This window comes from Photorhabdus sp. RM96S, assembly GCF_042879335.1.
GTDB lineage: Bacteria > Pseudomonadota > Gammaproteobacteria > Enterobacterales > Enterobacteriaceae > Photorhabdus > Photorhabdus kayaii.
Genome location: NZ_JBHFKT010000007.1, coordinates 1 through 57,671, shown reverse-complemented (window position 1 = coordinate 57,671; position 57,671 = coordinate 1). Strand labels below are relative to the sequence as shown.

Annotated in this window: 46 protein-coding genes and 1 pseudogene (1 of these 47 running past the window's edge); 33 read left to right on the top strand and 14 right to left on the bottom strand. The window is 43.0% G+C overall.

Features of this window, described 5'->3' with window-relative positions; all coding sequences use genetic code 11:
* Together tctD and ACGF49_RS06175 are read left to right on the top strand one after the other, a co-directional pair.
* Window positions 1-542, top strand: the 3' portion of a protein-coding gene (gene tctD, locus ACGF49_RS06180) for a transcriptional regulator TctD (protein ID WP_112876278.1). It extends 136 nt beyond the left edge of the window; 542 of the gene's 678 nt are visible here — the last part of the coding sequence; its start codon lies beyond the left edge, outside the window; its stop codon occupies window positions 540-542.
* Window positions 529-1,950 (top strand): sensor histidine kinase, encoded by a 1,422-nt coding sequence (locus ACGF49_RS06175; protein ID WP_113041757.1) that lies wholly within the window; start codon window positions 529-531, stop codon window positions 1,948-1,950. Before tctD ends, ACGF49_RS06175 begins: the two co-directional genes overlap by 14 nt.
* On the opposite strand, the gene ACGF49_RS06170 is transcribed toward ACGF49_RS06175, so the two are convergent.
* Window positions 1,931-2,845 carry a DMT family transporter gene (locus ACGF49_RS06170; protein WP_113041758.1) on the bottom strand — a complete coding sequence of 305 codons (915 nt, stop codon included), beginning with the start codon at window positions 2,843-2,845 and terminating at the stop codon, window positions 1,931-1,933. The two genes, ACGF49_RS06175 and ACGF49_RS06170, sit on opposite strands and share 20 nt — an antisense overlap.
* A 102-nt stretch (window positions 2,846-2,947) precedes the next feature.
* Here ACGF49_RS06170 and ACGF49_RS06165 point away from each other — a divergent pair, with 102 nt between their 5' ends.
* From ACGF49_RS06165 to ACGF49_RS06115, 11 genes are all read left to right on the top strand, one after another.
* Entirely contained in the window at window positions 2,948-3,721 is a 774-nt protein-coding gene (locus ACGF49_RS06165; protein ID WP_113041759.1) for a helix-turn-helix domain-containing protein, read from the top strand.
* Window positions 3,722-3,811: 90 nt separating this feature from the next.
* Window positions 3,812-4,939, top strand: a complete 1,128-nt coding sequence (gene pdxB / locus ACGF49_RS06160) for a 4-phosphoerythronate dehydrogenase PdxB (protein ID WP_113041760.1) — start codon at window positions 3,812-3,814, stop codon at window positions 4,937-4,939.
* Between the two features lie 51 nt (window positions 4,940-4,990).
* A complete protein-coding gene (locus ACGF49_RS06155) occupies window positions 4,991-6,001 on the top strand; it encodes an aspartate-semialdehyde dehydrogenase (RefSeq protein WP_113041761.1) in 1,011 nt (336 codons plus the stop codon).
* Window positions 6,002-6,042: 41 nt separating this feature from the next.
* Window positions 6,043-6,837: a tRNA pseudouridine(38-40) synthase TruA gene (gene truA / locus ACGF49_RS06150; RefSeq protein ID WP_191214804.1), complete on the top strand. Its 795-nt coding sequence runs from the start codon at window positions 6,043-6,045 to the stop codon at window positions 6,835-6,837.
* A gap of 46 nt (window positions 6,838-6,883) precedes the next feature.
* A complete protein-coding gene (locus ACGF49_RS06145) occupies window positions 6,884-7,573 on the top strand; it encodes a DedA family protein (RefSeq protein WP_113041762.1) in 690 nt (229 codons plus the stop codon).
* A 102-nt stretch (window positions 7,574-7,675) separates the two neighbouring features.
* Window positions 7,676-8,620 carry an acetyl-CoA carboxylase, carboxyltransferase subunit beta gene (gene accD, locus ACGF49_RS06140; RefSeq protein WP_112894722.1) on the top strand — a complete coding sequence of 315 codons (945 nt, stop codon included), beginning with the start codon at window positions 7,676-7,678 and terminating at the stop codon, window positions 8,618-8,620.
* Window positions 8,613-9,911 carry a bifunctional tetrahydrofolate synthase/dihydrofolate synthase gene (gene folC, locus ACGF49_RS06135; protein ID WP_113041763.1) on the top strand — a complete coding sequence of 433 codons (1,299 nt, stop codon included), beginning with the start codon at window positions 8,613-8,615 and terminating at the stop codon, window positions 9,909-9,911. Before accD ends, folC begins: the two co-directional genes overlap by 8 nt.
* Window positions 9,901-10,584: a cell division protein DedD gene (gene dedD / locus ACGF49_RS06130; protein ID WP_113041764.1), complete on the top strand. Its 684-nt coding sequence runs from the start codon at window positions 9,901-9,903 to the stop codon at window positions 10,582-10,584. Before folC ends, dedD begins: the two co-directional genes overlap by 11 nt.
* 201 nt (window positions 10,585-10,785) lie before the next feature.
* Window positions 10,786-11,292: a colicin V production protein gene (cvpA, locus tag ACGF49_RS06125; protein WP_036778783.1), complete on the top strand. Its 507-nt coding sequence runs from the start codon at window positions 10,786-10,788 to the stop codon at window positions 11,290-11,292.
* 14 nt (window positions 11,293-11,306) lie between these two features.
* Window positions 11,307-12,824 carry an amidophosphoribosyltransferase gene (purF, locus tag ACGF49_RS06120; RefSeq protein ID WP_112894725.1) on the top strand — a complete coding sequence of 506 codons (1,518 nt, stop codon included), beginning with the start codon at window positions 11,307-11,309 and terminating at the stop codon, window positions 12,822-12,824.
* 46 nt (window positions 12,825-12,870) lie between these two features.
* Window positions 12,871-13,455, top strand: coding sequence for a UbiX family flavin prenyltransferase (locus ACGF49_RS06115; RefSeq protein ID WP_113041765.1), 585 nt, complete (start codon window positions 12,871-12,873; stop codon window positions 13,453-13,455).
* On the opposite strand, the gene ACGF49_RS06110 is transcribed toward ACGF49_RS06115, so the two are convergent.
* The 4 genes from ACGF49_RS06110 to ACGF49_RS06095 all read right to left on the bottom strand — a co-directional run bounded on the left by ACGF49_RS06110 (window position 13,436) and on the right by ACGF49_RS06095 (window position 17,339).
* Complete coding sequence (locus ACGF49_RS06110; RefSeq protein ID WP_113041766.1) at window positions 13,436-14,350, bottom strand: TIGR01777 family oxidoreductase; 915 nt, start codon at window positions 14,348-14,350, stop codon at window positions 13,436-13,438. The genes ACGF49_RS06115 and ACGF49_RS06110 overlap by 20 nt on opposite strands.
* Window positions 14,351-14,504: 154 nt before the next feature.
* Complete coding sequence (gene yfcG / locus ACGF49_RS06105) at window positions 14,505-15,125, bottom strand: GSH-dependent disulfide bond oxidoreductase (protein WP_113041767.1); 621 nt, start codon at window positions 15,123-15,125, stop codon at window positions 14,505-14,507.
* Window positions 15,126-15,330: 205 nt separating this feature from the next.
* Complete coding sequence (locus ACGF49_RS06100) at window positions 15,331-16,860, bottom strand: hypothetical protein (protein ID WP_387490124.1); 1,530 nt, start codon at window positions 16,858-16,860, stop codon at window positions 15,331-15,333.
* A 68-nt stretch (window positions 16,861-16,928) separates the two neighbouring features.
* Entirely contained in the window at window positions 16,929-17,339 is a 411-nt protein-coding gene (locus ACGF49_RS06095; RefSeq protein WP_112894730.1) for a type III secretion system chaperone, read from the bottom strand.
* Between the two features lie 733 nt (window positions 17,340-18,072).
* Between ACGF49_RS06095 and ACGF49_RS06090 the strand changes: the two genes are divergently transcribed.
* Complete coding sequence (locus tag ACGF49_RS06090) at window positions 18,073-19,950, top strand: lipase family protein (protein ID WP_387490120.1); 1,878 nt, start codon at window positions 18,073-18,075, stop codon at window positions 19,948-19,950.
* Window positions 19,951-20,013: 63 nt separating this feature from the next.
* Here the strand turns inward: ACGF49_RS06090 and ACGF49_RS06085 are convergent, their stop codons facing one another.
* Complete coding sequence (locus ACGF49_RS06085; protein WP_271859159.1) at window positions 20,014-20,250, bottom strand: hypothetical protein; 237 nt, start codon at window positions 20,248-20,250, stop codon at window positions 20,014-20,016.
* Between the two features lie 181 nt (window positions 20,251-20,431).
* Between ACGF49_RS06085 and yfcD the strand changes: the two genes are divergently transcribed.
* Window positions 20,432-21,007: an NUDIX hydrolase YfcD gene (gene yfcD / locus ACGF49_RS06080; protein WP_113041771.1), complete on the top strand. Its 576-nt coding sequence runs from the start codon at window positions 20,432-20,434 to the stop codon at window positions 21,005-21,007.
* A gap of 142 nt (window positions 21,008-21,149) precedes the next feature.
* On the opposite strand, the pseudogene ACGF49_RS06075 reads toward yfcD, so the two are convergent.
* Window positions 21,150-21,494, bottom strand: a pseudogene (locus ACGF49_RS06075) (helix-turn-helix domain-containing protein); the annotation flags it as partial.
* Between ACGF49_RS06075 and ACGF49_RS06070 the strand changes: the two are divergent.
* The 5 genes from ACGF49_RS06070 to ACGF49_RS06050 all read left to right on the top strand — a co-directional run bounded on the left by ACGF49_RS06070 (window position 21,439) and on the right by ACGF49_RS06050 (window position 24,090).
* Window positions 21,439-21,600: a hypothetical protein gene (locus ACGF49_RS06070; protein ID WP_158536523.1), complete on the top strand. Its 162-nt coding sequence runs from the start codon at window positions 21,439-21,441 to the stop codon at window positions 21,598-21,600. The pseudogene ACGF49_RS06075 and the gene ACGF49_RS06070 sit on opposite strands and share 56 nt — an antisense overlap.
* 631 nt (window positions 21,601-22,231) lie before the next feature.
* Window positions 22,232-23,011 (top strand): DUF4225 domain-containing protein, encoded by a 780-nt coding sequence (locus ACGF49_RS06065; RefSeq protein ID WP_228902991.1) that lies wholly within the window; start codon window positions 22,232-22,234, stop codon window positions 23,009-23,011.
* Window positions 23,004-23,363 carry a hypothetical protein gene (locus tag ACGF49_RS06060; protein WP_113041773.1) on the top strand — a complete coding sequence of 120 codons (360 nt, stop codon included), beginning with the start codon at window positions 23,004-23,006 and terminating at the stop codon, window positions 23,361-23,363. The genes ACGF49_RS06065 and ACGF49_RS06060 overlap by 8 nt, the downstream gene beginning before the upstream one ends.
* Window positions 23,356-23,715, top strand: coding sequence for a hypothetical protein (locus tag ACGF49_RS06055; RefSeq protein ID WP_113041774.1), 360 nt, complete (start codon window positions 23,356-23,358; stop codon window positions 23,713-23,715). Before ACGF49_RS06060 ends, ACGF49_RS06055 begins: the two co-directional genes overlap by 8 nt.
* Window positions 23,716-23,856: 141 nt before the next feature.
* The gene (locus ACGF49_RS06050) at window positions 23,857-24,090 is read left to right on the top strand and encodes a hypothetical protein (protein ID WP_387490113.1); all 234 of its coding nucleotides are present in this window, start codon (window positions 23,857-23,859) and stop codon (window positions 24,088-24,090) included.
* Window positions 24,091-24,288: 198 nt separating this feature from the next.
* Here the strand turns inward: ACGF49_RS06050 and ACGF49_RS06045 are convergent, their stop codons facing one another.
* Entirely contained in the window at window positions 24,289-24,768 is a 480-nt protein-coding gene (locus ACGF49_RS06045; RefSeq protein WP_113041776.1) for an Hcp family type VI secretion system effector, read from the bottom strand.
* A gap of 686 nt (window positions 24,769-25,454) precedes the next feature.
* On the opposite strand from ACGF49_RS06045, the gene ACGF49_RS06040 reads away from it, so the two are divergent.
* From ACGF49_RS06040 to ACGF49_RS06030, 3 genes are read left to right on the top strand one after another with little or no spacing between them, the layout of a single operon-like run.
* Entirely contained in the window at window positions 25,455-25,769 is a 315-nt protein-coding gene (locus tag ACGF49_RS06040) for an antitoxin of toxin-antitoxin stability system (RefSeq protein ID WP_113041777.1), read from the top strand.
* Complete coding sequence (locus ACGF49_RS06035) at window positions 25,760-25,939, top strand: hypothetical protein (RefSeq protein WP_113041778.1); 180 nt, start codon at window positions 25,760-25,762, stop codon at window positions 25,937-25,939. The genes ACGF49_RS06040 and ACGF49_RS06035 overlap by 10 nt, the downstream gene beginning before the upstream one ends.
* A 2-nt stretch (window positions 25,940-25,941) precedes the next feature.
* Complete coding sequence (locus ACGF49_RS06030) at window positions 25,942-26,346, top strand: type II toxin-antitoxin system YafO family toxin (RefSeq protein WP_113041779.1); 405 nt, start codon at window positions 25,942-25,944, stop codon at window positions 26,344-26,346.
* Between the two features lie 317 nt (window positions 26,347-26,663).
* Here ACGF49_RS06030 and lsrG read toward each other — a convergent pair whose 3' ends face one another.
* The 6 genes from lsrG to lsrA form a co-directional block, all read right to left on the bottom strand.
* The gene (lsrG, locus tag ACGF49_RS06025) at window positions 26,664-26,963 is read right to left on the bottom strand and encodes a (4S)-4-hydroxy-5-phosphonooxypentane-2,3-dione isomerase (RefSeq protein ID WP_113041780.1); all 300 of its coding nucleotides are present in this window, start codon (window positions 26,961-26,963) and stop codon (window positions 26,664-26,666) included.
* A gap of 12 nt (window positions 26,964-26,975) precedes the next feature.
* The gene (gene lsrF / locus ACGF49_RS06020; RefSeq protein ID WP_113041781.1) at window positions 26,976-27,851 is read right to left on the bottom strand and encodes a 3-hydroxy-5-phosphonooxypentane-2,4-dione thiolase; all 876 of its coding nucleotides are present in this window, start codon (window positions 27,849-27,851) and stop codon (window positions 26,976-26,978) included.
* A gap of 68 nt (window positions 27,852-27,919) precedes the next feature.
* Window positions 27,920-28,939, bottom strand: a complete 1,020-nt coding sequence (gene lsrB / locus ACGF49_RS06015; RefSeq protein WP_113041790.1) for an autoinducer 2 ABC transporter substrate-binding protein LsrB — start codon at window positions 28,937-28,939, stop codon at window positions 27,920-27,922.
* Window positions 28,940-29,001: 62 nt separating this feature from the next.
* Window positions 29,002-30,003: an autoinducer 2 ABC transporter permease LsrD gene (lsrD, locus tag ACGF49_RS06010; protein ID WP_113041782.1), complete on the bottom strand. Its 1,002-nt coding sequence runs from the start codon at window positions 30,001-30,003 to the stop codon at window positions 29,002-29,004.
* Complete coding sequence (gene lsrC / locus ACGF49_RS06005) at window positions 30,003-31,004, bottom strand: autoinducer 2 ABC transporter permease LsrC (RefSeq protein WP_113041783.1); 1,002 nt, start codon at window positions 31,002-31,004, stop codon at window positions 30,003-30,005. Before lsrC ends, lsrD begins: the two co-directional genes overlap by 1 nt.
* On the bottom strand, window positions 30,998-32,533 hold the full coding sequence (gene lsrA, locus ACGF49_RS06000) for an autoinducer 2 ABC transporter ATP-binding protein LsrA (RefSeq protein WP_113041784.1): 1,536 nt from the start codon (window positions 32,531-32,533) through the stop codon (window positions 30,998-31,000). Before lsrA ends, lsrC begins: the two co-directional genes overlap by 7 nt.
* A 392-nt stretch (window positions 32,534-32,925) precedes the next feature.
* On the opposite strand from lsrA, the gene lsrR reads away from it, so the two are divergent.
* The 10 genes from lsrR to ACGF49_RS05950 all read left to right on the top strand — a co-directional run bounded on the left by lsrR (window position 32,926) and on the right by ACGF49_RS05950 (window position 57,177).
* Complete coding sequence (gene lsrR / locus ACGF49_RS05995; RefSeq protein ID WP_113041785.1) at window positions 32,926-33,891, top strand: transcriptional regulator LsrR; 966 nt, start codon at window positions 32,926-32,928, stop codon at window positions 33,889-33,891.
* Window positions 33,892-34,105: 214 nt separating this feature from the next.
* The gene (lsrK, locus tag ACGF49_RS05990) at window positions 34,106-35,698 is read left to right on the top strand and encodes an autoinducer-2 kinase (protein WP_113041786.1); all 1,593 of its coding nucleotides are present in this window, start codon (window positions 34,106-34,108) and stop codon (window positions 35,696-35,698) included.
* Window positions 35,699-36,266: 568 nt separating this feature from the next.
* On the top strand, window positions 36,267-37,919 hold the full coding sequence (locus ACGF49_RS05985) for a thiamine pyrophosphate-binding protein (RefSeq protein WP_262978387.1): 1,653 nt from the start codon (window positions 36,267-36,269) through the stop codon (window positions 37,917-37,919).
* A 47-nt stretch (window positions 37,920-37,966) separates the two neighbouring features.
* The gene (locus ACGF49_RS05980; RefSeq protein ID WP_205068584.1) at window positions 37,967-39,433 is read left to right on the top strand and encodes a nucleotidyltransferase domain-containing protein; all 1,467 of its coding nucleotides are present in this window, start codon (window positions 37,967-37,969) and stop codon (window positions 39,431-39,433) included.
* Window positions 39,434-39,594: 161 nt separating this feature from the next.
* Window positions 39,595-40,815 carry a citrate/2-methylcitrate synthase gene (locus ACGF49_RS05975; RefSeq protein ID WP_113044225.1) on the top strand — a complete coding sequence of 407 codons (1,221 nt, stop codon included), beginning with the start codon at window positions 39,595-39,597 and terminating at the stop codon, window positions 40,813-40,815.
* The gene (locus ACGF49_RS05970) at window positions 40,812-41,654 is read left to right on the top strand and encodes a hypothetical protein (RefSeq protein WP_113044224.1); all 843 of its coding nucleotides are present in this window, start codon (window positions 40,812-40,814) and stop codon (window positions 41,652-41,654) included. The genes ACGF49_RS05975 and ACGF49_RS05970 overlap by 4 nt, the downstream gene beginning before the upstream one ends.
* Before the next feature lie 24 nt (window positions 41,655-41,678).
* Window positions 41,679-42,845, top strand: a complete 1,167-nt coding sequence (locus tag ACGF49_RS05965; RefSeq protein WP_228901754.1) for an MFS transporter — start codon at window positions 41,679-41,681, stop codon at window positions 42,843-42,845.
* Complete coding sequence (locus ACGF49_RS05960) at window positions 42,838-44,448, top strand: AMP-binding protein (protein WP_387490099.1); 1,611 nt, start codon at window positions 42,838-42,840, stop codon at window positions 44,446-44,448. The genes ACGF49_RS05965 and ACGF49_RS05960 overlap by 8 nt, the downstream gene beginning before the upstream one ends.
* Window positions 44,449-44,757: 309 nt before the next feature.
* On the top strand, window positions 44,758-46,080 hold the full coding sequence (locus tag ACGF49_RS05955) for an aromatic acid/H+ symport family MFS transporter (RefSeq protein WP_113044222.1): 1,323 nt from the start codon (window positions 44,758-44,760) through the stop codon (window positions 46,078-46,080).
* Window positions 46,081-47,241: 1,161 nt separating this feature from the next.
* Window positions 47,242-57,177: an amino acid adenylation domain-containing protein gene (locus ACGF49_RS05950; RefSeq protein ID WP_387490094.1), complete on the top strand. Its 9,936-nt coding sequence runs from the start codon at window positions 47,242-47,244 to the stop codon at window positions 57,175-57,177.
* The last annotated feature ends 494 nt before the right edge of the window (window positions 57,178-57,671 follow it).

The following is a 57,671-nucleotide window of genomic DNA, read 5'->3' as shown; positions in this document are numbered from 1 at the left end:
CATTATTGATTCTGGATGTTTCTTTGCCTAGGTTGGATGGACTTTCTCTGTTAGTTCGTTTGCGTAAGCGTGGGCAAAATTTGCCGGTATTATTATTAACGGCGAAAGCCGATGTTTCTGAACGAGTGAAAGGGCTTAATTCTGGTGCCGATGATTATCTGACGAAACCTTTTGATTTACAGGAATTGGAAGCACGTATCCGGGCATTACTTCGTCGTAGTGCAAGTTTTCTACAGGAGACGCTGACATTTGGTTCCCTTGTTTATCAGGATGATGGTTACTTTGTTCTAAACGATGAGCCATTGGCTTTGACACCAAGGGAATTTTCGGTTTTGACAACATTGTTCCATCGTCGGGGGAGGCCTGTTTCTAAACAACAGCTCTTTGAGCAGGTATTTGCACTATCAGATGAAGCAAACCTACAAAGTATTGAACTTTATGTACACCGGATTCGGAAAAAATTGTCAGGCAGTAATGTGGGGATCAGTACATTACGGGGATTAGGTTATCGTCTGGAGCACCAGAAAGATGACATGGTTTAAAGTACAGAACTCATTGTTTCATCAGTTACTCTTATTTTTTGGTGTTCCACTGTTTGTGTTGGGTTGTTTATCGGTTTGCACCCATTATTTTAGTGCAGAGAATGCGGCGACATTGGCTTATGACCGTACTTTATTGGCATCTGCTCGAACTGTGGCAGAACGGCTGACTGTTAAGAATAATCAATTAATTGTCGATGTACCTTATGTGGTTTTGGATAGTTTTGAGCGAAATATGAATGATAGGCTGTTTTATCAGGTGTTATCACCTGAGGGGGAAATAATTTCCGGTTATGATGATTTGCCTTTGATCCCTAAAGATACGCTTCGCTCCAATTTATACACGGCTTTGGTTTATTTCTATGATGCTGAATATCACGGCCGGCCCATTCGGGTTGCTGCCCTTTATCAGCCGATCAATGAAGGGGGAATGATGGGAATGGCGTTGATACTAGTTGCTGAAACAGTAGCTTCCCGTCATTATCTTGCGCAACAATTATTAATATCTTCTTTGATGAGTCAAGGAGCCGTGGTTGGGTTGACTCTGATTCTGGCTTATTTTCTTTTGAAACAGTTACTTAAACCACTACATAAACTTTCTGGCGTCATGGTCCGTCGTCCCGCTAATGACCTTACTCCGTTACCGGATATGTTGCCTTGGTCGGAACTTTCCCCATTGTTATATGCATTTAATCGTTATATAGAGCGACTGAAATTGATGGTGAGTCGTCAGGAGAGGTTCAGTGCGGATGCTTCTCACCAACTTAGAACACCATTAACAGTATTAAAAACCCAAGTAGCGGTAGCGCTTGCCAGCAAAGATCCAGCGCAATGGAAAGAAAGCTTACAGGCTATTGATAGTACATTGGATAACACTATCTCTCTGACGGATCGTCTATTACAACTCTCTCGTTTGAAAGCGCATGAAAAGGAGGCCGTTCGGGATTATAGGCCGGTTAATCTAGTCGAATTGTTGCAACAGGCATGTTTTTCTCGTTTGCAACAGGCTGAAAGTAAGAATATTGATTTGGGTTATGAAGGCGAAAATGTTCAATGGATCAAGGGGGAAGCGGTATTACTGACGGAAATGTGTGCTAACTTATTGGACAATGCAATTAAATATACACCGGAAGGCGGCATTGTTACGGCTAGAGTGATTCTCAACTCTTGTAAGACATACTGTTATTTGGAAGTGGATGACAGTGGGCCGGGGATTGCTAAAGAAGAAGTCAATTTGTCTCTGATGGCTTTTAATCGTCTTGATAATGCTGCGGGGCATGAAGGGGCAGGATTAGGATTAGCTCTGGTAAAAGATATCGGTATTTATCATGGTACTCATCCCCAATTATTGCCCAGCGAAACACTGGGCGGTTTATTAGTAAGAATTCCTTTCAGGCTTTCTGATGATTAACTTCCTGAGGTTTTTTTGTTTTACGATTAAAAAGAGGAATGCGTAATTGTTGTGCCAGTATGACCCCTAGCAGTGTTATGCTACCCCCGATCAGATGGTAACTATGCATTTTTTCATGTAGAACCAGAATAGCGATAATAGCTGTAAATATCGGTGTCAAATTCATAAATATGGCAGCAGTATTAGCGCCAAGTTTTATGACACCTTGTATCCATAAATAGGGAGCAATGATCGAGGCTGGAATACCGGCGAATAAGACTAACGAGATATTGTTGGCATTCAATTGAACATCTTTGGTCAACAGGAAATTTGGCAGTAATAGCAGGACTCCAAAAGCAATCTGCACATACAGGGATTGCCAGTTGGGTAATGGAATAGACCAGTGTTTGGTTAACACGCTATAGAGTGCGTAGGAGATGGAAGCAATCAACATCATCAATTCACCGTGGCCTAAACCGTGTTGCAATAATGATATGGGATCACCGGTGCTGACCAACCAGACTAAACCAGACAGAGATAGAATGGTACCAAGAGCAATACCGACAGTGGGGATAACACGTAAAATAAATATACTGATGATAACAGTCAAAAGAGGAATCAATGAGCTAAGAATTCCCATAAATGTTGCACTGATACTGTGTGCAGCGTAATAGGCCAGGCTTTGATAAAGTACCATGCCAAGTGCGCCAAGAATTAATAATTTCCACCAATATTGACAGATTGTTTTCCATCGACGAATGACAGAGAGTACAACAAAGGGTGTTAATGTGAGAAAGGCTAGAAACCAGCGATAAAAAGAAATTGCAGCCGGATCAATAGCTGTAGCGGAGGCTTTACTCACCACGGCATTAATTGACCAAATCAGGACCGCCAGAAGAGGGAAAATCATATTCATATAAGTGAATCACATTGAGATAAAAATGAAGGTTTAGTCTAAAGGTGTCTGGTTTATTATATATAACGATAATCAGACAATAGATAAGGCAATTAAGACAATATGACAGAAAAGCTGAATGAACCTGTAGATATCATGGCTATTCCTGCGAGTATCTCTTTCCGTAACGAGTTATTCAGTGCGAATACTGAGTGTTTACGTCATACCCATCCATTTGGGCAACTTATTTATGTCGTTTGTGGTGTAATGGCAATGAATGCTGGAGGACAGCATTTTTTAGCTCCACCACAATTCTGTGTCTGGATACCGGAAGGAATAGAGCATTCTGGATATAGTAGAAAAGCAATGAGATTTAGGGCAATAGATATTTCTCCTAAATGGGGGAAATTATTGCCGAATACTCCTTGTATTATCCGGCTTAACTCCATATTCAATGCGATTATGACTGACTGTTTTGAACGTAAATTGAAAATACCAGAAACAGAACAGGATTTACGGTTAGCTCAAGTGCTGATTGATCAGTTAATTCAATCCCCTGTTCAGCATACCTATCTGCCTTCATCTAAAGATAAACTTTTGGCGCCGATATTACAGGAACTTGAGAGTAATCCTGCTGACAATACGCCATTAGCGCGATGGGCAAAACAGCGTTATACCTCGGAACGTACTTTATCACGGCGTTGCCAGCAAGAATTGGGAATGTCATTTAGCGAGTGGCGGCAGCGGTTACGGTTTTTACATGCAATCTCTTTGTTGGAACAGGGGAAAACTGTTAATGAAGTTGCTTTTGATGTGGGTTATAGCTCATCTTCTGCTTTTATCGCTATGTTTCAGCAATTGGCAGGCACGACACCGGAGCGTTTTAGGAAAAGTTAGCAATAAAAGAAACCGTTATTATGGGTTTTGTTATGATTAAATGGCAAAATAGTTCGCTACGTCCGTTTTAATGCCACAGGGTGGAATTAAGTGAAGATTCTGGTTGATGAAAATATGCCTTATGCTGATCAACTGTTTCAGCAATTGGGGGATGTACATGCTATTCCGGGGCGTCCGGTGCCGGAAGGTGTACTGGATAATGCTGATGCCTTTATGGTCCGTTCAGTAACTAAAGTCAATGAAGAGCTGTTGGAAGGTAGCACGGTAAAATTTATCGGTACGGCAACGGCGGGAACTGACCATGTGGATCAGTCGTGGTTATCGCAGGCAGGAATTGGATTCTCTGCTGCGCCGGGGTGTAATGCCATTGCAGTGGTTGAATATGTTTTCTCTGCATTAATGTTGCTGGCTGAACGTGATAATTTTGAGCTTAAGGATAAAGTTGTCGGAATCATCGGTGTCGGTAATGTCGGAAGGAGACTGGCAGAACGGTTAGCCGTTCTTGGTATCCGAACACTTTTATGTGATCCGCCAAGAGCTGCCAGAGGGGATGTCGGTGAATTTTGTCCACTGGAAAAACTGGTCAAAGAGGCGGATATTCTGACATTCCATACGCCATTGAATCTATCGGGCCCATATAAAACACACCATTTGGTAGATGCTGAATTATTGTCGGCTTTGCCGGATAACCGCATATTGATTAACGCCAGTCGTGGTGAAGTTATTGATAATCAAGCGCTGCTTGCTGTGTTGAAACGTGGCAAGAAACTTAGTGTTGTTTTGGATGTTTGGGAGCCGGAACCTGACTTATCCCTACCCTTACTGGAATTAGTTGATATTGGTACACCACATATCGCGGGTTATACCCTCGAAGGTAAAGCGCGTGGTACCACACAGGTATTTGAAGCTTACTGTGAATTCCTTGGTCAACCCCGTAAAGTGGCTTTATCTGATCTATTGCCAGAGCCAGATTTCAGCCGGGTTACCCTGCATGGAAATGTAACTCAAAGCACACTGAAGCGGTTGATGCATTTAGTGTATGATGTACGCCGCGATGATACCCCGTTACGGCAAGTTGCCGGTCAAAAAGGGCAATTTGATTATCTGCGTAAAAACTATTTAGAACGCCGGGAATGGTCATCCCTAACTGTATGTTGTGATAATAGAGAGAGTGCTGAGTTGCTAGCTGCTCTTGGTTTCAGTACAGAACTGATTTAATCCGTGCAGAAATATATCTGCATGTCAGAAAGATAGATGGAGAAAACCAACATGTCAGAAGGTTGGAATATTGCCCTATTGGGTGCCACAGGGGCAGTAGGTGAAGCGATATTGGCGTTATTACAAGAGCGTCAGTTTCCCGTTGGTGAATTGTATCCTCTCGCCAGTGAGCGCTGTGCCGGTGAAAGCCTGCGTTTTAATGGTAAAAATTTTGTTGTTGGTGATGCTGCTGATTTTGACTGGTCACAGGTACAGCTCGCTTTTTTTGTGGCTGGATTGGAGGCCACGGCACAATATGTTGAAAAAGCGACAGAAGAAGGTTGTTTGGTTATCGATAACAGTGGGTTGTTTGCTATGGAACCTGATGTACCTTTAGTTGTTCCGGGGGTGAATCCTCATGTTTTAGCGGATTATCGTAACCGAAATATTATTGCCTTGGCAGATAGTATGACCAGTCAGGTACTGACCGCCATTAAACCGCTGGTGGATGCGGCTGGAATTGCACGTTTGCATTTGACTAATCTGTTCTCTGTTTCTGTTCACGGCAAAGCGGCAGTTGATGAATTAGCCGGACAGAGTGCTCGTTTGCTTAATGGCATCCCACCGGAGCCAGGTCGTTTCAGTAAACAACTGGCATTTAATCTTTTGCCGTTGCCAACAGATGCTGAAGGTTCTGTGCGTGAAGAGCGTCGCCTTGTGGATCAGATACGCAAGATTTTACAGGATGAGGGATTACCCATTTCAGTGAGTTGCGTTCAGTCTTCCGTTTTTTATGGCAATGCTCAAGTAGTCCATTTGGAAACATTGCGTCCGGTTGGGGTGGCAGAAGCACGAGAAGAATTAGAGCGGATGATTGATATTAACGTTTCAGATGACGATGATTATCCAACGCCGGTGACAGAAGCATCGGGTAATGAAGCATTGAGCATTGGTTGTCTGCGCCACGATTATGGTATGCCGGAAGTATTACAATTTTGGTCTGTGGCCGATAACATCCGGTTTGGTGGTGCATTAATGGCTGTTGAGACAGCGGAAAAACTGATTCAGGAGCAATTTTACTGATGTTCGGTACAGAACAAACAGAATCTGTGCCGGGTTCAAAGATGAAAATTGCATTGGGAATTGAGTACGATGGCAGTCGATATTATGGCTGGCAGCGTCAGCAGGAAGTAAAAAGTGTTCAGGGATGCCTAGAGGAAGCACTATCAAAAGTCGCCGATGAACCCATATCAGTATTTTGTGCTGGTCGAACCGATGCTGGAGTACATGCAACAGGGCAGGTTGTGCATTTTGAAACGTCTGTTCAGCGCAAGGATGCGGCGTGGACAATGGGCGTGAACGTACATTTACCACCAGATATTGCTGTTCGTTGGGTGAAAACTGTGGATGAGGGTTTCCATGCCCGTTTTAGTGCAACTGCCCGGCGATATCGTTACATTATTTTTAATCATCGTTATCGTCCGGCAGTGCTGGCCAATGGTGTGACCCATTTTCACTATCCACTGGATGAAAAGCGGATGCACCAGGCTGCGCAATGTTTATTAGGGGAAAATGATTTTACCTCTTTCCGTGCAGTTCAATGCCAATCTAAAACGCCTTGGCGTAATGTGATGCATATTAATGTCAATCGTTACGGACATTACGTTGTCATAGATATTAAAGCCAATGCTTTTGTGCATCATATGGTGCGTAATATTGCGGGTAGTCTGATGGAAATTGGCTGTGGGAATCAGGATATTAACTGGATGGCCCAGTTGCTTGCTTTAAAAGATCGGACGAAAGCCGCTGCGACGGCAAAAGCAGCAGGGTTGTATCTGGTTGCTGTTGATTATCCGGCGCAATTTGATTTGCCGAGAGCGGTTATGGGGCCTCTGTTTTTGGCAGATGATCTGATTTAACATTTCTAGTTGCCGACACGGATGTTTTGGCATAGCGGGGAATATTATGGAATTTCTGACTCATTTTTTTGATTTTGCTAAATTTATTATTGATTTCATTCTCCATATTGACATTCATTTAGCCGAACTGGTCGCACAATATGGTGATTGGGTATATGGCATTCTGTTTCTGATTTTATTTTGTGAAACAGGGTTAGTGATTACTCCGTTTCTGCCGGGGGATTCGCTGTTATTTGTTGCCGGCGCTTTAGCGGCTCTGGGCTCAAATGATCTGAATGTGCATATCATGGTGGCATTGATGATCATTGCGGCTATTATTGGTGATGCGGTGAACTACGCTATTGGTCGCATTTTTGGCGAAAGGTTATTTACTAATCCAAATTCAAAAATTTTCCGCCGCAGTTATTTAGATAAAACACATGAGTTTTATGAAAAACATGGTGGGAAGGCAATTATTTTGGCGCGATTTGTACCAATTATCAGAACATTTGCACCATTCGTTGCAGGTATGGGGAAAATGTCTTATCGTCGTTTTGCTGCTTATAACGTGATTGGCGCACTAGTTTGGGTACTGTTATTCACCTATTCTGGTTATATATTCGGTGATATGCCAATGGTACAACAGAATTTGAAACTGTTGATTGTCGCTATCATCTTTATTTCAATCCTGCCCGGAGTGATTGAAATCTGGCGTCATCGTCGTACGGTGATGAAGCAGAAGAGTGATAACCGGTAACAGGTTTGAGCAGTTTTTTATCCACACTGTAATAGCATTGTGGTTTAATGGCACACAATAACAAAACTGGCATAAGCCAGATTCAGACGGAAAGATCATTCAATGAGCTGGATTGAAAAAATTCTTAATAAAAGCAACATTACCCAAACGCGTAAAGCGAATATCCCAGAAGGGGTTTGGACTAAATGTGATAGTTGCAGTCAGGTGCTCTACCGTGCTGAGCTAGAGCGCAATCTTGAGGTTTGCCCTAAATGTGATCATCACATGCGTATTTCGGCGCGTACCCGATTGGCTACATTCCTTGATGAAGGGGCAACGACGGAATTAGGGGGGGAATTAGAGCCAAAAGATATTCTTAAATTCCGCGATTCCAAAAAGTATAAAGATCGTATATCAGCGGCGCAGAAGCAAACCCAAGAAAAAGATGCGCTAGTCGTGATGAAAGGTACCCTGAGTGGTATGCCAGTTGTTGCTGCTGCTTTTGAATTTGCATTTATGGGCGGTTCTATGGCTTCGGTTGTTGGTGCCCGTTTTGTCCGTGCCGTAGAACAGGCATTGGCAGACAATTGTCCTCTGATTTGTTTTTCTGCCAGTGGTGGCGCTCGTATGCAAGAGGCATTGATGTCGCTGATGCAGATGGCGAAAACCAGTGCTGCTTTAGCAAAAATGCAAGAACGTGGTTTGCCTTATATCTCTATCATGACCGATCCGACAATGGGCGGTGTTTCAGCAAGTCTGGCGATGTTGGGTGATATCAATATTGCTGAACCAAAAGCATTGATTGGTTTTGCCGGACCACGAGTTATTGAGCAGACCGTTCGTGAAAAATTACCGTCCGGTTTCCAGCGTAGTGAATTTTTGCTGGAAAAGGGAGCGATTGACATGATTGTTCGTCGCCCTGAAATGCGTGACACCCTTGCCAGTTTACTTTCTAAACTAACCCATCAGTCGCAGCCAGGCATTAAGCCAATTGTTGCTGAATTTGTGGCAGAACCCGCTGATGTTGAGGCGGATATTCAAATAAGTACCAATAAAGAAGATGTCTGACACTTTACAAATTCCTCAAGCCACGTCGCCATTGATGACGTGGCTTTCCTACCTTGGGAACCTGCATACTACGGCCATTGATATGGGGCTTGAGCGTGTGGGGAAACTTGCCCGAACTTTGGCGTTGGTTAATCCTGCACCTAAGGTGATAACCGTATCCGGTACTAATGGTAAAGGTACTACCTGTTGCACGATAGAATCTATTCTGTTGGCGGCTGGGCTGAGAGTGGGTGTTTACAGCTCTCCGCATCTTGTACGTTATACCGAAAGAGTTCGTATTCAGGGTAAAGAATTACCTGAACAGGAATTCTGTCGTGTATTTGCGGATATTGAATCTCGTCGTGGTGATATTTCGCTGACTTATTTTGAATATGGCACATTAGCGGCTTTGCAACTGTTTAAACAAGCTTGTCTGGATGTGGTCATCTTAGAAGTAGGCTTAGGTGGGCGACTGGATGCGACAAATGTTGTGGACGCCGATATTGCCGCTATTACCAGTATTGCAATTGATCATATTGATTGGTTGGGTGTTGATCGCGAACATATTGGTCGTGAGAAAGCAGGGATTTTCCGTAAAGATCGTTTTGCCGTGGTGGGTGAGTCGGATATGCCATCTTCTATTGCGGAAGTTGCGGGTGAATTAGGCGCCGAGTTGTTCCGTTGTGGCATTGACTGGCGTTTCTCTCAACAGGATAGAAACTGGCACTGGCAATCTGATGATAGGCTATTTAGCAACCTACCTTTGCCAAATGTTCCTCTGATGAATGCCGCAACGGCGATGGGTGTTATTTGTTGCCTGTTACGACAAGATGATAAAGTCAGTCGAGCTATTAATGAGAGTGCAATCCATCAAGGGTTACAGAATGCGCAGTTACCTGGGCGTTTCCAGATAGCTCGTGAAAATCCATTGTTGATCTTGGATGTGGCTCATAATCCCCATGCAGCGGCTTATCTGGTACAGAAATTGGCCCAGTTGCCCCGTCAGCCGGGCAGTAGAATCCTTGGTGTCGTGGGTATGCTAGGTGATAAAGATATTGCCGGTACACTGACTTGCCTGTCACAGCAAATAAATGAGTGGTATTGCGCTCCATTGACTGAACAGCGTGGTGCAGATGCACAGACATTGGCTCAGCATCTTGGACAGCCACGGGTATTTACTGATGTGGAAAGTGCTTGGCATCAGGCGATGGCTGATGCTGATGAGCAAGATATTGTTGTTGTTTGTGGCTCATTCCACACGGTAGCGCATGTCATGGAGGCTCTGGTCAGGGAGAAAGGAAGTGGCAAGTAAATTTCAGAATCGTTTGGTTGGTACAATTGTATTGGTAGCATTGGGTGTCATTGTGCTGCCTGCGTTGTTAGACGGCAACAAGAAATATAACGAAGATAAATTTGCATCAATTCCCTTGGTTCCAAAGCCAGGGGATGAGCAAGAAATTGACTCTATACCTCCTCTTAATCCACCAATATTATCAGTGCCTCTGGAAGATGAGACAGAGGCATTGCAGCCAGAAACACTGGAGCAGCCGGAAATACCATTGGTTACCACTCCTCAGCCTGCGCCGATAGTCCCTCCTGCTGTTCAGCCAGAAGTGAAGCCTCAACCACAGATTAAGCTTGAACCAAAACCAGATACTAAGCCGCCGGCACCGGCGCTTAAACCTAAACCAGAGATTAAGTCAGAACCGAAACCTGAAGTTAAACCGGTTGAAAAAGCCCCGCAAGGGCAGGCTTATATCGTACAACTGGGTGCTTTGAAAAATGCCGGAAAGGTAGATGAAATCGTTGCCAGACTACGTTTGTCTGGTTATCAGGTTTATACGGTTCCTTCATCTCCGGTTCAGGGGCAATTAACGAGAATATATGTCGGTCCGAACGCTTCTAAACAACAACTTGACTCGGCATTATCAGAATTGAAAAGTTTGACTGGATTACAAGGGCAGGTAAGGAGTTACAGGCCGTAATAAAAGTGGGTGATGCCTATGTGACAAATAGGACAACTATCATGAAGAAGTAAATATTAAGTGACTGCGGCGATGATAATTATTCAAATTCGTCGCCTTAATTATTTTCAGTAGGATAGGAAATCTGCTACGCAAACGTTTTCGTTTTCTGTTAGAATGCACCTGAAACGGATGCCGAGGTGTCTATTTTGGAATTAAAACATGGTTTGGATTGATTACGTTATTATCGCCATTATTGGCTTCTCGGCATTAGTTAGCCTGATTCGTGGGTTTATTCGTGAGGCATTATCACTGGTCACCTGGGGATGTGCTTTCTTTGTGGCAAGCCATTTTTATACTTACTTAGCGGTCTATTTCACCCGTTTTGAAGATGAATTGGTACGTAACGGGATTGCTATTGCGTTGCTGTTTATTGCTACTTTGATTGTCGGTTCCGTGGTGAACTATGTGATAGGTTCTCTTGTGCAACGGACTGGATTGTCAGGTACTGATCGAGTACTGGGGGTCTGCTTTGGGGCATTGCGTGGTGTGCTGATTGTCGCGGCTATTCTGTTTTTTCTGGATACATTTACACCATTGGCTCGAAGTGAGGATTGGAAACAGTCACAATTGATCCCGCAGTTCAGTCATATCATAAGGTGGTTCTTTGACTACCTGCAAAATGCGTCAAGTTTCTTGCCGGAGAAATATACCTCTCCGTTTGGCTGATGAGGAAGAACTACATGTGCGGTATTGTTGGTATCGTCGGTTTTACACCGGTTAACCAGTCGATTTATGATGCGTTGACGGTGCTTCAGCACCGTGGGCAAGATGCTGCGGGCATTGCCACTATTGATGGTAACAATGGGTTTCGTTTACGCAAAGCCAATGGCTTAGTGAGAGACGTGTTTGAAGCCCGGCATATGCTGCGTTTACAGGGAACGATTGGGATTGGTCATGTTCGCTACCCGACAGCGGGCAGTTCCAGTGCATCGGAAGCTCAACCGTTTTATGTGAACTCTCCATTTGGTATTACATTGACACACAATGGTAATTTGACGAATGCTCATGAGTTGAAGAAAAAGTTGTTTGAGAATGCCCGTCGCCATGTGAATACCACGTCAGATTCTGAGATTTTGCTTAATGTTTTTGCTAGTGAACTGGATTGTTTCCAGCATTATCCATTGGAGCCTGACAATATTTTTGCGGCAGTAGCGGCAATGCATAAACAGGTGAGTGGTGCTTATGCCTGCATTGCGATGATTATTGGTCATGGGTTAGTTGCTTTCCGTGATCCGCATGGTATTCGTCCATTGGTTTTAGGTAAGCGTACTTTGGATGATGGTCGTAATGAGTATATGGTCGCTTCTGAAAGCGTTGCATTGGATACGCTAGGCTTTGAATTCCTGCGGGATGTTGCATCAGGTGAAGCGATTTATATTACTGAACAAGGTCAGTTATTTACTCGTCAATGTGCTGAAAATCCTTCTCTGACCCCCTGTTTATTTGAATTTGTCTATTTGGCTCGCCCAGATTCCTTTATTGATAAAATTTCGGTTTATAACGCCCGCATACGGATGGGGCATAAGCTAGGGGCGAAAATTGCCCGCGAATGGGAAGACTTACATATTGATGTGGTTATTCCAATCCCCGAAACATCTTGCGATGTTGCGCTAGAAATTGCACGCATACTCGGTAAACCCTATCGTCAGGGATTTGTAAAAAACCGTTATGTTGGTCGGACATTTATCATGCCTGGGCAACAGGAACGCCGGAAATCAGTCCGCCGTAAACTGAATGCTAATCGAGCAGAATTCCGTGATAAAAATGTGCTATTGGTAGATGACTCTATTGTGCGTGGTACAACGTCAGAACAGATTGTTGATATGGCTCGTGAAGCCGGCGCGAAGAGAGTTTATCTTGCTTCGGCGGCACCGGAAGTACGTTTCCCGAATGTTTATGGCATTGATATGCCCAATGCAAATGAACTGATTGCTCATGGGCGTGAAGTGGATGAAATTCGCCAACTTATTGGTGTAGATGCATTGATATTTCAGGATCTAACTGATCTGATCGACGCTGTTCGTGAAGAAAACCCGGATGTTGATGGGTTTGAGAGTTCAGTATTCAATGGCGTTTATGTTACCAAAGACGTTGACCAGACTTATCTCTATTATCTGGAGAATCTGCGTAAAGACGATGAAGTAAAACTGAATAATCAGAATGAAATTGAAAATCTGGATATCTATAATGAAGGTTGATGATTTTCGGGTTTAAATAGTTGTTCAGTGTTTGTATGAGGAAAGAATGAAAAGATTGATAGTAGGGCTTACAGGAGCAAGTGGGGCCATTTATGGTATAAGGCTACTGCAAGTTTTACAACCAGTTGAAGGGGTAGAAACACATCTGGTTATCAGTCATTCTGCTCGCCAGACACTGGCGCTTGAAACAGATTATAGTTTACGGGATGTGCAGGCGCTGGCTGATGTTGTGTATGACAACAGAGATATCGCTGCTGCTATCTCTTCAGGTTCATTCAAAACTTCGGGCATGGTAATTCTACCATGCTCAATGAAAACCCTTTCAGGTATTGTCCACAGTTATACTGATGGATTAGTAACCAGAGCGGCAGATGTTGTATTGAAAGAAAGTCGTAAGTTAGTGCTTGGGGTGAGGGAAACGCCGTTGCATTTGGGGCATCTCAGGCTGATGACTCAAGCGGCAGAAATTGGTGCGGTGATTATGCCGCCTGTGCCTGCATTTTATCATCAGCCTCAACAGATTCAGGATATTATTGACCAGACGGTTAACCGAGTGCTTGATCAGTTTGATATCGAGCTACCTCATGATCTATTTACCCGTTGGCAAGGGGCTAAAAGCGTTGAGATTTAGCATCTAGTAAGTCTTGAAATGCCTCTTTTAGCTGAAAATAGCGGAAGCTAAAACCCGCTTGTTCCAAGTTATGCGGTATTGCCTGTTGTCCGCCCAGTACCAGTGCCGCAGCTTCTCCCATCAGTAATTTCAGCACAAAAGCAGGTGTTCGGATAATAGTAGGACGGTGTAATACTTCTCCCAGTGTTGCGGCAAATTGATCATTATGTACTGGATAAGGGGCGGTCATATTAAAAGGACCACTCAAACCAGGTGTCATTAACAGGTAATAGATACCATTCACCATATCGTCAATATGAATCCAGGGCAGATACTGTTTTCCGCTCCCCATCGGGCCACCAAGCCCAAGACGGAACAAGGGAAGCATTTTTTTCAGTGCGCCGCCGTTTTTTGCCAGTACAACACCAGTACGTAAAAGACAAACACGGGTTTTATCACTGGCTGCCTGTAATGCAAGTTGTTCCCACTGCTTACAGAGCTGATGAGTAAATTCATCATGAGGTGGCTCATGCTCTGTGACAATTGTTTGATTCTGATCCCCGTAATAGCCTACCGCAGAGCCGGAAATAAAGACTTCTGGTGGTGTCTGGCTGGCATTAATGAGCTTGCTGAGTTGCTCTGTTAATGTCCAGCGACTCTGGCACAGCTCCTCTTTTTGCGTTGAAGTCCATAGTTTGTTTGCTATGGGCTCGCCAGCAAGATTGATTACGGCATCAAAATCGTTGAGATCGGTTTTATCTTTCAGGCTGGTCCAGCATTCAGCTTGATTGCTGAATAGAGAATAAACTTTTTGAGGTGAGCGGCTTAGAATAGTAATGGAATGGGATAGGGAAAGAAGTTGGCAAACCAGACGGTTACCAATCAAACCTGTCCCTCCAGTGATTAAAATACGCATAACCACTCCTATAACCTAAATTGTTGATATAAAAAATGTTGTTGATATAAGAACTATAGCATATAGCAGAGATATAAGGGTTGGTGGTTAAAGATATAGCTATCTGTCAGCCTGATCAAGTTTTGCGGGGAAATAGTTACCCCGCAGACAGATATTAAGCTTTGCTATAGGCAATTTGAGTGGCGGGGCGATGACTGATAGTGTCAAACCATTTTTTCACTGCCGGATAATCATTCAGGTCAATATTCTGACGTTCATAAGCACGAACCCACGGATAAGTTGAGATATCAGCAATACTGTATTCCTGACCGCCCAGATAGGGTGTTTTTTCCAATTGGGTATTCAGGACTTGATACAAGCGTTTTGTCTCTTCCTGATAACGATTAATCGCGTAAGGGACTTTTTCCGGCGCGAAATGACTAAAATGGTGATTTTGTCCTAGCATCGGGCCAAAGCCACCGATCTGCCAAAACAGCCATTGCAGGCATTGAACACGCTCACGCATATCTTTGCTGAGTAACTTGCCCGTTTTTTCTGCCAGATAAGTAAGAATGGCGCCAGATTCAAAAATAGCGATAGGTTTACCACCATCGATTGGTTGCTGATCAACAATAGCGGGAATCTTATTATTGGGCGAAATGGCAAGAAATTCAGGTTTGAATTGATCTCCTGCGCTAATATCAATTCGGTGAATATTATAGGGAAGGCCAGCTTCTTCCAGGAAGAGTGTGATTTTATGGCCGTTTGGCGTTGGAGCATAATACAGATCGATCATGGAACCTCCAGTGGAACGTGTAATTGTATGACACATTATCATTAATTTGTGTAGTGTGTAAGATACGCGGATACTCTTCCTGGCCTAAGAGCGACGTTGATTTATTAACGCAATAGAGCTTGAGTAATGATCTTCCTGAGCAGTACGACAGGAAGATCTATTGATAAAAGAAATTGATTAGCTTTTCTTCTGGAGAAAAGCGTACTTATCTAGAGCTTGTTTTTATACTGCCATTCGCGTTAACTGTTGCTCGACTTCCGCCGTACAGATCTTTTTTGAAAGTAGAGTAATCTGTGTGGACATCATCGCGGCCTTCTAATTGTGCCAATATTTCCTGGCTGGATATGCTAAATCCTTTGGCATGTATAGGAGAGGAGAAAGGTTCGGTATAGAGATTCAATCCCCACTGAGGCGCTAAACCGTGGTTAGCCGCGCCTAAATTAACTTCAATCATAGAATGATGATTATCATCAACCAGATAACCTGTTGCCAGCCATCGAGTGAGTTCTTTCATTTCCCGCTCCCCACGTTGAATTGATTGCTCTGGTGATTCCCCGTGAGTAGGCGCACCTAAAGCAAGATCATTTTTCAGGCCCGCACTCAACAACCTGGCCGCAGTAATAAAACGGTCCGTAGTACCGGAAGGTGCAGCGACAGTTGGCAAATTGTGTAAAGCTGCATCCTTGGAAAATCCTGTATTTTCTTTCACATTCCAGACAGAAAAGCCATTGCCACGTTGTACGATAATGTTTTCCTTAGCTAATTCTTGATGTGCTTTGATAGGTTCTGACTGACTAAATTGATAGTCAGTTCTATCCAGCCGGTTGCGAGGATTTAAACTGGCAAATGCCAACTCTCGGTTGGTCAAACGATTATCGGCCTCAAGTGAAGCGGCGGTTGACCAGACGCTATCCTTATCAGGAGCCGGTGCTCTGAAATCATTTTGGACTTTTGTAAGACTATTGCCAGCCAGAGCCGGGTTACTGATAACTTCTTGCCCATTTGCCTGTTTAGTCACCTGATATAATTCGGGATTTTCAGAGGCATTAAATTTATTTTCATTTTTAAAAGTGTAAAGCGCTAATTGGTCCGGTAAGGGTTTTTCCGTAGTGGAACCGCGGGCGGGTGCAAAGTTTTTACTTTCCAAGTAACCAATATCAATTATATCCTTGAATTCTGATTTCAATTCGGGTGATGAATAAACTTTCTCCAGAGTATCGCGGAAATAAGCTGAGTTGGTGAGATCATAATAAGCAGTGGCTTTTTCCCTCAATGTTAGCGGTTCTGTATCAGCCCTATCAGATCTGACGCCATTCTGCCGTGCTTCGTTAATAATTCGAGTAAATCCACCTGCGCCAAGCTGACCGACAATACTAAAACCGGGTTTATCACCAGTATAAGCATTAAGCATTTTAGTGATTGCGGTTAATTCATTACCCTCTGCTCGAACGAAAAGTTTCACCAGGTTGGATAAGAGAGAATCAACCGTTTTGTGGGCAGCGGTGCTTTCGCTGGCTAAACGAGAAATATTAGCTTCAATTTGTTTATTGGCCACGACGGATTTTTCATTCCATCCTGTAATAACCGAGGTTGGTGCTGTAAGTGGATTATCAATGGTATTATTTAATAATGGCTCGCAGCAATGGCAAGTTTTATCTGTTGCAGCTGGTTGATGTAATTCAGTTTGATGAATATCAATTCTGGTATTAGCTCTTTGTATTGAAAAATCTGGCATACTTTTTCTCCATTATTTTATTGTGTTTTCTTCTATGAAGCTTTTTAATTCACGATCTTAAAAACATCTCAAACTAAAATATCGTGGGCTGAAGCGGAGGTGGCAAGCTTAGTTTCAGGAAAAGGGAGTTCAGCTCTTATTCTTTGAAGATTTCCTAGAATATTAGCCAAATCAGTCGCATCGATTCGCTCTATATCTTGAAGTAAACAGAGACGAATAGTTTGAGTTGGCTGATGTAATGCGAGCCATGCTCCTCCAAGTATATTTATATTACTATTTAATGAGAGCCAAAATTCCGCATCATGATTAACAAACGAAGCTACTGTATGATGAAAAGTCAGCATTGATCCTGTTGAATCTACTTCTAACCACCAAGGGCCATAATCACCAATGTTTAATTGCACTGCGCCGGTAGAGAGATTCAACATAATATTGGTTTGGGCGGCAAAATCTGCGCATAATTTTTCTAACCTGGACATAAATAAATCTCATCAAAAAAATTAATAGTAAAATATTGTCCAAATTATGAGATTGAAGCATAGGATCGTCTATCAAAAATAGACAAAAATATTGTAAAAATTAATCAGGCAATGGATTCTGTTGTGTTAATGAGGTGCTCCCTTGCCGTCGTGATGCATCTTGAAATCCATAGGGTATTTTTATGAAGAACTAAGCTAAATCTAACGAGATAAGGCGGCATGATAAATCTCAATACCCGATTTGGCTATGATTTCCTCTGGTTCTCGTAGACTGAGAGGATAGTCAGGTGCTAGCGAGCAGCCGGGATAAATTTATGGTTTTTATTTTTTGTGGATCTAGTTTTTGTGAAATTAAATAAATCAATGACCTGCATTGTTATTTTGTTGCCATTTTTTACCTTATGTTTTTCATAATTATATTCGTTTTGCATTTGTTGAATTTTATTACAATTACAGACTTGAGTGAATGAATTTTCTCTCCCACTATTATTAGTGTATCGACCTGATAATAACTGCCTATCTCAATAGGGCTATTTTATTTGCCCTTCTTTGCCATAAAGAGCGAACTTGGGCAGTGCTCAAAATCCTCACGTACTACGTGTACGCTCCGGTTTTTCCGCGCTGTCCGTGTTCACTGTTCATTGATAAGAATGGCCTGCAACAATTACGCCTATTGAGATAGGCTCTTAGTGTCTAATTAATATTCCAGAATAAAAAAAGGGAGATAATAATTATGAGCGAATTATGCCCACGTGAAATTATTGATAGCCAAAAAATGACAGAAAATTGGGTGGAGTTTCAATTAGTTGATGAACAAGGTAATCCATTAGTGAATATGCCTTATCGTCTGATAAGTAGCGGGAGGTTGCGAGATGAACGCAAAGGTGTGACTAATAATCAAGGATTGTTTAGGGAAGAAAACTTATCACCTGATGCGGTAACGTTATATATCAGTGCTCAACCATTAGCTGATGAAATGGAGCAGCGTCCATTACGGGAAAAACGCGGTATTAGGGCATCAATTGTCCGACCAAAAGCAGAAACGGAAGGTCATCAATACCGTTATGTGACGATTGGACAGATAAGTGATGGTTTGCCTGTAATTGATAAATGGATAGAAGATAAACCGCCACGTTATCATTTCCCAGATTCGGTACCGAAAGGTTTTCGGGTTCTCTCAACAAACTGCCGGTATGTTTTGGAAGTATGTCCGTTTCGCGCATGGGTACTATTGTTACATCATCAGAAAGATTATTCCCTGGTGAATGCTTATAATTTGGCATTAATGGGATTGCTGTCATATTTTGATGATAATGTTGATATAGCAGGTTCTATTACTCATTTTTTTAACCGACAAATGCTGGATATATCTCAATTACCGAGTAAGGTGGAAAAAATATCGCGTACTCCTATTGTTTATGATGTGCCATTTAGTGAACGTTATACTGATGTTGTATTTATTGATTCAAAAGCGGGTGAAAGTGGGATAGGAGATACGGAGTTATTTTATGTCGCTAATCAACAGGAAATTATTGTTAGCTGGCGGGGAACGGCGAGTGTTGATGACGCCATTACTGATATTATGTATCAACCACTGAAATTGGGTTGTGAACCAGATGGTGTATGCAGTGGTTTTATTAATAATGGTAAAGTTCATCGGGGATTTTGGGAGGCATTTAATCTTATTGGTCAGTTAAAAGCTCCCGGTTCTGATGAAAATGTGTTTGATAAAATTATTGATTTAGCTAAAAACCGAAACGTATTTGTTTGTGGACATAGTTTGGGGGGCGCTTTAGGGTTATTGCATAGTGCCCAACTGAAAAAATATCATCCTTGTTTATATAGTTATGGGATGCCGCGGACATTAACCCGTAGTGCGGTACAAGAATTGGAAGATATTACACATTACCGTCATGTGAATGAAAATGATTTGGTTCCCTCTATGCCGCCGGAAAAAGATTTGGATAACTGGCTTTATAATTATTGGGGACCATTAGGTTATCTATTTAGTACCATTGAATTATTGGGTTTGACAAAAGGTCAGGAAGTTTTCTTACATCATGGGGAAATAGTTCACTTTTATAAAGCTGATCTCATTATTGAAACTTTAAAAAAGAGTGATTCAAACGATCTTATACGACTCACAGAAATATTACCTGTCATGGCAAAATTGTATTTGATTCCGTCATTGAATCATCAAACGAAAGATAATATTAAGGTGGCATTGGAGATTCAGAAAGAATTTTTTAAACAGATAAGCGACGCTGATAAGAATAAGTGGTTTCCACGTAATGCAAACCCGACTTTGAAATATGCCTTGGGAGTACCTGATCATCGTATGCTTAAATATATTCATTACATTGGCGATCGAATTGCAGAGTTGTTTGTGCCAGACAAATATTATTTTTATCAAGATCAGAAGAAATTATTTGAAAATACAATGAATGAAAGGAGTGATATTGTTCCTGATATTCGGCAACGTAACACACTATTTTTGAATATGGATAACCAGTTAGAGCAAGCACTTATTGATACTCTACAAGATAAACAGGGTATTTTGGCCTTAACGCGTTATACCAATATTGCCACACGGATTGAGAAAGAGTTATGATGAAATAAAGGTGAATAAATTAAATATTAAGATTAGTGAATTGGCATTTATACCCTATGGATTTCAAGATGGATCGCGGCGGCAAGGGAGCGAATCCCCGGGAGCATAGATAACGATGTGACCGGGGTGAGTGAGTGCAGCCAACAAAGAGGCAACTTGAAAGATGACGGGTATATAACCAAACAATAGATCGCTAGAAAATAATGCCGCCATAATGAGGAATATTGGGCGGATGATGGTTGAGATTCTCTTTTCTAATTTGCAGGGTTGATAAGATAAAGCCATTAACCCTGTTATCATGACCCGTAAAAATCTTATCGGACTACAGTTTCGTTGCAGTTTTATTTCAAGTTTAGCGAAAAGGTTGCATGAGTTGTCCGAAACGAATAACTTCGTAGAGTCCCTATCGATTTGGTTGTTTTGATTAAAATAAACATCTTGTAGATTTGCAATTTTCTGCTAATAAAAAAGGTTTTTGAAGATGGAACAAGAGAATCAAGAGAATGTAGCGAGTGTTGAGTGGATTGATATCGTTAATGAAAATAATGAAGTCATTGCTCAGGCTACGCGTCGGCAAATGCGTGCCCAATGTTTACGACACCGTGCGACTTATATTGTCGTTCACAACGGTATGGGAAAGATTTTGGTTCAACATCGTACAGTAACTAAAGATTTTTATCCGGGAAAGTTGGACGCGACCGCAGGTGGTGTTGTGATGGCGGGTGAAAATATGCTGGATTCTGCCCGGCGCGAAGCAGAAGAAGAGTTGGGTATTGCCGGTGTGCCTTTTGCAGAACATGGTAGTTTTTATTATGAAGCAGAGGATTGCCGTATTTGTGGCGCATTATTCAGTTGCATCAGTCATGGTCCGTTTGCTTTACAGGAAGCGGAAATTGATGATGTATGCTGGTTGACACCGGAGGAGATAACCGCTCGCTGTGATGAATTTACCCCTGATTCGCTGAAAGCACTTTCTCTGTGGCTGACACGTAATAACGATTTTGATGAAATTATTGTTTATAAAAAAAATGCGAATAGTCCAAAAAGAGTTATCTAAATTAATCTGAGTAAAAATTAATGAGGTTGTACGTTCTTATTGATGAAATGTTGGAGGATGGCTGGCGGCCATCCTCTAATACGACCGCACCGTTCTTTCGAGGTTTTGGGCAAACTGTTAATAACGTGCCGTAAAATATGTGCTTAGGAATGCGCTGATACCAATTTATCCAAGCCGGTTGTTTACGGAACTGGCTTGGTGTCAGACCAAATGACTGTTTGAAGGCCCGGCTGAATGATTCCGGGTTTTGAAAACCTGCGTCCAACGCAATATCGATGATTTTTTCTAGCGGATTGAATGCCAAACGGTAGGAAGCACGCTTTAATCGCATTAATTGGATATAGCGTCCTACCGGTATACCGCAGTAATTGGCAAACTGTCGGTGAAAGTGATAACGCGAAAAATTCGCTACCTCACTCAGTTGTTCCAATGTGAGCGGCTCATCCAAATGGCGCTCAATATATACCCTATGGATTTCAAGATGCATCGCGGCGGCAAGGGAGCGAAGCCCCGGGAGCATAGATAACTATGTGACCGGGGTGAGTGAGCGCAGCCAACAAAGAGGCAACTTGAAAGATGACGGGTATAATTAAATACCTGATTGAATCGTTTGACGTAGGCGTCAGTTTTATCATTGTGCATTGTATCCTCCAATTGAGAGCACTATGCCTGAGCATAAGAGACATTGCCTGACTGATATTATTGATTTTGGCATTAAGCCGATGTGGAAAATGTTATTTCAAATGAAACTCTAATCGTGTAAGGAAGAAAATAATAGCATATAGCAGGGAATGGTTAGGTTTGAATAATAGATAGTGTTTAGAGAAAAATTAGGTTTGAATAATGGTTAGTGTTTAGGAAATAGAATATTCGGGGAAAAAAGACTGTTTGTTGTTCTATTGTTGTGATTTAATGGGTTTGGTAGAAGTAGTGAAAGATATTGTATGGCCCAGATAATTTGGGTATTCGCTATGGAAAAGTATTTCTCGATATTGGAGTGCCTTAATAGGTATTGTCAGGAATTAGGATCATGTGGGACCAAATCATAGCTATCTGATTCAGCCGTGGATGAGGACCTTTTTATATAACGGTTATCCATTGGAGTTTAGAATCAGCATTCTAAGGTTAAGGGCTTACAATGTTCTTTTGGACAGGATCATGGAATGGTTATCACATTGTTTGGGGATCGCATGAGTCAAAATTAACGAGTTATAGAGGTTTAACATGGTATTTTCATCAAGACAGAGTTGGCATTATTTAGATCTCAAAATTAAAGAATTACATGAGATATCATCCAGGCTTAATTTTAGATATCTTTCTGATGTTAGAAGCGGAAGTCGTTTCCTTTTTGAAATAAATGAACTCATCAGAACGGTTAATCATGAGATAGGTACAAATTGCTTATCTGTTGATGGTGGTATTGCAATCCTGCAAGATGAAATAGATAACCTAAAGAGACAGGAATTTGACCTGTTAATGAATGATAGCCAGATATATATGATTGTTCAAAAAGAAAAAAAAGAAGAAGAGGATGAAACAATCAATTTAACTTTGAAAGGAATTGGTTTTGTTAGCGGTGGTTCTCAAATCTTTGCTGGTCTTGGCGTGTGTGTGGCCTCTCTTGGCGCAGCTTGTGCCGGTTTTGGTGTACCTCTACTGATACAGGGAGGAAATAATGTTTATGAGAATGGGTATTACCTGTTATTAAGGAAAGAGGTTTCAGGTCCGGTAAGGGATGTTTATCGTGATGCAGCTAAAACGCTTGGTTATAGTGGAGCTGATGGTGATAGAGTTTACGGCTATGTAGATCTGGCGTTGTCTGGGTACGGAATGGCAAGATCTATTGTGAGGCTCGGAACGTTTCGTTTATTTCGGTATATAAAAACTGATTACATCAGAGGGTGGCAGGAGATGGGGAAAATACCTTTGCTTGCTGAGATTACTGGTGATCTTGTGACTAGTTTTGGTATTTATTCGATTTCTAATGGTGAAAAAAATGAATAATGACGTGACGTTATCCTATTACAATGTCTTTTTTGTAATTATTTATTACGCAATGTCTATTTTCGTGTTTATTGTACTTTTTAAGTTTAGGGGGTACGTAAAAATTTATATTCAAGCGGTTGTTTTTACTGTTATTATTTTGGTTTTTACTGTTATCCAATATAATATTTTATTAAATGGCGGTGTTCTGATATATATATTCCCACATTATTTTAGTATTTACGATTATAGATCAATCCGGTTTGGTGCTTTGTTTTTCTTTATTGTATATTGCTGTCTGATGCCTGTGAGCAAATTTTATCGTGAGGAAAGAGAAAAGCAAAGTGGAAATAATGGTGAAAAAAATGAATGATGATGTGACGTTATCCTATTACAATGTCTTTTTTGTAATTATTTATTACGCAACTTCTATTTTCATGTTTATTATACTTCTTAAGCTAAGGGGGTATTTAAAGACCCATATCCGAGAGGTGATTTTTTCTATTTTTCTTTTGATTGTTAATGCTGTTCAATATAATATTTTGGCAAATGGTGGTATTCTGATATATATATTCCCACATTATTTTAGTATTTATGATTATAGATCAATCCGGTTTGGTGCTTTGTTTTTTCTGATTGCATATTGTTTTCTAATGCCTGTGAGTAAATCTTATAGTGAGGAGGAAGAAAAGCAAAGCGGAAATAATGGTAAAAAAAATGAATGATGATGTGACGTTATCCTATTATAATGTCTTTTTTGTAATTATTTATTACGCAATTATCTATTTTCGTGCTTATTGTACTTTTTAAGTTGATGGAATATGTAAGGGGTTATATTCGAACGGTGCTTTTTACTGTTATTTTTTGTGGTTGTTAATACTGTTCAGCATAATATTGCTGTAAATGGTGGTGTACTGGTATATATATTTCCACATTATTTTAGTATTTATGATTATAGATCAATCCGGTTTGGTGCTTTGTTTTTTGCAATTGCATATTCTTGTCTTCTTACTATGGGTAAACCTTATAGTGAAGAAAAAGAAAAAGAAAAAGAAAAAGAAAAAGAAAAAGAAAAAGAAAAAGAAAAAGAAAAGAATTGATATTTATTTAATGGATTATAGAGTGAAGTTTATCTATACCTTATGGATTTCAAGATGCATCGCGACGGCAAGGGAGTGAATCCCCGGGAGCATAGATAACTATGTGACTGGGGTGAACGAGTGCAGCCAACAAAGAGGCAGCTTGAAAGATGACGGGTATAAATACCTCCCGTTTGGGAGGTGGTATCTTATTGGAAGTTAATATACCGTATCTTCCCATATACTATAACCGCCGGTCCCTGCGATAATATGGTTCCACGTTATACTTTTATATATTAACGATAGAGTTTCTTGAGGTTGCTGGTCATTATTTTCTAAAGAGTTAGGATGGAGTACACTGTATTCCAATATTTGAGCTCCGATTAGCTTTAAATTAAAATATAATTCTAATCCTCCATTTAAACTTGTCCGATAATGGTTAATAAAACAATCCATTACTTCATTATTGGAAATTGCAACACCTAACAGAGGCGTTGATTTATCAATGGGTTTTCTAATTATCACCGGTTGATGTTTAACGTTTTTCTTACGTAACATTGAGTGGCTCAAACCGTAAACTAGAATTTCATCTTGATGGTTAACTTGGCATTTATTACCAATCGAGTCAATTGATGAACAACCCGCAGAGATTAGTCCCTGATTTTTCCCTTTTATTGTCAGATAGATTAAGTCAGCCAAAATATATGTACTCCTATGTCATTGGTATGAATGATGTAGATAAGAAAGTAGTTTGGTTGTCAGACTCGTCTCTTTTTCTTCTAACTTTCGCCATGCTGCCAAGAAGGTAAAACATAAGTATGCTTGCCTGTTTGGAGAGCATTTTGAAATATCCTAAGTTAGTATCAAAGAGGAGAATGCTAATCAAGGCTCTTTCCATTCCTCAAAAATAGCGAAATTTGATTAAAAGTCAATCTTTTTGGTTGGTTTTAAAGCAATTGTTTATTGGCGATATCGGTATTATTAACACGACATTCAGTAATACAGATTTTGACTTTGAGAGATTCTGTTGGGAATTATTGTTGGTTGATTTTATTAATAGACAGGAAGAATGCAGCGTTATTCTTGGAAGATAAAGTTTGTTGTAAGCATTCTGTAAGTCAATAAATTCATTTTGCAAACGGCAATATATGGCTGCTTTATAATGATTCATCAGGACTAATAACTGCACTATAGGCGAGTGTTTAATTAATATGTATGTATATTCAGAGTAAACGGTAACTAAAAAGTGTAGGAGCGGATTGCTCGCTAGACGCTGATAGGTTGTTGTCTACAACCAACAAAATGTTGGTAGTCTCCAAATATAGCTCTATACTTAGAGCTGAATTTGGAACTATATATGGCAGTGTAAAGTGGAGGTATTCTATATGTTACAGAAGGTTATGTGTGGTTACACCATACCGATAAGCAAGTTCAAATCCAATCCTGGCGCTGCCTTGGCGGAAGCACAAGGAGATGCTATTGCTGTTTCATCAAACAATCAGATCCAGTTCTATGCTGTACCTGCACATATGTATGAAGAGATTATTAATTTTGTTGAGTTTGCTCAACGAGGGACAACTGAGTTAAAAAACATTCCAGCTAATTTTACTGGTGAAGGTTTGGATATGAATCAGATTGCTACTGAGATGGCAACGAAACTCAAACACGGCTCCACTGGAGACTACGAAGAATGGTCATAAAAAGCATACAAATTTCTTCAAAGAGGGGGCAAGGCAAGCCATTAGTGATTTGCGAGTTTGATGAACAAGGAGTACTTTCAGCTACCGGCAATTTTCATCTTAATGAAAGTGAGATGAAAAAAGTTGCAGATAAAATGGCGGAGTCGCTGATCAAGAAAAAGGGAAATTAACGGTGGTAAGAATATTTACATACAGTAATTTGAAAGATGCTTTGGGTGAACAGAAAACCAAAGCCTTGGTTGATGACTTCAAAGCCTACAAAGAAGGAAAAGGTTTGCCCATTACCTTTGGTCGGGATGTTCCCTATAAGTTCACGAATAACCGTTCTTACCTTGAGTTGCAACACTTGCATTACAGAGAAAGTGGTTTTTCACTCAAGTTGGTGCAATTTAGACGAACGAGCGGTTATGTTCTAGTTTACTGTTTTGGGTTCTTTGACCAAAATACCTATTTGTTAATTGCGATTATTAAGCACTGGAATCACAATGAACCTAATGACATAGTGGGAACTGATAGAGACATTGAGTTAATGGACGAGCTTGAAAAGATTGCCGAGCGCTTTAGGGAAAGATTTTAATTTTGTTGATCTTCAATCTTTATATGAATTTATTGTTGATTGATTTTACTGATATACCTAATGGAAGCAATGTTGTTCTTGGTTGTGAAATATTAAGAGTGATACGAGAACAAAACCCTCGGGCAGAATATTCTGTCCCGGATAATTTAGTGATTTAAACGAAGTTGTATTTTATCGTTATATTGAAGCGTTTTATACCCAATGGATTTCAAGATGGATCGCGACGGCAAGGGGGAGAATCCCCGGCAGCATAGATAACTATGTGACCGGGGTGAGTGTAGCCAACAAAGAGGCAACTTGAAAGATAACGGGTATATTTATTTTATTTCTGGCATCACACCAATAAACGATCTCTTTTTCCTTGGTTCAGACATCAGGGATTCAAGTTGTTCAACACATTTCAGATAATGAGGGGTTTGCTTGTGTGTGTTAGCCGCGTTTTCATCAACATAGGCTTCATAAATATAAAAGCGGGTTGGAATATTTTCGTCCCGTAATACATCAAAACGTAAATTGCCTGCTTCTTTAATTGATCCCAGATGATTAAGGCGAAAAATTTCAATAAATTCGTCTAATTTGTCCTGCTTAACATTAATTTCAACCAAAGTTACGTGCATCTCAATTTCTCCTTATTGTTTTTCACTTAAAAATAACTCGTAAGCTTTGCTGGCATTCTCATTCTGATGTACAACGGTTTGAACCGCTTTTAACATGGCAACCGGTGCTTCGGATTGGAAAATATTACGTCCCATATCAACACCGGCAGCCCCTTGATCAATAGCCTGGTAACACATCTCCAGAGCTTCTTTTTCTGGTAACTTTTTACCACCGGCAATCACAATAGGAACCGGACATCCGCTGGCAATACGCTCAAAGCCAGTATCGACATAATAAGTTTTAATGATTTGTGCGCCCATCTCGGCCGCAATGCGCGTCGCCAGAGAAAAATAGCGCTGATCCCGAACCATATCTTTCCCAACGCCGGTGACTGCCATTGTTGGCATACCGTAACGCATTCCCTGATCGACTAATTTGATAATGTTCTTAATTGATTGATGCTCATATTCAGAGCCGATATAGACCTGAGCAGCTACTGCACAGACATTCAGGCGTAAAGCATCTTCCATAGCAACCGCGACCGCCTCATTGGACAGCTCCGTCAGAATCGAGTTGGCGCCGGAAGCACGCAAGACCACCGGTTTGTTGGTCGCGGGTGGAACTTGGCTACGCAAAATACCACGGGTGCACATTAAGACATCGGTATGGGGAAATAGTGGAGCAATATTGATATCGATGCGTTCAAGCCCGGTTGTTGGCCCCTGAAAATAACCGTGGTCGAAAGCCAACATCACCGTTCGATTGGTTTTGGGATTAAAAATGCGTGAAAGTCGTGATTGCATTCCCCAATCCAGTGCGCCGCAACCTTTCAGTTCAAATAGGCTGTTCTTCTGTGGGATATCAATACCAAAATCTTTGCCATCTTTAATATCATCTAAATCTGCCATTTTTCTTCTCCTAACTCACTTACATTGGTCCAGCAACCCTGCATGGCAGAGATTGCTGGACAGTCGTATTAGAAATCGTATTGATTGATATTGTCTTTGGTGAAAATGACCCGTTCAGGTAGAACAACAATACCGTTTCCTTTGGCTTCATAGCGGTAACCCTGAACGCGGTTTGGTACAACTTCAACAATGCCAATATCGGGAATATCTAGTTTATCGCCGACATTTAAATCACCTTTCTTGAGTAATTCATTAGCGACATGGATTGAAATTTTGCCTTGATTAACAACATCCCATAGCCCGAATTGCTTGACGGTTCCGCGTTCAACATAAGGGCGCATGACATTGGGGGTGCTGAAACCCACAATCGCAACATCTTGTCGTTTCAGATTTTCTGCTGCCTGTGCCGCGGCTGGCAGGGCATTGGCATCCGGGGCAATAATGGCGTCCAGGTCACTCCAGGCTTTTAAAATCCCTTCTGCGGTTTGTAAGGATTTGGTTGCATCGTTATAACCAAACTGGGTGGTAACAATCTCCCAACCTGGATGCTCCGCGGCAATTTTATCTTTAGCTTCTTTGACCCATTGGTTTTGGTCAGTGACCGTTGGGCTGGAGTAGAAAAACGCGACCTTGGCTTGCTCTTTTTGCACCTGATTGGCGGCCATATCCACCAGCATTCCGCCTAGTTGGTTTGGCGTTCCTTGGTTAATATAGATAGAACGGCATTCCGGCGAAGTATCTGAATCCCAGGTCAGGATTTTTACTCCCCGTTGCATGGCTCGTTTCAACGCAGGGCACAGACCATCCGGTGAAACCGCAGAGACCACAATAGCGTTATAGCCTTGGTTCACGAAATTGTTGATAAGCTGAACTTGACCGGCAACACTGGGTTCTGTTGGTCCATCATAGGTCACATTGACCCCCAAAGCTTTCCCGGCGGCTACGGCACCTTGGCCGCCACTGGTAAAAAAGCCGACACCGACCAGTTTAGGGATGAAAGCGATTCTTTCGGCGGCGTGTACCCAAGAGGCGCAAGCCAGACTTAATAGGCTAATTAGAGCCAGTTTTTTCAGGATCAGTGTTTTCATTACTCTCTCCATATTGTTGGGTTTCAGAGGGACTGTAATGTCATAAAATTCAATCTGTAGGTTTATGAAGACAATCTCTGATTTCGCCATCGTTGTATCCAGTCACGGATTCGGTGGTGGTGCAAGCTGATGGAACGTCCTACCACGGCAATAATCAACAGGGCGCCAGCAAGGGCACTGGATACCTGACTGGGGACGCCAGCCATCTGTAACCCCTGTTGTAAATAACCAATTAATAATATAGCCAGCGCGGTGCCGATAATTGAACCTGAACCACCGTAAATATTGGCTCCGCCCAATACTACTGCGGTGATTGCTGGCATCAGAAATGATGCGCCGAGGTCAGAGCGCGCTGATCCAAAATAGGAAACTAATACAATGGCGGCGATAGCAGAAGCTATGCCGGTCAGGGTATAGAGAAGATATAGGGTTCGGGCAACAGGAATTGCCGCATAACGGGCAACTTTACTGCTTTGTCCAATCAGAAAAATATTGCGTCCACTGTGGGTACGATGCATGAACAGCCAGAAAATAAGGAGACAGAGTAGAAATAGCATCAATGGCATGGGTAGGCCAAACAAAGCCAAATTGGCAAAATCAGTCAATGCTTGTGGAAAGCCACCAATACCTTCGTAACCAGTTGCACCGGAGATGCCGGAAAGTAGCAGGGCACTGCCACCGAACAGATATAGGGTACCGAGTGTGATAACCAGTGGGTTAATGCCGGTATATAAAATGAGTGCCGCATTGATTATTCCACATATTGCACCGACCAGTAGTGTCAAAGGAATAGCGGCGGCCATTGGAATACCGGCCTGATTCATTACTCCGAGTGATATCGCGCACAGACCAATGGTTGAGCCAAATGAAATATCGATACCCCCACTGACAATAACCATAGTCAGTGGCAAGGCCACAATCCCGATACAGATAAAATCACTGGTACTCAGCAACAATATATTGATATCCAGCATGCGCGGGTTTGCTATGCCAAACAGCAGTATTTCAATAATCAGTAATGCGGCTAAGGCCAATTCCCAGCCATAACGTTGACCGATATTCATTATGTCACCTGATTACTTTTGTCATTTTTGAGGAAACGGGCATATTTTTGTTGGCGGATATTTTTTTCGATGGCACAACGAAGGCGTCCATCAAAAATCAACACCGCCAGCAGAACAAATCCGGCAATAAAATCGTTCCACCAGGCAGGGAGTTTTAGCAGTACTAATCCGCTGTTTATCTGCGTCAGGAAAAATGCGCCTAAAATAGCGCCGATCACTGTACCGGTGCCGCCAAGCAGACTGACGCCGCCTAGCACACAAGCGGCGATAGCTCTCATTTCCAGCCCACTGCCGGTCTGATTTGGGATAAAACCAATTTGGGAAGCAAAAACAATTCCGGCCAGTGCTGCCATGACACCATTCACGGAGAAGGCGATAATTTGAATGCTATCTGTACGAACGCCCAGTTGACGAGCACCTTGCAGGTTGTCTCCTGTGGCGTAAAAGCTTCGGCCAAATGGGGTTTTTGCTAGTATCCACGCCATTGCTAATATCAGGATCATTAACAGCCAACCGATAGGTGAGATATTGAGCCATAAAGGTGCGGAAAGGCGCTTTAATTCGTTTGGTAAGCCTTCGATCCATTTACCGTCAGTAAGCAATAACATCAGCCCACGGTAAAGCCCCAACGTGCCGAGGGTGGTAACGATCGCGGGAATTTTCAACCAGGTGACCAGCGCACCATTGAAGAATCCGGCACACATGCCGAGCAGAAGAGTCAACAGGCAGGAAACGGACAGGCTAAAGCCGGCATTCAGTGACATTCCCATAATGACCGCGCATAAGCCAGCAATCGAGCCGACAGAGACATCAATATTGCGAGTCAGCATGACCAGTGTTGCCCCCATTGCAAGCAAGATAAGGATCTGCGCACTGCTAAAAACGAGGGTGACAGTTTGTAAGCTAAAGTACTGGTGGTCGATAACACTGAGTAAGCCAAACAGGCAGAGAATGGCAATCAATGCGGTAATTTCGCGGTTATTCTGGATAAGTTTCAACATGATGTCGCCTGTTGTGGTTTATGTTCGCCGAAAGCGATATGCATAATGGTGTCAACATCCATCTGTTGCTTAGTTAGCTCGCCATTGATTTCTCCCTGATGCATGACTAATACCCGATCAGCGATTCGAACCACTTCATCCAGATCCGATGAAATAAAAATAATGGCCACTTGCTGTTGGGCGATATGACGAATCAGTTGGTAAATATCATTGCGTGCCGCGACATCCACACCACGTGTAGGTTCATCAATAATCAGGACGGCGGGGTGAGCTTCCAGACATTTAGCAATCAGAATTTTTTGTTGATTACCACCGGACAGCGTTTTAATTGGTTGGTTGATATGGCTGAATTTGATATTTAGGATTTGGCAATAGCGTTCAAGTACCGCTGTATCATAGGCAGGGCGTATCCAGAATGTATTGCGGTTGTGGGTTAGTGAGCAGATATTCCAGCCGAGTGATGAATCCAGAAATAATCCTGATGACTGTCGATCTTCCGGCAAATAAACCAAACCTTGGGCCAGACGTTGAGCCGTTTTTAGCCCATTAACAGTATGTTGTTTTAACTTAATTTCGCCGGATACCGCAGGGCGCAGGCCATAAAGTGTTTCAGCCAGTTCTGTACGGCCAGCACCAACAACCCCGGCCAAACCAAGAATTTCACCCGGTTTCACTGAGAATGAGATATTGCTGAAACCCTCACCGCTTAGCTTGGTGACTGTCAGTATTGGTCGATCAGGTACTGTCTGGTGCTGGTTATTGCTAAGATCCAGACCCAATTTTGGGGTGCCATTTAATGGCTGATCTTTTGCGGCCGGTGTAATAGCCTGAATAATGTCATCCGTTGTGTAATCGCGGATTTTGCCACTTAAGGCAATAGTGCCGTCACGCATGACACTGACCTGATCTGCTAGTTGGTAAATTTCAGGGATTTTGTGGGAAATAAAAATGATGCCGACACCTTGCTGTTGTAGCTCACGGAGCTGGGCAAATAAGCGTTCGGTTTCTACTGGTGTTAGGGAGGCGGTAGGTTCATCAAGGATTAAGATTTTCGAATTACGCATCAGGCCACGCATAATTTCGACCAGTTGTTGATCGGCAACATTAAGGCTGCCAGCACTGACATGTAGATCTAATTGACAGCCAAGTAATGCCAGTAGCTGTTTCATTTTAGACTTATCTACCTGATGCTTTGGCAAACGAAACAGGATGTTTTCCTGTACAGACAAATTCGGAAATAACAGTGGTTCTTGTGGTATCAGATAAATACCGAATTGGTGGGCTTTAGTGGGATTAAGATGGCTAACATGATGACCGCTAATCTTGAGCGTGCCTTTATCCGGCTGTTCGAGACCAGCAATAATCTTCATCAGTGTTGATTTGCCCGCACCATTACCCCCTAACAGAGCCTGTATCTGCCCTGGAAACAGAGTAAAATCAATATGTTTCAGTACCATTACGCCGGAAAATTGCTTACTGATGCCACTGACTTCTAATAGCGGTGGTACTGCGGTGTTGTTATGTAACATCGCGGCATCCTCTTACATGCAGGTGCGGAGGCAAACAAAATGAACATTTATCTATTTAAAAAACAATTGTTCAACATGGTAGCTGTTAAATTATGAGATTGGCAATATTTAAATCACATTTTGTGAAAAATTTATATATTCATTGAATTGTGTTCAAATTTTTGCGGTAAAACTCTGGCGTGTTATACGTTTTAATGGTTATCTGTTGAGCGCGGATAAAAGAAAGTGGTTATGTCGATAAAATCAGTGAAAGAAAAATCAGCTAAAGAGAAAAATATAGACCCTATGGATTTCAAGATGCATCGCGACGGCAAGGGAACGAATCCCCGGGAGCATAGGGAACTATGTGACCGGGGTGAGAGAGTGCAGCCAACAAAGAGGCAACTTGAAAGATGACGGGTATATCGTCTGAGGACACCTATCCGGGTAATAGCATGAGTGAAGAAGAGCTGCTTGCGCGTATTGCATGGTTTTACTATCACGATGGCCTGACACAAGGTGACATCGGCGATTTGCTTGGTTTAAGCCGGTTAAAAGTTTCCAGATTACTGGAGAAAGGGCGGCAATCAGGCGTCATTCGGGTACAAATTAACTCTCGTTACGAGGGGTGTTTGGCACTGGAAGATACCCTGCAAAAACATTTCTCTTTGAAACAGGTACGCGTTTTGCCTGCGCTGGCAAATATGAATCTTAATGCCAGATTGGGGGTTGGCGCGGCACATTTGCTGATGGCATTGATTGAACCGCAGCAATTATTGGCTGTGGGATTTGGTGAAACTACCATGTGCACATTGCAACATTTAAGTGGTTTTATCTCATCACAACAAATTAGGCTAGTCACATTATCCGGTGGCGTCGGTCCTTACATGACCGGTATTGGTCAACTGGATGCAGCCTGTTCAATCAGTATTATCCCCGCCCCATTACGTGCTTCCACTGCTCAGGTTGCTGAAACATTTCGTCAGGAGAGCAGTGTCCGAGATGTTTTGCTAGCGGCTTGTGCGGCTGATATTGCTATCGTTGGTATTGGCGCAGTTAATCAGAAACAGCAGGCGACAATTATGCGTTCTGGCTATATCAGTGATGGTGAACAGCTAATGTTTGGTCGGAAAGGCGCTGTGGGCGATATCCTTGGCTATTTTATGCGCGTTGATGGTGAGCTGGTGGAGGATATGCAAATTCATCAGGAGCTGATTGGTATCTCCATGCCAGAACTGAAAACCATCCCGACAGTGATTGGCGTTGCGGGAGGGGAAGAGAAAGCGGAAGCCATTATTGCTGCGCTGAATGGTCAATATATCAATGGGCTGGTGACGGAAGAACAGACTGCCAGAGCGATGCTGGATTTGCTGCGCTGAACCCTGTATTTACTCTATCCGTGAAATAAGCAGAAAAAATTTGAGGTAAAGCTATACCCTATGGATTTCAAGATGGAACGCGGCGGCAAGGGAGCGAATCCCCGGGAGCATAGAGAACTATGTGACCGGGGTGAGTGAGTGCAGCCAACAAAGAGGCAACTTGAAAGATGACGGGTATATAAATTCAAAAAGTAATTGAACTGAGGATAGCATCATGAATCAACGCCGTAGTGTTAATCCATCGGGAAAATATCTGATGGCGCTTGATGCAGGAACAGGGAGTGTTCGTGCAGTGATATTTGATCTTGAAGGGAATCAAATAGCTGCGGGGCAGGCTGAATGGATACATCAGCCTGTACCTGATGTACCGGGTTCAATGGAGTTTGATTTAGCGACGAACTGGCAGCTCGCTTGCCAATGTATTCGCCAGGCGCTAAAAACCGCGCAATTGCCCGCCAGTGCTATTCAGGGGGTGGCTTCTTGCTCTATGCGGGAAGGTATCGTGCTTTATAACCGCAATGGTGAGCCGATCTGGGCTTGTGCTAATGTGGATGCGCGTTCCAGCCAAGAAGTGAGTGAATTGAAGGCGTTGTATGACAGCACTTTTGAATATGATGTGTATCGGTGTTCAGGGCAAACATTAGCGTTGGGTGCAATGCCTCGTCTGTTATGGTTGGCTCATCATCGCCCGGCTATCTATCGTCAGGCAGCCGCTTTAACCATGATCAGCGACTGGCTGGCAAATATGCTCAGTGGTGAATTGGCTGTTGATCCCTCCAATGCGGGTACGACAGGTATGCTGGATCTGGTGAGCCGTGATTGGCGTCCCGATTTACTTGAGATGGCAGGATTGCGTTCCGATATTCTTTCGCCGGTAAAAGAGACTGGGACCTTGTTAGGTTACGTCACGGAGAAAGCTTCTGCTCAATGTGGACTGAATATTGGCACACCGGTCATTATGGGCGGTGGTGATGTCCAACTTGGTTGTCTTGGTTTAGGTGTTGTTAAGCCAGCGCAGACTGCCGTTATCGGTGGTACTTTCTGGCAGCAGGTTGTTAATTTACCAGCGCCGGTTACTGACCCAAATATGAATACACGGATAAACCCTCATGTTATTCCCGGTATGGTGCAGGCGGAGTCCATTAGTTTCTTTACTGGCTTGACGATGCGTTGGTTTAGGGATGCATTTTGCGCGGAAGAAAAGCTGTTGGCGGAGCGTCTTGGCGTTGATACTTATAGCTTATTGGAAGATATGGCGGCCAGAGTCCCGGCGGGCGCTTATGGTGTTATACCCATTTTCTCTGATGTGATGCGGTTTAAAGCTTGGTATCATGCCGCACCTTCCTTTATTAACCTTTCCATTGATCCTGAGAAATGCAATAAAGCGACCCTATTTCGTGCGTTGGAAGAGAATGCAGCGATTGTCTCGGCCTGTAATCTGGATCTGATTTCTGCCTTTTCGGCAGTAAAACCGGATTCACTGGTATTCGCTGGTGGTGGTTCAAAAGGAAAATTATGGAGCCAGATTTTATCTGATGTGGCAGGGTTGCCGGTTCGGGTGCCGATGGTTAAAGAATCGACCGCTTTAGGCTGTGCAATTGCTGCTGGAGTGGGGGTTGGGCTTTATGATGCAATGGGGACGACAGGGGAAAAACTGGTGCGTTGGCAACATGAATATCAGCCAAATCCTGAACATTATGAAGTATATCAAAAGGCTAAACAGGATTGGCAGGCGATATATGCTGATCAATTAACGTTGGTCGATCATGGTTTGACAACTTCATTATGGAAAGCGCCGGGATTATAGCTTGCAATAAGTTGATCTGCCGTATTGCTGGGTGCGCTTGTGCTGATAGGCGACTTGTGCACCAAGTATTCCCTTAATTTTTTAATTAATTTTGCATGGATTGATGGTAATGGTTACTTGTCTCATGAAACCGTACTATTGTTTGGTTTTATTCAACTAAGAATGAATAGACATGTAGGAACAAAGACTTAAGTCTAGATTCTTGCTTATTAATCAGGTTGTAAAAATCGGATTAGGTTCTTTTTTAAACTATCTACTATTTTGAAAATTTGCCTTGTTGCTATTTACTATTGTGACGATAATCAAATTAGTTTTCTTGACTGATATAAATAATTAAACTACTTTTTAATAGCTACCCTGTATAAGCTAATTCAAAAAAATCGATTTAGCAGTTATCACGATATTTATGTAGTTAAGTTCCTTGTATGAGCTGGATCACACAAAAAGCCTTTTTAGAGCTGAAGATTAATATTGGCATAGTCTGTACATATTAAAAATATCTGAATTTTTAATAAACATTCATGAATGTTGCTTTATAAATTAAACTCTAAACACAAAGGACGACCACATGAAACTTGATGAACTATTTCTGCGTGCGCTTGCGCGCCAAGGTGTAACCAAATGCTTCGGTATTGTAGGCGGTGAAGCAGAGGCTATTAGATTTGCAAATCAAATTGGTATCGAATTCTTCCTTACAAGACATGAATTTACAGCTGGCATTATGGCTGATGTTTTAGGAAGATTTACAGGAAAACCGCAAATGTGCTGGTCTACTTTTGGTCCCGGCCTTACCAATATAGCGACAGGAGTATGTTCAGGAATATTAGATCGTTCTCCTATGATAGTAGCATCAGCTCAAATACCAAATGAACAGGCTAAGTACAACTTAACTCATCAATGTATTGATAATGTAAGTTTTATGAAGCCAATTACAAAGGTAAGTTTCCAGATCGAAGGTATTAAAGACATTCGACAAAAAATCCCTTCCGCAATAAAGGTATCTATTGATAAATTACCTGGCCCAGTTTATATGAGTATACCTATAGATGTCCTTAAGCAGGAAATCTCTGCTCAAGAAGCTGCTAATATTCTTGAAGGATTGCAAATACCAAAAAGAACGGAACCTGCGGCACCTGTAGTGGCTAATTTGGAAAAAGTAGCTAGCTTGGTAAATAATTCACGTTATCCAATGATCATCATTGGTAACCAGGTACTACGGGAACAAGCTCAAAATGAAGTAAGACTCTTTGCAGAGCAGCTCAATGTTCCAATAATATGTTCTTTGGCTGCAAAAGGTGCAATATCTGAAAAACATCGTTTATTTTTAACCGCAGCTAATAAATATCTTGATGGAGTATATCGTCGGCCAATAGTATCAGACCTTTTCGACGATGTTGATCTTCTTATTTTAATCGGTTACGACTTTGGGGAAGATCTAAAACCATCTTTGTGGGGCTGTAATAAGGATACTATTGTAATAAATAGTTTCGATATTCCGATGGAAGAAGTTTTTCAGCCAAAAGTGAATTGTTTAGGCAATATTGAGCAGTCATTGCGTTATCTCAGGAATGTTTGTACTGTGAGGAACCAAGGTTTCTCTGAAAAACATAAAGAGCTTAAAGAGATCTTCGATGAGCGAAAAGCAATTAGTGTTAAGCCTGGAACGACTGATATTCCTAGGATTATGAAGGTAATCAGCAACTATTTGGGGGATAGTGGTATTCTATGCAGTGATGTCGGTTTGCACAAACAGTACGCTGGTTTATTAGCCCCTACTCATATGCCTAATAGATTCATCTGTTCCAACGTGTGTGGAAGTTTTGGTTTCGGCCTTCCCGCAGCGTTAGCCGCGAAGCTTTGTAATCCCTCAGAAAAAGTTGTAGCCATTTGTGGCGATGGCGGTTTTCATTCTACAAGTCAAGACTTGGAAACAGCTGTTAGATACAAATTGCCAGTTATCATCATAGTACTGTCAGATTCTTGTTTCGGTTTAATAAAGTATTATCAAGGCTTACATAGTGAAGAACCGGTAAAAGGCATGACAGAGCTAGGGCCGGTTCAATTTCATTTATTGGCGAATGCTAACGGAATGAAATCTGTTTTACTCAAGAATCCAGAAGAACTTCCGAAAGTCTTGGAACAGGCATATCTTCTTAATGAACCGTTTTTAATTGAGATCCCTGTTGCTTACGACTATAACCTATTAAAGCATGTAGCTTGATTCGATGCATGATTTATGGATTTGATATACTTATAGAGTAAATTTATATGGACGCAAGAACTGACTATTTTATTCAGTCCGCGTTAGAAGTTTTTGGAGAGAATCTCCTTGGTATTGTGGAAACTGATTCATATCTCCGTCAACCCGATTATTCTTCTCGGTGTGTGAGGCATTTCTACGTGATTTTACCTGATAATTTCGTCACAGGTTGCATTACATCGCTAAGATACCTTCAGGCGGAGTTTTTTGAGTTTACCCTAAATTATCTTACGATTAATGAGTTGTCATATTATCCGCCTCATTGTATGTGGCAATTTACTAAGAATCCTTGGCTCTTACGGTCGGAAAAAATAAGTGATGTGGTACTCCCTAATATCAAAGGAAATCTTGATATATATAGACAAGCAGTTTTTAGCGTTGCTCATATTGCACGTCTTTACTACCTCAGAAACTTGACGCCAAAGACTCACGTTTGGGGAGTACGCCAGCTTGGTTGGGCAATGCGTTACGCCGAATTGGGGCTATATCGTTTGCTCGAATCGGAGGAACTATCTTGTATTCACAAAAATAGTGCATATGTTTTGAAAATACCAACAGAAGATCTTAATTGGCTGGTCACTTGCAATACATCTTGGCAAAAGTTTGAAAAAGAACTTTTATCCAATATTAATATTTTTCGTGATGCAGCGGCACGGTTAAGTGGAATCGCGGAGTACTATTCGACGTTGTTGCAGCACTTTTACCCGGAGACACGTATTGTTTCAGCACAGGGTAAAGTAGACGATCTTCTTTCATTACAACCGATTATTGATCAAGTGATTATTCTTTTAAGGCAGTTTATTGGAGATAGATTATTAGCCTTTTATCTCCACGGTAGTGCTGCCCGAGGTGATATGAGAAGTGGTTCAGATATAGACTCTATTGTTATCGTGGATAAGGTCGATACAGTTATCCTTGAAGCAATTCGCTCAACACAATCTAGGTTTAAGGATTTATCCATCTCTGTATATAGTGAATCGAATGTTCACCAGTATCCTAGTTTCAGAGCATATGCGCTCATTAATGGAACTAAGCGTGTCTATGGGGATCTTGCTTTAGAAATGAAACCGTCATTGAAAGGCGATATATATGGCATTATTAATAATTTATTTACTATAAGGCAAATAGCTCGTTCTTATCTGATTTCTGGTACATATGGACATCGAGCACATTATATGCTTGGGCTGATGATGAAACTTACCGATCACGGTTGCTTACGCCCTTTGCAAATCCTAAAAAGTGGTTTCTATCCAACAAAGAAAACTCAGGTTTTGGAATATTACAGAGACAACGAAATTCTCACCGACATTATTAAATATACGCAAAACCTAAAAGAAAGTGAGAATACGCTGAAGAAAAAATTGCTTATTGGAAGTCGAGCGGAATTAGAAAATTTATTCTATTCATTACTTGACGCATGTGAAATAGTGGCAGAGAAATTACATATGGTACAGGTCGAGAAGTCAATTTTATAGACGGAATGATGCTAGTTCTTTTAGCTAAACATATTACGATGAGTAAGATATTGATTCGTATCCAAACATCGTCATTAGCTAGTGTAATAATTTGATTATTGTAATCCTATTTAAATCAATGTGTCAGTTTAATGAACATATATTATGAAGAGGAATAGAGCATGACATCGAAAATTTTGGCAAGATCAATTAACGAATTTTTTGAAGTACAACAATTGTCAGACCAAACTATTCTCAAGCCAAATCGAAAAATAAAGATGAAGATACTCGATGAAGGTTTAATGCAAACAGCCATCTGTAGAAGTAATATAGGTCGAATCGATGAAAAAGAGTTGAAGCTTGAGTACCGAGGCCATAATGTCCGAGACCTAGCAAATAACTATTCTTTTAGTGATGTTGTGTATCTTCTGATTACAGGAAAACTAAATTCAGAAGGATCAGAAGGAAGTGAAGAGTTTTTAGATATGCTCCATAACAATTACCTATCAGCACTCAAGCATATTGAAAAGTTAACACCAGTAATATTCGATACTACTCCCACTGATTTCCTCACAATTGCAGTTTTATCTTCGCAGGGTAAATGGCTTTCTGACTGTTCTGTAAAAACAAAGGACGAACGTTTGATAATTACTGCATCTATTTTGGCAGCAATAGCTGCCGCAATTGCTATATATGCTCAGAAATATGCTATATCCGAACCTGTATTTAAAACTTTTTTCGGTACTAAGCATCGATTCTTTGCAAGCTTTTTAGCAACATGTTTTGGCCAACAGTGTGACGATGTAGCAGAAGAAATGTTAAACAAGTTTTTAATTCTTCATGCAGAACATGGGCTGAACTGCTCAACTGCAACCGTTAGAGCTGTAGCGAGTTCCGGTGCAGATCCATTTAATGCTGTAGCTGCGGGTATTTGCGCATTCAGCGGTCCTCTTCATGGCGGAGCGAGTGGGGCAGTTGGTTTAATGATCGATGATATACACGATAATTCTAAAAATATTAGTACTTTTATTGATGAACTAGTAGAAAGAAAGCAACGTCTTATGGGATTTGGTCATCGAATTTACAAACAACCAGACCCACGAGCTTCTTACATGAGCGATATTCTTATCAAACAGAAGGCAAAATTCGATGTTATTTCTTCCTATGTAAATATTTCACAGGAACTTGCATCGGAAGTATCGAAAAGGCCGTATTTTTCGCAACGGGGATTATACCCAAATCCGGATCTATTTAATGGGTTGCTACTTCGTAGAGCTGGTTTCAAGTCGCACATGAATACTGCTCTCCTTTGCTTTAGTCGTGCTGCTGGTTGGTTGGCTCATTACTATGACAGTATTGACAGTAAAGCGCCAATTCTGCGACCACAGGAGCTATATTTATGAAAACAAAGCATAAACCAGTACGGAAACTAATTGTATTTGGATGTGGTCCTCACTTTTTAAATAGATATTTAGATGTTCTATTGGAGTACCGCGATACCATTGAGGTTATGCTTATAGTTGACTTGAAATGCCGAGAAATGAAAATTCGCTGTGCATTAAATGAGAAGGGATTAAAGCCCAGAGCATACTTATTTCTTGATGAAAAATACAGAAATTATCCAGATTCAGACGAAATTTACAGGTTACTTTCTGCAATTCCAGAAGTCTATCAGGCTGATGCTGTTATAGTAAGCACTGAACCAAAAGCTCATAAAGTATATGCTCTATGGGCAGCCGAAAATGGACTGAACGTGTTAGTAATAGGAAATTATTCCAAAGGTATTCAACATCGAATGTTTTTCAGCATGGATCTGATAGAAACAACCTTAACTGGCAGGATAATGCCGAATAGTATTCCAAGCGATGGACGAATACGACAGGAAATCGTAAATATTCATCTAGGGCATTTCTGCTCAATTAGCATCGTATCGAATTCTTTTCGGAAACTGACAGAAGGTGACACGATACCGGAAGATTTTAATATAACTATTGCTACCCATCCAATGTTTACCCGGAGGGGAGAACAAACTGTGTTACGAATCAACCGCAAAGATCTATCACAGTTAAACCCAAGCCTCCCTCTATGCGCGGGCTTGAATGTCCACGCAAGAAAAGAGCAGCTTCGCGATTTTTTAAGTGGTGGAGATGCGAACTCAGAGTTATCAACTCACGAAAATTCAGTTGCATTGCTTGCTGCGGTTTATGAACAGGTCTCTAAGACAAACACAGTTCCTCAATAGTTCAAGTAGAGTAGAGGCCGAGTTATGAACGGAAAATTAGATCTGCTACCTTTTACTACATTTGTTCGAGGTTTCCTTTTTTGGGCCGCAGCTACTGCGGCCGTGGGTTATATACCTTTGTTTGTAGAAACAACGGATTTTTCCACAACACAAGCAGCCGTCTTCCTATCGGGAACTGCTATTGGAAGAATGGTATTCCAGCCTATTATGGGGCAATTTATCTCACTTAAAAATTGTTTACAGATATATACCGGTGCATTAATTGGACTTATGTCTTGTAGCATCTGTTTATTCCTTTTTAGCAACCCTGTTAGTTTACTATTGTGTTCCAGACTGCTGGAAGGGGCTTTTTTTTCAGGATTCATTATCTCTTGGCGAACGCAGCTTAATAGATTTTCCCAATCTCCGAATTTTGAGTCGGTGAATGATAGCTATGTTATTTCCCAAAATGCTGGGCGTTTAGCGGGTCCAATGGCAGGTGGGATTATCGTTGCGAAGTTTGACCTTTATAGTGTTTTCTTATTCTCAGCAATTCTGTATTCCTTGTGTCTGATAATATTGCCCCAAAAAACTGCTATTACATCTACTGACAATCATAGTCGTGAACATATTCGGATAACGTTAGCTCAACTCCTTAGTCGTAATTGGAGGTTACTTCTGGTTCACCATCTGGAATTTATGTGTCTTGGTTTATGGTTAGCCTCATGGCCTATCTTTGCTGTATACGCTAGTGGATTCAATCCAATAGAGGTTGGCTATTCGTTTGCTGTTGCGGCTGCGGGAGGTTTTTTTGTTTTACCACTGCGTAAGCTGTTACGAAAAATAGCTTTAAAGGCACGATTCGTCATCTCTCTTATACTTTTGTTTTTGCAACCGAGCGGTGCTCTTTTGATATCAGCTCACTTAGGCTTTTGGGTAATGTTACTATTGGGTGGTCTTGGCAGTACCATTTATTTCACTGCCTTTCATCAGTTTATATCGAAGACTTATCCTGTTGAACAAATACCTGCAATTTATGGATTCTTAGGAACAAGTACTTTCTTAGCTCAAGCAGTCGGCCAAGCTGTAACACCATATGCTCAGCAATTTGGTGGAGTTGATGCACCAATTATTATCGACGCTATATTGCTTCTTATCATGATATCAATCGCTTTTAGCATATATAAAAAAGGGAGTGAGAAATATGACTGATTCTAATTTTTTCTTAAGTGAATATGATGGTGTCGCGCTTTCGCCTATTTCATTTCTAAGACGAGCAATACTGAGTAATGGAGATGATATTGCTGTCATAGATGGAGAATGTCATTGGACTTGGAGCCAATATGCATCTCGGTGTGAAAGGCTTGCAATAGCTTTGAAAAAAATGGGCGTTTGTAAAGAAACAGTTGTGTCCGCGCTTCTACCCAATATACACGAGCTTCTTGAATTACATTTTGCGGTTCCAATGGCAGGCGGTATCTTGAATGCGCTCAGTACCCGAACGGACTCAAATACTTTAAATTTTATATTTAAAAAACTTAATCCTAAGGTATTGTTTATTGATAGAACCTTTATTTCACTGTTGGATGATGTTTCTCTAGACAAACAAGTAAAGATCATCGTTATTGATGTGGATGGCGCAGTCATTTCAGAATCAATTTCTGACCGGGAATTTATTCAATATGAATCGCTGATAACTACGCATAAATCGGGAGAGTTGTCTTTTTCTCTACGAGATGAACAAGAGGCGATCAGCATAAATGTAACTTCAGGAACAAGTGGACAACCTAAACTTATTGTCTATTCTCACCGTGGCGTGTTTCTTAATTCTATTTCTAATGTTCTGGATTGGGATATACCAAAACGACCGACGTTCTTATGGACGTTACCAATGTTTCACTGTAATGGGTGGTGTTTTCCGTGGGCTATCACTGCTCGGGGAGGTACACACATCTGTATGCGCAAGTTTGACGCAGAAGAAGCGATATTGCTAATGCAGAAGCATAAGGTAACACACTATTGTGGAGCGCCTATTGTCCATTGCGCATTAGGTACTATTGCGCGGAAACAAGGGCTGCATTTTAAGGAGAAAATTCATGGATTAGTCGCAGGTGCGCCGCCTACAGAGATGATGTTTTCTCTATTAGATTCCATTGGAATAGCAGTAACGCAAGTCTATGGTATGACTGAGACATATGGCCCGGTCGTTGTGTGTGAAGAGAAGAGCGATTGGGAGAAGCTCTCTAAATCCGTAAGAATATCCAAGAGGATGCGTCAAGGCATTGTCTCAAATTTACAAGGTCAAGTTTGTGTTATTGAGGAAAATACGGGGTTACAGGTGCCTTTTGATGGAAAGACTGTTGGTGAGCTCGTAATTCGTGGAAATATGGTTGCATCTTATGATCCAGATCGGCATGTGACTCTTGATGCAGCAAGTCAATGGCTTTTCACAGGGGATCTGGCTGTCGTTGAAAATGATGGCTATGTCAGAATTGTAGATAGAAAGAGAGATATTATTATTTCTGGTGGTGAGAATATTTCTAGTCTGGAATTGGAAAATATACTGTCAAACTATCCCGGTGTTTTAGCTGCCGCCGTTGTAGCAAAGCCAGATTCACATTGGGGTGAAGTACCGTATGCATTTATAGAGCTCGAAGAAACTTCATCAGTTACAGAGTATGAATTGGACAATTATATTTGTACGGTAATGGTGCGCTATAAGCGCCCTAAAGGTTATACTTTTTTAACTTTACCCAGAAACGCAAGTGGAAAAATCATAAAAGGGCAATTGAGACAATTGATTAGGAATTCCTGAGATCTCAAGAGTGGGATAGGTTTTTAGAATCACATGTCTTTCATTATTATTAATGCAGATTTTTATCTGTGAATTCAGAGAACAGAGATTTTAAATTAAAGAGATGATTATTAGTCAATGGAAATATTTCAGGGCAATGTTCTAAAGTGAAAATAATAACGTCAAATATGTTTTTCATGATGATAATATGGATATTAATAAAGTTAACGTAGAAAACATCGAAAATAAATTTTCTTTACATCTATTATTAAACTGATAATTTATCTTTATAGTTAAGAGGAGTGAATTTTATGACATTGGTGATTTAAGATGAATAGCACTGAAACAGTCAGTATCCAACATATTATTAATAATCAAAAATTCTCGAAAGTTCAATGGCAAGTATTAATTTTATGTTTCTTAATTGTTGTTATTGATGGTTTTGACACGGTATTAATGGGGTATATTGCACCCGCAGTGGTCAATGATTTTAAAGTAGAAGGTGCTATTCTTGGGCCGGCTATGAGCGCCGCTCTTTTTGGGTTATCGTTGGGTTCGATTTTTGCTGGCCCACTTGCAGATCGGTTTGGTCGAAAGTCAGTGCTGACAATATCCGTCACTGCTTTTGGCCTGCTTAGTCTTGCTACCGCTGTTGCAGATTCAATACAGACATTAACTATTTTGCGTTTTTTGACTGGGTTAGGTCTTGGTGCGGCAATGTCAAATGCAATAACCTTAATATCTGAATATGCCCCAGAGAATCGGCGATCTTTGTTAATAAATATTGTTTTTTGTGGTTTTCCTCTTGGTGCAGCGGTGGGTGGGATAATTTCTGCATGGATTATTCCACATTTTGGTTGGCAAGGGGTTTTGATTTTAGGGGGTATTCTGCCGTTATTTCTATCGCTATTTCTCTTTTCTCTATTACCTGAATCACTTAGGTATTTGGTTTCGAAAGGGGGGGCAGAAGGTAATATAAGACGAATTTTGTCTAAAATGACCGGTAATACTTTAAATGATATAAATAAGTTTACCTTTGATGGAGAAGAAATTATACATAAGTCGTCAATTAAAACGGTTTTATCTAATCGATTCTTAATTGGGACGGCAATGTTATGGATAACCTATTGCATGGGAGCATTGGTTTTTTATGTTCTGACAAGTTGGATGCCGTTTTTAATGAACGATGTTGGTTTCAGTATTAGCATGGCAGCAACATTGACAGCATTATTTCCTTTGGGAGGTGTAATCAGCACGGTTTTTTCCGGTTGGTTAATGGATCGAATTAATCCTCATAAAGTAGTTGCAACTAATTATGCCCTAGCGGGTATTCTGGTCTTTTTTATTGGTCAGGAAGAAAATGTATTATTATTGAGTATTCTTATATTTCTTGCCGGGATAACGATGAATGGCGCTCAGGCGTCGATGGGATCAATCTCTGCACAATTTTATCCGACTCATTGTAGGGCCACGGGGGTTGCCTGGATGTTAGGATTTGGAAGATTTGGTGGGATTTTCGGTACTTTATTTGGCGCAGAATTGATCAGGCTTGAATTAAGTTATAGCACTATTTTTGCCATTTTATCCATTCCAGCTATTTTAGCGGCTTTATCATTAACATTTAAGGATGTGAGTTATAGAAGGCATAAATAGCTAACCTTGAATAATTTAAATATAAAAATATGAGGAGGATACTTTGCTATTAATTACTTGGCGGATAATGTCTTATATCATGTTGGATCATAAGTGTTAATATCCATATTATTTTTAAAATAATATCAATCATAAAGTTTAAATTAATGTTGTTATTGGTTTGTTGTGATTTTAATAAATAATTTAATGTAGGTGTTTAGTTATAAATATATATAGTGAAAAAGTTATTTTTTTATATTTAAAATTTGAATTAGATATAGGGTGTCTTAAAATTAAATTATTTAAATTGGAGGGTGTCTAATTTATGCGATAGTAAATATTATTGAATAGGATATAGATTGCAATGTGTATTATTACAAAACAATATGTAATTAAGTTAAATGTAATTTGTATTTATCTATTTGTGGTATATTCATTAGCGGTATTGTCTTATTGTTGAAAAATAATTTTTTATGAATTATTTTTAGCTTGGCGTTATATTTTGATATAATTGAATGCACAAGATAATTTTATGCCTCTTGAATAAGTGTATTTGTAATTAGTATATATTTTTATTATTGGGGCGGAGGGTTATTTCACAGATGATTATAATGTTTTGATAATTAAATATAAATTACTCTGTTTTATCTTTAAAATACTTAATTTGTTTTTGAAATTATTTTGATCAGGTATTAATTGTAGTCAGATAAAGTTAAAGGTTATACCCTATAGATTTCAAGATGGATCGCGACGGCAAGGGAGTGAATCCCCGGGAGCATAGATAACTATGTGACCGGGGTGAGCGAGTGCAGCCAACAAAGAGGCAACTTGAAAGATGACGGGTATATTTGGTAATTATGAATAATAAATGTAGGTAATGGTTAAGTTTTTAATTATGGAATTTATGATCAGTCAACAAAAATTACAGTGAATTAATTGAGCTTATCTGAAAAATAGGAATAAAAATGGAATATCTCATTCTGTGGTCAGGATAATTGGTATTGAAGATTGGCTAAGTGGCCGTTATTAATCAGGCTGTGGCATCCGATATCTGAGTCTCTTGGATGAATAGCAGATGTGTCCATTTTTATTTTTAGGCAAGAAGTAGGAGAGAAACATTAGTGATGACTGTCGGGAATGACGGTTCTCAAATTTCTAACAGATTCGTTGAGGTAGTAGTAGATGAAAAATAATATTGCTAAAGTGGGAAGTGAGTTTAAAACTCAGACGTCAAAAAATATAACCGATGCAAATGACGTTTCACAACAAACTCGAAATACAAAGAATATCCTTCAGAGACTCACATCCAGTGAATTATTCTGGTATGAGCGTCTTGCTGCTTTGCAACCCCTCCAGTTACCTTTCGAAACCGCCGGAGAACAAACAGAACCCATATGGGCAATGAGCGCTTGGCAGCCCCCTCTGCCAAAAAATGGTGAAGAGGAGCCATTGCGAATGTTGTTGCAGACTTTTGTCATTTACCTTGCGCGTTTGACTGAGCAGACCGTATTCCAAATCGGTTGGAGCGTGGATAAGGTAAAAGATGAATCGGCAAATCTGGCACCGGTGGTGCCTATGGCCATTGAGGTAGCGTTTGATAAGCCTTGGCGTGAGGTAGCTGGCTGGGTTGATGATGAGTTGTCTCGGTTGGCGCAGCACGGCACATTTAGTTGTGATCTCTTCTCTTGCTCTCCTTCATTGCATGCTATCCCGGCGTTGGCAACAAGTCGGCCGTGGCGAATCGCTGTCTCGTTGATAAAGGGTGATAGGCCGCGGGATCAAAAAGTGTCCGGCGAATTGTTGACCCTCCAGATAAATGCACAAAGGGGTTTTCGTTGGATCTACGATGAAAACCGCCTGAGCACGGAAGTCGTTTTGCGGATGAGCGAGCACTTACAGGTGCTGGCAGCATCGAAAAGGACGGGGGATGAAATGCCTATAGGGCAGCTTAATTTGTTGCCAGAGGCTGAACGTACATTGCTACTGGAAACTTGGAACGCGACTGAAACCCCCTATCCTGATCCGTTATGTATTCATCAGTTATTTGAGCAACAGGTAGAGCAAGCTCCAGAGGCCACGGCGTTAGAGTATCAAGGGCAGCGCCTCAGTTATGTTGAATTAAATGCCGGCGCTAACCGGCTGGCGCACCAATTGATTGCATTGGGTGTCGTACCGGACCAGCGGGTAGCAATTTGTGTGGCACGCTCCCCGGCGATGGTGGTGGCGCTGCTGGCGGTGTTGAAAGCGGGTGGGGCCTATGTGCCGCTGGATTCAACCTACCCGGCTGAACGTCTGGCGTATATCCTAAATGATACTGCCCCGTCAGTGGTATTGGCTGATGCGACCGGGAGGGCAGCATTGGGTGACGTCGCGCTAGCCGGGTTGACCGTGCTTGACCCGAATATCCTACCTGACCAACCGGACAGCAATCCCTTAGTGACCGCATTGACACCACAGCATCTGGCCTATGTGATTTACACCTCCGGTTCAACCGGGCAGCCGAAAGGGGTGATGATAGAACATCAGGCGATTTATCAGCGTTATCTGGGCTTTAATGACACTTATACCGTCACTGAGCAAGATCGGGTGTTGCAATTTGCCGCTTTTGCGTTTGATGTTTCAGTAGAGGAATTTTTCTCGGTATTGTGTAACGGGGCCACACTGGTTATCCGGGATGATAGCTGGCTAGCTTCGGTACGGGAATTTATTGCTTTAACCCGGCAACATCGTATTACGATCGTTTCTCTGCCAACCTTATTCTGGTCTGAACTGGCGGCCAGAGATCCCGGGTTACCGCTGCCGGATTGCCTCCGGCTCGTCATGATTGGTGGTGAGGCGGTAAAAAAGAACGCCGTTCAGGACTGGTTTATGCAAGAAGGCTACCGGCCCCGGTTGTTGAATGGTTATGGCCCGACGGAAAATACCGTGACGGTGACCTATAAGGAGATATTATCCCCGGAAGATGCCCGTTCTATCGGTCGGCCGGTTAAAAATTCCCGCATCTATCTGTTGGACAGAGAGGGGAAACCGGTTCCATTGGGTGGCATTGGCGAAATGTACATTGGTGGCGTGGGGGTGGCGCGGGGTTATCTGAACCGACCTGCATTGAGCGCGGAACGTTTTTTGCCAGACCCCTTTAGTTCGGAATCCGATGCGCGAATGTATCGCTCCGGGGATTTGGCCCGCTTTCTGCCGGATGGTGAGCTGGAATTCCTGGGTCGTAACGATGAGCAGGTTAAAATCCGCGGCTTCCGGGTTGAGTTGGGGGAAATTGAAACCCGTTTGGTGGAACACCCGGCGGTACAAGAGGCGGCGGTGCTGGCACTGGATGATGGGCAGCACAAACGGCTGGTCGCCTATGTGGCGGCACAAGTACATGAGAGATTAGCTGCTGATTTACGTGAATACTTGAGGGCGATTTTACCTGACTATATGGTTCCGGTCGCTTTTGTGTGTCTGGATACCTTCCCGCAGACCCCAAGCGGCAAACTGGACCGCAGGGCATTACCGGCGCCAGGAGAGGAAGATTTTGCTCGTCAGATTTATGAAGCGCCGCAAGGGGAGGCTGAGATCGCCTTGGCGGCTATCTGGCGTGAATTATTAGGCATTGAGCAGATAAGCCGGCATGACAGTTTCTTTGCGTTGGGCGGCCATTCACTGCTTGCTGTACGCATGATTGAACGCCTGCGTCACTTGGGGTTGACATTAACTGCGCGTGATCTGTTTCAGTCGCCGGTGCTGTCAGCGCTGGCCCAAGCGTTGGGACAACATCAGGCCGTGATAATACCGCCTAATGTCATCACTCCCACCACCACGGCGCTGACGCCGGAGATGTTGCCACTGATTGATCTGACTCAGGCTGATATTGATCGCATCGTTGAGCTGGTACCGGGCGGGATGACCAATATTCAGGATATCTATGCGTTGTCGCCGTTGCAGGACGGTATCCTGTTCCACCACCTGTTGGAACAGGAAGGCGACCCGTATCTGTTACTCTATCCGGTGGTCTTTGCTAACCGATCTCTGCTGGAGCGTTATCTGGCGGCGGTACAACAGGCGATTGATCGTCATGACATCTTGCGAACGGCTTTTTTTTGGCAAGGATTGTCAGCCCCGGCACAAGTGGTTTGGCGTCGGACACAGTTGCCTGTGACCGAACTGGCGCTAGACCCGGCTGACGGCCCAGTCATTGACCAGTTAACCCGGCGTTTTGATCCGAGTCAGTATCGTCTGGATCTGGGGCAGGCCCCGTTATTGCATTTTGTTATCGCTCAGGAAACTGATGGCCGTTGGTTCTTACTGGAATTACAACATCACCTGATTGGCGACCATGAAACGATGGAAGTAATGCACCGTGAAGTGCGGGCATATTTTGCCGGGCAGGAAGAGAGTCTGCCTACGCCGGCCCCTTTCCGCAATCTGGTGGCTCAGTCTCGGTTGGGGGTGAGTCAAGCAGCGCATACCCGTTTCTTTACCGACATGTTGGCGGAGGTGGATGAGCCGACGTTGCCATTTGGGCTGGCGGAGGTGCATCGTGACGGATCTCGCATGACAGAATCCCACCGGATGCTGACCGCTACGTTAAATGATCGCCTGCGCAGTCAGGCCCGGCGTTTGGGTGTTAGTCTGGCGGCGTTGTGTCATCTGGCTTGGGCGCAAGTGTTGTCGCATACCAGCGGGCAAGAGAAAGTGGTGTTTGGCACCGTCCTGTTTGGCCGTATGGCGGCGGGGGAAGGAGCAGACAATGGCATGGGGTTATTTATGAATACCTTGCCGTTGCGACTAGATATTGACGAGACCCCGGTAGAGGATAGCGTACGGGCGGTGCATCTACGATTGGCTGAATTGCTGGAGCATGAGCATGCTTCACTGGCGCTGGCCCAGCGGTGCAGTGGGATACAGGGTGAAACCCCACTCTTTAGCGCCCTGTTCAACTATCGCCATAATGAGCAACTGGCGGCGTTGGATGAGACGATGGCCGGGATTGAATTCCTGGGCGAACAGGAACGGACTAACTATCCATTTGGCCTGTCGGTGGAGGATGGGAGTTCCACGTTGGGGCTGACCGCTCAGGTGGTACAGCCGTTTGAACCAGAGAGACTATGCGGTTATATGCAACAGGCGCTGGAAAGTTTGGTAGATGCGCTTGAACAGGCCCCGGAGACGCCGGTACGTGTGCTGAACGTCCTGCCTGAAACGGAGCGGACACTGTTGCTGGAAACCTTGAATGCCACTGAAACCCCCTATCCTGACCCATTATGTATTCATCAACTGTTTGAACAGCAGGTAGAGAAAACCCCGGAAGCGACCGCGTTAGTCTATGAAGGGCAAACGCTCAGTTATGCCGAATTAAATGCTCGCGCCAACCGCTTTGCTCACCAACTAATTGCATTGGGCGTTATACCGGATCAGCGGGTGGCGATTTGCATGGCACGTTCACCGGCGGTAGTGGTGGCTTTATTGGCGGTGCTGAAAGCGGGTGGGGCTTATGTGCCGCTGGACCCGACTTATCCGGGAGAACGTCTGACGTATATCCTGAATGATACCGCCCCGTCAGTGGTATTGGTTGATGAAGCTGGCCGGGCGGCGCTTGGCGAACTGGCACTGGCCGGGCTGACGGTACTTGACTCGCATATTTTGCCAGATCAGCCGGACAGTAACCCACAGGTAGCCGAGCTGACGCCACAACATCTGGTTTATGTCATCTATACCTCCGGTTCAACCGGGCAGCCGAAAGGGGTGATGATAGAACATCAGGCACTATATCAACGTCATCTGGGTTTTAATGAGACCTATGCCGTCACTGCGCAAGACCGGTTATTACAATTTGCCTCTTTTGCGTTCGATGTTTCGGTCGAGGAATGCTGCTTGTCATTGTGTAATGGCGCCACGTTAGTGATGCGTGATGAGCGTTGGCTGACTTCGATGCAGGAATTTATTGCCTTAGCCGGGCAAAACCGTATCACAGTGATGTCTCTGCCGGCGTTATTTTGGTCCGAATTGGTTGCCAGAGATAATGGATTACCGTTACCAGATTGCCTCAGACTCATCATCATTGGGGGGGAGGCAGTGAAAAAGAGCGCCGTTCAGGATTGGTTTACGCGAGAAGTCCACCGCCCTCGACTGCTGAATGCCTATGGCCCGACGGAAAATACCGTGACGGCGACCTGTAAGGAGATATTATTCCTGACAGATGATCATTCTATCGGGCGGCCGGTTAAAAATACCTGTATTTACCTGCTGGACAAATACGGTCAGCCCGTTCCATTAGGTTGCATTGGCGAAATGTATATTGGCGGCGTGGGTGTGGCACGGAGCTATCTTAACCAGCCGGAATTGAGTGCGGAACGTTTTATAGCCGATCCCTTTAGTCCGATATCCGGTGCGCGCATGTATCGCACTGGCGATTTGGCCCGCTACTTGCCGGGTGGTGAGCTGGAATTCCTGGGCCGTAACGACGAACAGGTAAAAATTCGAGGCTTTCGAATTGAACTGGGGGAGATTGAAACTCGGTTGATGGAACACCCAGCGGTACAAGAGGCGGCGGTGTTGGCACTGGATGACGGGCAGCACAAACGGCTGGTCGCCTATGTGGCAGCGCAAGCGCATGAGAGATTAGCTGCTGATTTACGTGAATACTTGAGTACGATTTTACCTGACTATATGGTACCGGTTGCCTTTGTACGTCTGGATACCTTCCCGCAGACCCCGAACGGCAAGCTAGATCGCCGGGCATTACCGGCACCGCGGGAGGAAGATTTTGCCCGTCAAGTCTATGAGGCGCCGCAAGGGGAAGCCGAGATAGCTTTGGCGGCCATCTGGAGTGAGTTATTGGGCATTGAGCAGATTAGCCGACATGACAGCTTCTTTGTGTTGGGCGGTCATTCATTGCTCGCGGTACGCATGATTGAACGCTTGCGTCACTTGGGGTTGACACTGACGGCGCGAGATCTGTTCCAATTTCCGGTGTTGTCAGACTTGGCCCAAACATTGGGACAGCATCAGGCTGTCGTGGTGCCGCCTAACGTCATCACTTCGGCCACTACGGCGCTGACGCCGGAAATGTTGCCGCTGATTGATCTGACTCAGACTGATATTGATCGCATCGTCAGACAAGTGCCGGGTGGCGTGGCTAATATTCAGGATATCTATGCCTTGTCACCATTGCAGGACGGTATCCTGTTCCATCACTTGTTGGAACAGAAAGGCGACCCGTATCTGTTGCTCTATCCGGTGATCTTTGAAAATCGCTCCCTATTGGACCGTTATCTGGCGGCGGTACAACAGGCGATTGATCGCCATGACATCCTACGTACGGCTTTTATCTGGGAAGGATTATCCGTTCCGGCGCAGGTGGTCTGGCGTCAGGCGCGGTTGCCTGTGACGGAATTGACGCTAGACCCGGCGGACGGTCCAGTCATTGACCAGTTAACCCGGCGTTTTGATCCGGGGCATTATCGTCTTAATTTAAGTCAGGCACCGCTACTGCATTTTGTCATCACTCAGGAAACCGATGGACGCTGGTTCTTACTGGAATTGCAGCATCACTTGATTGGTGACCATGAAACGCTGGAAGTGATGCACCGTGAAGTGCAGGCCTATTTTACCGGGCAGGGGGATAGCCTGCCGGCACCGGTGCCTTTCCGCAATCTGGTGGCTCAGACCCGGTTGAAGGGGGATCAGGCAGCACATACCCGTTTCTTTACCGACATGTTGGCGACGGTGGATGAGCCAACATTCCCATTCGGACTGACGGAGGTGCATCGTGACGGCTCTCAAATGAGGGAGTTTCACCGGATGTTGGCACCTGAGCTGAATGATCGGCTGCGTAGTCAGGCTCGGCATTTGGGTGTCAGTTTGGCGGCGTTGTGTCATCTGGCTTGGGCACAGGTACTATCGCATACCAGCGGTCAGGAGAAAGTGGTGTTTGGCACCGTCCTGTTTGGGCGCATGGAGGCGGGAGAGGGGGCAGACAATGGCATGGGGCTGTTTATGAATACCCTGCCGTTGCGACTGGATGTCGATGATACTCCGGTAGAGGAGAGCGTGCGTGCGGTGCATCTGCGACTGGCCGGGTTGCTGGAACATGAGCATGCCTCACTGGCGCTGGCCCAGCGGTGCAGTGGTATTGCCAGCGGTACGCCACTCTTTAGCGCTCTGTTCAACTATCGACACAATGCCTTATCGGCAATGTCGGATGACATCATCACAGGTGTTGAATTTCTGGATGGACAGGAGCGGACTAACTATCCATTTGGGCTGTCGATAGAGGATGGGGGTTCCACATTGGGGCTGACCGCTCTGGTGGTGCAGCCGTTTGAGCCAGAGAGACTATGCGGTTATATGCAGCAGGCGCTGGAAAGTCTGGTGGAAGCGCTTGAACAGGCCCCTGAGACGCCGGTACGTATGCTGAACGTCCTGCCTGAAACGGAACGGATACTGCTATTGGAAACCTTGAATGCTACTGAGACCCCTTATCCTGATCCATTATGTATTCACCAACTGTTTGAGCAGCAGGTAAAGAAAACCCCGGAAGCGACCGCATTAGTCTATGAAGAGCAGACTCTCAGTTATGTCGAATTAAATGCTCGCGCCAACCGCCTTGCCCATCAACTGATTGCATTGGGCGTCATACCGGATCAGCGAGTGGCGATTTGCATGGCACGTTCACCGGCGATAGTGGTGGCTTTGTTGGCGGTGCTAAAAGCCGGTGGGGCTTATGTGCCGCTGGACCCGACTTATCCGGGAGAACGTCTGGCATATATTCTGGATGATACGGCCCCCTCAGTGGTACTGGTTGATGAAGCTGGCCGGGCGACGCTTGGCGAAGAAGTGCTGACCGGATTGACCGTACTTACATCGAATACCCTGCCAGACCAACCGGACAGCAATCCATTGGTGACTGCATTGACACCACAGCATCTGGCTTATGTGATTTACACTTCCGGTTCAACCGGGCAGCCGAAAGGGGTGATGATAGAACATCAGGCGGTGTATCAACGTTATCTGGGTTTTAATGAGACCTATGCCGTCACTGCGCAAGACCGGTTATTACAATTTGCCTCTTTTGCGTTTGATGTTTCAGTAGAGGAATGCTGTTTGTCATTGTGTAATGGCGCCACGTTAGTGATGCGTGATGAGCGTTGGTTAACTTCTATGCAGGAATTTATTGCCTTAGCTTGGCAGAACCGTATCACAGTGATGTCTCTGCCGGCATTATTTTGGTCTGAACTGATTGCCAGAGACAATACACTCCCGCTACCGGATTGCCTCAGGTTCATCATTATTGGTGGTGAAGCCGTTAAAAAGAGTGCTATTCAGGATTGGTTTGCGCGGGAAACCCACCGACCTCGACTGTTGAACGCTTATGGCCCGACGGAAAATACCGTGACGGCGACCTGTAAGGAGATATTATCCCCGGCTGATGATAATTCTATCGGCCAACCGCTTAAAAATACCTGCGTCTACCTACTGGACAGAGACGGTCAACCTGTCCCATTAGGCTGCGTTGGTGAAATGTATATTGGTGGCGTCGGGGTTGCACGGGGCTATCTTAACCAGCCGGAATTGAGCGCAGAACGTTTTATAGCTGATCTCTTTAGTCCGGTATCCGGTGCGCGGATGTATCGCACCGGGGATTTGGCCCGTTACTTGCCAGATGGCAATCTGGAATTCCTGGGTCGTAACGACGAGCAGGTTAAAATTCGAGGCTTCCGGATTGAACTGGGGGAGATTGAAATCCGATTGTTGGAACACCCGGCGGTGCAAGAAGCGGCGGTGTTGGTGTGGGAGGATGGCCGGGACAAGCATTTGGTCGCCTATGTGGTAGCGGAAGCGAATGAAGGTCTGACAGCCAGTTTGCGTGCGCATCTGAGTGCCATTTTGCCGGATTATATGGTGCCGTCAGCTTTTGTGTGTCTGGATGCCTTCCCGCAAACCCCGAACGGTAAGCTAGATCGCCGAGCATTAGTTGCGCCGAGAGAGGAAAATTTTTCTCGTCAGGTCTATGAAGCGCCGCAAGGCGAGACAGAAACTACATTGGCGGCGATTTGGTGTGAGTTATTGGGTGTTGAGCAGGTCAGTCGACATGACAACTTCTTCGTATTAGGCGGCCATTCACTGCTCGCTATGCGAATGACGAATATTGCCGCTGGTCGAGGGATGGTTTGCACATTGAATACTTTGTTCCAATTCCCGGTGCTGGCTGAACTGGCCGCAAAAATCACCTCGGATTTACTGTCTCAACCGCAAAACAGCGCCATATCGGTACGACCTGATGGAACAGGGTTGCCGCTGTTCTTTGTTCCCAGTGGCATGGGTGACTATTCCTATGCTTTCGGGCTGGCTCGGCATATTTCGTCGGACTACCCGATTTATGCGCTGCCTTGGCCGTCCATCAGCGAAGAACCGATGTTAACGATGGAAGAGCAGGCTGCCAGAATGATCACCTTGATGAAAGCGGTTCAACCGGCAGGCCCATATCGGATAGGGGGTTACTCTTCTGGTGGCATATTGGCTTACGCCATTGCTCAACAGCTTTTGAGTGCTGGCGAACGGGTTAATTTCCTGGGGCTGATTGACACGCTTGCTCCTCATTGTTTCGGTGGGCAGAGCTTTGGTCAGCAGATAGCGCAACCCAAACATCAATTTTTTGCTGAATTGGTCAGGCAATTAGGGGAAGAACATTCTAAAGAGATTGCGGTATTGTACCAGCGAATCGATGAATTGAATTTAGTGCAGTTTATTGCCACGGCGCAGGAGCTGGCGTTATATCCCGTCAATCTGAGTGCTGAATTAATGGCAAAGCGTTGGGAACAGATAGAGCATTATGATCAAATAGTCAGAGATTATGAGCCATCAGCATTAGCGGTAACGTTGCATCAGTTTTATGCGCTGGAACCTTATCCGTCTATTTCTTTTGTAACAGATGAAAAGTCAGCGCTTTTAAATATTGATCCGTCGCTAGGTTGGGCGCAGATAATAGTTGATACTTCACTTAAACTCATTGCTATTCCGGGTGACCACTTTAGTTTATTGGAAGATGATGAGAATAAAATTGCTTTAGCTCAGGCATTAAATGTGGCGCTGGCAATTAGTGATGAAGGGGAGGCGGTGTAATATTGATATATTAATGATTTAACCTTGATATGATAATCCGGTATATATTGTTTATGCCGGATTTTTTATTAAAGAAAAATAAAAATGGACATGTCAGACATCAATTCAATATATTCAGAAACTGAATGCCATGCCCCGATTAATAACAATAAATTAGCAACGCCCAATTAACATTTTTAGGATAATATTGATTAATTGACCGCAATTTTTATTAGCTTTAGCTTGCGCCCACTTATCGAAATGACATATATTCGAATTAAAGCCCATGCTCTTAATACCAATTATTATTAATTGACTCTGCAATACATTATCTTGTGGAAAGGCTTTTCTGTGTTAACAACGTAAGAACAGAATCACGTAAGGGAAAATCACAATGAATAGGGTATATACCCGTCATCTTTCAAGTTGCCTCTTTGTTGGCGGCACTCGCTCACCCCGGTCACATAGTTTGCTATGCTCCCGGGGATTCACTCCCTTGCCGTCGCGATGCATCT

Bases quoted from the DNA above. Each gene is read 5' to 3' on its own strand.
- ACGF49_RS06175 (WP_113041757.1), top strand. From the start codon at position 529: ATGACATGGTTTAAAGTACAGAACTCATTGTTTCATCAGTTACTCTTA.
- ACGF49_RS06170 (WP_113041758.1), bottom strand. From the start codon at position 2,845: ATGAATATGATTTTCCCTCTTCTGGCGGTCCTGATTTGGTCAATTAAT.
- ACGF49_RS06165 (WP_113041759.1), top strand. From the start codon at position 2,948: ATGACAGAAAAGCTGAATGAACCTGTAGATATCATGGCTATTCCTGCG.
- ACGF49_RS06155 (WP_113041761.1), top strand. From the start codon at position 4,991: ATGTCAGAAGGTTGGAATATTGCCCTATTGGGTGCCACAGGGGCAGTA.
- truA (WP_191214804.1), top strand. From the start codon at position 6,043: ATGAAAATTGCATTGGGAATTGAGTACGATGGCAGTCGATATTATGGC.
- ACGF49_RS06145 (WP_113041762.1), top strand. From the start codon at position 6,884: ATGGAATTTCTGACTCATTTTTTTGATTTTGCTAAATTTATTATTGAT.
- accD (WP_112894722.1), top strand. From the start codon at position 7,676: ATGAGCTGGATTGAAAAAATTCTTAATAAAAGCAACATTACCCAAACG.
- folC (WP_113041763.1), top strand. From the start codon at position 8,613: ATGTCTGACACTTTACAAATTCCTCAAGCCACGTCGCCATTGATGACG.
- cvpA (WP_036778783.1), top strand. From the start codon at position 10,786: ATGGTTTGGATTGATTACGTTATTATCGCCATTATTGGCTTCTCGGCA.
- purF (WP_112894725.1), top strand. From the start codon at position 11,307: ATGTGCGGTATTGTTGGTATCGTCGGTTTTACACCGGTTAACCAGTCG.
- ACGF49_RS06115 (WP_113041765.1), top strand. From the start codon at position 12,871: ATGAAAAGATTGATAGTAGGGCTTACAGGAGCAAGTGGGGCCATTTAT.
- ACGF49_RS06110 (WP_113041766.1), bottom strand. From the start codon at position 14,350: ATGCGTATTTTAATCACTGGAGGGACAGGTTTGATTGGTAACCGTCTG.
- yfcG (WP_113041767.1), bottom strand. From the start codon at position 15,125: ATGATCGATCTGTATTATGCTCCAACGCCAAACGGCCATAAAATCACA.
- ACGF49_RS06100 (WP_387490124.1), bottom strand. From the start codon at position 16,860: ATGCCAGATTTTTCAATACAAAGAGCTAATACCAGAATTGATATTCAT.
- ACGF49_RS06095 (WP_112894730.1), bottom strand. From the start codon at position 17,339: ATGTCCAGGTTAGAAAAATTATGCGCAGATTTTGCCGCCCAAACCAAT.
- ACGF49_RS06090 (WP_387490120.1), top strand. From the start codon at position 18,073: ATGAGCGAATTATGCCCACGTGAAATTATTGATAGCCAAAAAATGACA.
- ACGF49_RS06085 (WP_271859159.1), bottom strand. From the start codon at position 20,250: ATGATAACAGGGTTAATGGCTTTATCTTATCAACCCTGCAAATTAGAA.
- yfcD (WP_113041771.1), top strand. From the start codon at position 20,432: ATGGAACAAGAGAATCAAGAGAATGTAGCGAGTGTTGAGTGGATTGAT.
- ACGF49_RS06065 (WP_228902991.1), top strand. From the start codon at position 22,232: ATGGTATTTTCATCAAGACAGAGTTGGCATTATTTAGATCTCAAAATT.
- ACGF49_RS06060 (WP_113041773.1), top strand. From the start codon at position 23,004: ATGAATAATGACGTGACGTTATCCTATTACAATGTCTTTTTTGTAATT.
- ACGF49_RS06055 (WP_113041774.1), top strand. From the start codon at position 23,356: ATGAATGATGATGTGACGTTATCCTATTACAATGTCTTTTTTGTAATT.
- ACGF49_RS06040 (WP_113041777.1), top strand. From the start codon at position 25,455: ATGTTACAGAAGGTTATGTGTGGTTACACCATACCGATAAGCAAGTTC.
- ACGF49_RS06035 (WP_113041778.1), top strand. From the start codon at position 25,760: ATGGTCATAAAAAGCATACAAATTTCTTCAAAGAGGGGGCAAGGCAAG.
- lsrG (WP_113041780.1), bottom strand. From the start codon at position 26,963: ATGCACGTAACTTTGGTTGAAATTAATGTTAAGCAGGACAAATTAGAC.
- lsrF (WP_113041781.1), bottom strand. From the start codon at position 27,851: ATGGCAGATTTAGATGATATTAAAGATGGCAAAGATTTTGGTATTGAT.
- lsrB (WP_113041790.1), bottom strand. From the start codon at position 28,939: ATGAAAACACTGATCCTGAAAAAACTGGCTCTAATTAGCCTATTAAGT.
- lsrD (WP_113041782.1), bottom strand. From the start codon at position 30,003: ATGAATATCGGTCAACGTTATGGCTGGGAATTGGCCTTAGCCGCATTA.
- lsrC (WP_113041783.1), bottom strand. From the start codon at position 31,004: ATGTTGAAACTTATCCAGAATAACCGCGAAATTACCGCATTGATTGCC.
- lsrA (WP_113041784.1), bottom strand. From the start codon at position 32,533: ATGTTACATAACAACACCGCAGTACCACCGCTATTAGAAGTCAGTGGC.
- lsrR (WP_113041785.1), top strand. From the start codon at position 32,926: ATGACGGGTATATCGTCTGAGGACACCTATCCGGGTAATAGCATGAGT.
- lsrK (WP_113041786.1), top strand. From the start codon at position 34,106: ATGAATCAACGCCGTAGTGTTAATCCATCGGGAAAATATCTGATGGCG.
- ACGF49_RS05985 (WP_262978387.1), top strand. From the start codon at position 36,267: ATGAAACTTGATGAACTATTTCTGCGTGCGCTTGCGCGCCAAGGTGTA.
- ACGF49_RS05980 (WP_205068584.1), top strand. From the start codon at position 37,967: ATGGACGCAAGAACTGACTATTTTATTCAGTCCGCGTTAGAAGTTTTT.
- ACGF49_RS05975 (WP_113044225.1), top strand. From the start codon at position 39,595: ATGACATCGAAAATTTTGGCAAGATCAATTAACGAATTTTTTGAAGTA.
- ACGF49_RS05970 (WP_113044224.1), top strand. From the start codon at position 40,812: ATGAAAACAAAGCATAAACCAGTACGGAAACTAATTGTATTTGGATGT.
- ACGF49_RS05965 (WP_228901754.1), top strand. From the start codon at position 41,679: ATGAACGGAAAATTAGATCTGCTACCTTTTACTACATTTGTTCGAGGT.
- ACGF49_RS05960 (WP_387490099.1), top strand. From the start codon at position 42,838: ATGACTGATTCTAATTTTTTCTTAAGTGAATATGATGGTGTCGCGCTT.
- ACGF49_RS05955 (WP_113044222.1), top strand. From the start codon at position 44,758: ATGAATAGCACTGAAACAGTCAGTATCCAACATATTATTAATAATCAA.
- ACGF49_RS05950 (WP_387490094.1), top strand. From the start codon at position 47,242: ATGAAAAATAATATTGCTAAAGTGGGAAGTGAGTTTAAAACTCAGACG.